38 protein-coding genes, 1 tRNA gene and 1 pseudogene are annotated in these 49,708 nt (G+C 44.2%); 15 read left to right on the forward strand and 25 right to left on the reverse strand.

What is annotated here, in order from left to right:
- A partial coding sequence (locus KO501_RS15785) for an Ig-like domain-containing protein (protein WP_216030661.1) occupies window positions 1–1,196 on the forward strand: 1,196 nt, incomplete at its 5' end.
- Between the two features lie 104 nt (window positions 1,197–1,300).
- On the opposite strand, the gene KO501_RS15790 is transcribed toward KO501_RS15785, so the two are convergent.
- The 18 genes from KO501_RS15790 to rmuC all read right to left on the reverse strand — a co-directional run bounded on the left by KO501_RS15790 (window position 1,301) and on the right by rmuC (window position 23,071).
- Entirely contained in the window at window positions 1,301–2,617 is a 1,317-nt protein-coding gene (locus KO501_RS15790) for a hypothetical protein (RefSeq protein ID WP_216030662.1), read from the reverse strand.
- A 175-nt stretch (window positions 2,618–2,792) separates the two neighbouring features.
- Complete coding sequence (locus KO501_RS15795) at window positions 2,793–3,929, reverse strand: ankyrin repeat domain-containing protein (RefSeq protein WP_216030663.1); 1,137 nt, start codon at window positions 3,927–3,929, stop codon at window positions 2,793–2,795.
- Window positions 3,930–3,942: 13 nt separating this feature from the next.
- Window positions 3,943–5,298, reverse strand: coding sequence for a DUF1552 domain-containing protein (locus tag KO501_RS15800; RefSeq protein WP_216030664.1), 1,356 nt, complete (start codon window positions 5,296–5,298; stop codon window positions 3,943–3,945).
- A complete protein-coding gene (locus KO501_RS15805; RefSeq protein ID WP_216030665.1) occupies window positions 5,267–7,822 on the reverse strand; it encodes a DUF1592 domain-containing protein in 2,556 nt (851 codons plus the stop codon). The genes KO501_RS15800 and KO501_RS15805 overlap by 32 nt, the downstream gene beginning before the upstream one ends.
- Before the next feature lie 248 nt (window positions 7,823–8,070).
- Complete coding sequence (locus KO501_RS15810) at window positions 8,071–8,520, reverse strand: NfeD family protein (RefSeq protein WP_216030666.1); 450 nt, start codon at window positions 8,518–8,520, stop codon at window positions 8,071–8,073.
- Between the two features lie 2 nt (window positions 8,521–8,522).
- On the reverse strand, window positions 8,523–9,467 hold the full coding sequence (locus KO501_RS15815; RefSeq protein ID WP_216030667.1) for a slipin family protein: 945 nt from the start codon (window positions 9,465–9,467) through the stop codon (window positions 8,523–8,525).
- 186 nt (window positions 9,468–9,653) lie between these two features.
- Window positions 9,654–10,178: a RidA family protein gene (locus KO501_RS15820; RefSeq protein WP_216030668.1), complete on the reverse strand. Its 525-nt coding sequence runs from the start codon at window positions 10,176–10,178 to the stop codon at window positions 9,654–9,656.
- Between the two features lie 16 nt (window positions 10,179–10,194).
- A complete protein-coding gene (locus KO501_RS15825; protein WP_216030669.1) occupies window positions 10,195–10,596 on the reverse strand; it encodes a cytochrome c in 402 nt (133 codons plus the stop codon).
- 3 nt (window positions 10,597–10,599) lie between these two features.
- Window positions 10,600–12,168: a flavin monoamine oxidase family protein gene (locus tag KO501_RS15830; RefSeq protein WP_216030670.1), complete on the reverse strand. Its 1,569-nt coding sequence runs from the start codon at window positions 12,166–12,168 to the stop codon at window positions 10,600–10,602.
- Between the two features lie 245 nt (window positions 12,169–12,413).
- Window positions 12,414–12,767, reverse strand: a complete 354-nt coding sequence (locus KO501_RS15835) for a hypothetical protein (protein ID WP_216030671.1) — start codon at window positions 12,765–12,767, stop codon at window positions 12,414–12,416.
- A gap of 158 nt (window positions 12,768–12,925) precedes the next feature.
- Window positions 12,926–13,039: a type I restriction-modification system subunit M N-terminal domain-containing protein gene (locus KO501_RS18605; RefSeq protein WP_354667843.1), complete on the reverse strand. Its 114-nt coding sequence runs from the start codon at window positions 13,037–13,039 to the stop codon at window positions 12,926–12,928.
- Window positions 13,040–13,087: 48 nt separating this feature from the next.
- Window positions 13,088–16,543, reverse strand: coding sequence for an SNF2-related protein (locus KO501_RS15840; protein ID WP_216030672.1), 3,456 nt, complete (start codon window positions 16,541–16,543; stop codon window positions 13,088–13,090).
- On the reverse strand, window positions 16,543–17,970 hold the full coding sequence (locus KO501_RS15845) for an EH signature domain-containing protein (RefSeq protein WP_216030673.1): 1,428 nt from the start codon (window positions 17,968–17,970) through the stop codon (window positions 16,543–16,545). The genes KO501_RS15840 and KO501_RS15845 overlap by 1 nt, the downstream gene beginning before the upstream one ends.
- A gap of 27 nt (window positions 17,971–17,997) precedes the next feature.
- Window positions 17,998–18,729, reverse strand: a complete 732-nt coding sequence (locus KO501_RS15850; RefSeq protein WP_216030674.1) for an OmpA family protein — start codon at window positions 18,727–18,729, stop codon at window positions 17,998–18,000.
- A gap of 3 nt (window positions 18,730–18,732) precedes the next feature.
- On the reverse strand, window positions 18,733–20,811 hold the full coding sequence (gene zorA / locus KO501_RS15855) for an anti-phage ZorAB system protein ZorA (RefSeq protein ID WP_216030675.1): 2,079 nt from the start codon (window positions 20,809–20,811) through the stop codon (window positions 18,733–18,735).
- A gap of 118 nt (window positions 20,812–20,929) precedes the next feature.
- Entirely contained in the window at window positions 20,930–21,697 is a 768-nt protein-coding gene (locus KO501_RS15860; protein WP_216030676.1) for an HNH endonuclease, read from the reverse strand.
- A 373-nt stretch (window positions 21,698–22,070) separates the two neighbouring features.
- Window positions 22,071–22,499 (reverse strand): HNH endonuclease, encoded by a 429-nt coding sequence (locus tag KO501_RS15865; RefSeq protein ID WP_216030677.1) that lies wholly within the window; start codon window positions 22,497–22,499, stop codon window positions 22,071–22,073.
- On the reverse strand, window positions 22,499–23,071 hold the full coding sequence (gene rmuC, locus KO501_RS15870; protein ID WP_216030678.1) for a DNA recombination protein RmuC: 573 nt from the start codon (window positions 23,069–23,071) through the stop codon (window positions 22,499–22,501). The genes KO501_RS15865 and rmuC overlap by 1 nt, the downstream gene beginning before the upstream one ends.
- 283 nt (window positions 23,072–23,354) lie before the next feature.
- On the opposite strand from rmuC, the gene KO501_RS15875 reads away from it, so the two are divergent.
- Window positions 23,355–24,212, forward strand: a complete 858-nt coding sequence (locus tag KO501_RS15875) for a WYL domain-containing protein (protein WP_216030679.1) — start codon at window positions 23,355–23,357, stop codon at window positions 24,210–24,212.
- Window positions 24,213–24,429: 217 nt separating this feature from the next.
- Here the strand turns inward: KO501_RS15875 and KO501_RS15880 are convergent.
- The 4 genes from KO501_RS15880 to apbC all read right to left on the reverse strand — a co-directional run bounded on the left by KO501_RS15880 (window position 24,430) and on the right by apbC (window position 27,828).
- Window positions 24,430–24,506, reverse strand: a tRNA-Pro gene (locus KO501_RS15880).
- A 157-nt stretch (window positions 24,507–24,663) separates the two neighbouring features.
- Entirely contained in the window at window positions 24,664–26,001 is a 1,338-nt protein-coding gene (locus KO501_RS15885) for an SLC13 family permease (RefSeq protein WP_354667844.1), read from the reverse strand.
- Between the two features lie 52 nt (window positions 26,002–26,053).
- Window positions 26,054–26,644: a dCTP deaminase gene (dcd, locus tag KO501_RS15890; RefSeq protein WP_216030680.1), complete on the reverse strand. Its 591-nt coding sequence runs from the start codon at window positions 26,642–26,644 to the stop codon at window positions 26,054–26,056.
- A 95-nt stretch (window positions 26,645–26,739) separates the two neighbouring features.
- On the reverse strand, window positions 26,740–27,828 hold the full coding sequence (apbC, locus tag KO501_RS15895) for an iron-sulfur cluster carrier protein ApbC (RefSeq protein WP_216030681.1): 1,089 nt from the start codon (window positions 27,826–27,828) through the stop codon (window positions 26,740–26,742).
- Between the two features lie 110 nt (window positions 27,829–27,938).
- On the opposite strand from apbC, the gene metG reads away from it, so the two are divergent.
- Window positions 27,939–30,002 (forward strand): methionine--tRNA ligase, encoded by a 2,064-nt coding sequence (metG, locus tag KO501_RS15900; protein ID WP_216030682.1) that lies wholly within the window; start codon window positions 27,939–27,941, stop codon window positions 30,000–30,002.
- Window positions 30,003–30,039: 37 nt separating this feature from the next.
- Here the strand turns inward: metG and KO501_RS15905 are convergent, their stop codons facing one another.
- Window positions 30,040–30,792 carry a methyltransferase domain-containing protein gene (locus KO501_RS15905; protein WP_216030683.1) on the reverse strand — a complete coding sequence of 251 codons (753 nt, stop codon included), beginning with the start codon at window positions 30,790–30,792 and terminating at the stop codon, window positions 30,040–30,042.
- An 88-nt stretch (window positions 30,793–30,880) separates the two neighbouring features.
- Between KO501_RS15905 and gloB the strand changes: the two genes are divergently transcribed.
- Window positions 30,881–31,678, forward strand: coding sequence for a hydroxyacylglutathione hydrolase (gene gloB / locus KO501_RS15910; protein ID WP_216030684.1), 798 nt, complete (start codon window positions 30,881–30,883; stop codon window positions 31,676–31,678).
- Window positions 31,679–31,744: 66 nt separating this feature from the next.
- On the forward strand, window positions 31,745–33,421 hold the full coding sequence (locus KO501_RS15915) for a LysM peptidoglycan-binding domain-containing protein (protein ID WP_216030685.1): 1,677 nt from the start codon (window positions 31,745–31,747) through the stop codon (window positions 33,419–33,421).
- 76 nt (window positions 33,422–33,497) lie between these two features.
- On the opposite strand, the gene cysS is transcribed toward KO501_RS15915, so the two are convergent.
- Window positions 33,498–34,877, reverse strand: coding sequence for a cysteine--tRNA ligase (gene cysS, locus KO501_RS15920; RefSeq protein ID WP_216030686.1), 1,380 nt, complete (start codon window positions 34,875–34,877; stop codon window positions 33,498–33,500).
- A 170-nt stretch (window positions 34,878–35,047) separates the two neighbouring features.
- On the opposite strand from cysS, the gene KO501_RS15925 reads away from it, so the two are divergent.
- The 9 genes from KO501_RS15925 to KO501_RS15965 all read left to right on the forward strand — a co-directional run bounded on the left by KO501_RS15925 (window position 35,048) and on the right by KO501_RS15965 (window position 47,087).
- Window positions 35,048–35,542 (forward strand): peptidylprolyl isomerase, encoded by a 495-nt coding sequence (locus tag KO501_RS15925; protein ID WP_216030687.1) that lies wholly within the window; start codon window positions 35,048–35,050, stop codon window positions 35,540–35,542.
- 47 nt (window positions 35,543–35,589) lie between these two features.
- Entirely contained in the window at window positions 35,590–36,327 is a 738-nt protein-coding gene (lpxH, locus tag KO501_RS15930; protein WP_216030688.1) for a UDP-2,3-diacylglucosamine diphosphatase, read from the forward strand.
- A gap of 109 nt (window positions 36,328–36,436) precedes the next feature.
- Window positions 36,437–37,063 (forward strand): OB-fold-containig protein, encoded by a 627-nt coding sequence (locus tag KO501_RS15935; RefSeq protein ID WP_216030689.1) that lies wholly within the window; start codon window positions 36,437–36,439, stop codon window positions 37,061–37,063.
- 137 nt (window positions 37,064–37,200) lie between these two features.
- Window positions 37,201–38,445, forward strand: a complete 1,245-nt coding sequence (locus KO501_RS15940; protein WP_216030690.1) for a HAMP domain-containing sensor histidine kinase — start codon at window positions 37,201–37,203, stop codon at window positions 38,443–38,445.
- Window positions 38,423–39,058, forward strand: a complete 636-nt coding sequence (locus KO501_RS15945; RefSeq protein WP_216030691.1) for a response regulator transcription factor — start codon at window positions 38,423–38,425, stop codon at window positions 39,056–39,058. Before KO501_RS15940 ends, KO501_RS15945 begins: the two co-directional genes overlap by 23 nt.
- Before the next feature lie 378 nt (window positions 39,059–39,436).
- Complete coding sequence (locus tag KO501_RS15950) at window positions 39,437–41,209, forward strand: methanol/ethanol family PQQ-dependent dehydrogenase (RefSeq protein WP_252728519.1); 1,773 nt, start codon at window positions 39,437–39,439, stop codon at window positions 41,207–41,209.
- A 53-nt stretch (window positions 41,210–41,262) separates the two neighbouring features.
- Window positions 41,263–41,907, forward strand: coding sequence for a pentapeptide repeat-containing protein (locus KO501_RS15955; protein WP_216030693.1), 645 nt, complete (start codon window positions 41,263–41,265; stop codon window positions 41,905–41,907).
- A 365-nt stretch (window positions 41,908–42,272) separates the two neighbouring features.
- Window positions 42,273–43,649, forward strand: coding sequence for a class II fumarate hydratase (locus tag KO501_RS15960; protein ID WP_216030694.1), 1,377 nt, complete (start codon window positions 42,273–42,275; stop codon window positions 43,647–43,649).
- Between the two features lie 243 nt (window positions 43,650–43,892).
- Window positions 43,893–47,087: a S41 family peptidase gene (locus tag KO501_RS15965; protein WP_216030695.1), complete on the forward strand. Its 3,195-nt coding sequence runs from the start codon at window positions 43,893–43,895 to the stop codon at window positions 47,085–47,087.
- Between the two features lie 93 nt (window positions 47,088–47,180).
- On the opposite strand, the pseudogene miaE reads toward KO501_RS15965, so the two are convergent.
- Window positions 47,181–47,879 (reverse strand): annotated as a pseudogene (miaE, locus tag KO501_RS15970) (tRNA isopentenyl-2-thiomethyl-A-37 hydroxylase MiaE); the annotation flags it as partial.
- Between the two features lie 419 nt (window positions 47,880–48,298).
- Here miaE and KO501_RS15975 point away from each other — a divergent pair.
- On the forward strand, window positions 48,299–49,648 hold the full coding sequence (locus KO501_RS15975; RefSeq protein ID WP_216030697.1) for an AAA family ATPase: 1,350 nt from the start codon (window positions 48,299–48,301) through the stop codon (window positions 49,646–49,648).
- Window positions 49,649–49,708: the final 60 nt, after the last annotated feature.

A 49,708-nucleotide genomic window follows, 5' to 3' on the forward strand; every position in this document is an offset into this window, starting at 1 on the left:
TAAACCTAGATGCCCTTTCCAACCTTAACAGCGCCAAGCCTATCATCAGCGGCACATGCGATGAAATCGGCGCCGTGATCAACATCGAAGTGACCGACAGTGACGAGGTCACTCAGACTTTTACCACTGACGTATTACCGGATGGGACCTTTGCCATTGAGCTGCCCGCCGATGCCGCCGAAGGGTTACTAAGCGTCGATGTATCTGTCTTAGACAGCGCCGGCAATGTGGCCTCAGTGAGCACCACTGGCTTAATTGACTTAACCTTGCCGGTATTAAACCTAGACGCCCTTTCTAACTTAAACAGTGCCACGCCTACCATAAGCGGCACGTGCGATGAAATTGGGGCCGTGATCAACATCGAAGTGACCGACAGTGACGAAGTTACCCAGACTTTTACCACTGACGTTTTACCCGATGGCACCTTTGCAATCGAGTTACCCGCTGATGGGGCCGAAGGGTTACTAAGCGTAGATGTTTCGGTACTCGACAGTGCAGGCAATGTGGCCACGGTAAGTACCAGCGGGCTGATCGATTTAACTATTCCCTTACTTTCTTTAGACAATATTGGGCTAATTAACGACGCGACTCCAACTATATCAGGTACATCAGATGAAATTGGCGGCACTGTTACTTTAACCGCAATCGATGCTGAAGGAGACGAACAAACGCTTTCAACAACAGTACAATCAGACGGCACTTTCACTACTGAGATACCGTTGGATGTAGCCGAAGGTCTTCTAGACATAGAAGCAAGTGTTATTGATTTAGCAGGAAACATAAATACGCTAATTGAAACCGGCGTTGGGACGATTGATACACTAGCGCCTAATTTATCTATTTCACACTTGCCTTCGTTAGCAGACCCATCCATACAAGGGGCTACCGACCCAGAGATGGCGGGACGCTCTATTCAAGTGGATGTAACTGCCGATATTTTAGGTATAGAAACTTCGCTATCAATTTCAACAAATGTGCTTGTTGACGGTAGCTGGTCTACTGGACCAATCGCTAACCTATCATTAGGCCCCATTGGAGTCTCAGTTTCCATTACAGATGAAGCCGGTAATATAGCCACTGTCAGTGAGTCATCATCGGTCAGTACGACCGATAGCGCTCCGCTAACCGATACAACAGCTGGGGGCGATTCATTAGCAAATGTGAGTATTACAGGAAATAACTTAATCGATATCTAAATTGAATAGGCAGTCGTGACTTAAAATGTGCTGACGTGCCAATATTTAGTTCGCCAGAAAACAGATGGAAGCCAAGTCTTTGGCATCCATCTGTTGGGTGGGCGTTATTGTAAAGTGATCGTAATATCGTATTGATGCAAGTCAGTAGCGAAGTCATCGCTTTCTAAAGATTGGTAATATTCAATGTAATCGTCATAGTTATTGGTATTATCACTTTTGAGTAAGGTGACTTGTGTGTCGGTAATATAACTATCGCTATCAACAATATCATCGTAACCTTCTAAGGCGACGCTATTAGGCAAGATCCCTTCTTCAGGGCCGTACATTGTCCATGTAACAGGTACACTGGTGTAGCCGTAAGTGAAGCGAATGATAGCCATCGGGTAGTTTTTTACACCACTATAATCATAGGTTCCATCATCGTCTAATTCAGAGAATGAAACGGTATCGATACTTGGCATATCGTCCGATGCTTCGGCATCTAATGCATCATCGTAATCAGTTGAGATAACCTGATGACCACTGGTCACAGACCAAGAGCCATAAAGATTACTGCTTGTGCTCAATGTATTTTCAGCAACGCCTTTATAGTAAGCTTCGTTAATATACATATGACTTGTAAATAACAAGGCGGTGTCATCATCTTCACTAATCGCTGACTGAAAATGCTCCCCCTCTTCAAATTCTTGGGAAATAACAATATCGGGGTGTTTTTTACTTAAGCTAATTTCGTCAGCCACTTCCACTGCCGATACAGCCCATTCCCCCGTACCATCGGTAGTAAAATCACTAATAAAGTCAGCTGATCCAATTTTCTCCTCGTCATCGTCAGTCCCTTTCACCATGAGTGAAGCCACTGGCCAATCACCATCGATAACACGACATGCAGTGACATCCGTAAATAAGGTTTCTGTATCGCTAACACTTTCCCATCCCTCGAAAGGTAAGGAGGTCCAAGCTTCGTCAATATTTGCAAAAGCACGGTGCCGCAATGATGCGTCTTGAGTAATACATTCACAGGTATCGTTGCTGACCAAATTATCGTAGGTGGCTTGATACGTGGTTTCTGTCGACGACGACGCCTGATAATAGCTCACAATATCTAAGCCTTCTTCGCTATCGCCAGATTGGGTTTTCGCCACGAGGGTAAAATTGATATTTTTTTCTGACGTTGTAAACGTGATGACCCCATCCGCATCGGGGGAATAGGTTTGCTGATAAGTCCAATCCGCATCTTGTAACAATAATTCTACGTCAGTGAAGGGCGCTTCTACGCCGCAATCATTAGTGAGCACTGCATTTAATGTGAAAGTATAATTTCCATCACTATCGGTTGAAGTCGATGAAGAATCGGAACTAGAACCACAAGCTTGTACGAGGCTAGCAATAGCGATGGCAGAACATATTTGAGTTAAGCGCACTGACTTTTACCTTATTAAACGTCAAATGCACAAATTGTGCCCTTAACTTAAGGTAATATGAAAAACTTTAACCAATATTTACAATAAATGTTTAATTATAAAGCACTGTTTATGAAGTGATTTTACGCTTATCTCTGTTTTTCGATAGGCAATCACTTTATTAATTCGTTTTCCACTACGCGCTTGTGCTTCTCAAAAGTGAAACCATGTCGTTAAAGTTGTGCTTTTCAGCAATTTCTATGGGTGTTAATTGGGGAGGCACGTACTCTTGCGTTTTAAAATTCGCTTCGTAACGCCATTTCAGTTTAGACGGTGCGCTCACAGTAGTTGCCTTTGCGCCTTTTGCCAACAGTGCTATCACCAACTCTTTTTCGTTGGCCTTCACCGCGGCATGTAGTAATTGATAGCCGTCACGGTCAAATGCAGTCAGTAATGATTTTGCTTCTAACGGCGTCATCAGTTCATCGAGGTTATTCACATACCAGGTTAAAAAAACGTAGTTTTTACTATACACAGCAAGTTGAGCCGCTGTGGTGCCGTCTTTGGTGGTGGCAAATATATTTGCGCCATTGGCAAGCGCGGCTTTAACGGCTTTCAAACTGCCGCTTTTAATGGCAAAAAACAACGGACTATAGCCTTGATGACTTTGTCGATTAATCTTGGCTCCCTGCTGCACTAGATAATTGAGGTTATCTACATTGCCAGCATTAGCCGCAAACATTAATGGGGTTTGTCCGTAATCATTCGCTTCGCTGATATCCGCGCCTTCTTTGCTAATTCGCACAAGTTCTGCCAGCGATGACGACGCAGCACACAAGTGCAACGCCGATGTACCGTCATCAACAGAGCGAGTGATATCCGCCCCCCTGTCTAACAAAGCATTGATAATATCTGAATTTCCATATCTACATGCTTCAATAATGGGGCTAAAGCGATTATGTTTAGCAAGCTGCACATAGGCGCCTTTTTTAAGTAACACATTCACAAACTCAGGCTCTTGGGTTTCTACGGCCCAAGCCAACAAACTCGATTTATCTGCCAAGAGACGATTGACATCAATTTGATCAGTTAAAGATGTCAGTAGTTTCAGATCTAAATTGAGTATGGCTTCCTTGGCTTTCAGCACCAACTGGTCGTGCTGCAAATTGGTTAATTGACCTGGTAAGGGCGAATCATCTGAAGCACTTTTGCAGCCAATGGCGGTGGTGATAAAACAGCTAAACAGCATCAACCTTGCCAGTTGGCTGATAAATGGACGTTGTAATGCCCTAGTCGCGGTGGTTACCAGCACCGGGAATGCGATATTTAACATGACGAAACTCCTTTCATCCTACTAGCTGTGCAAGGGGTTGTGTACTATCACCAAATCGTTCAACGGGCACGCCCATTTGTTGTAAAACACCGAGCAACAAATTACACATTGGCGTGTGTTTTTTGGCGGCAATATGACGATTTCCGGGCAATCCCCCTCCGGCTAGAATAATTGGAAGATTCATATGGTCGTGATCATTCGACTCGCCAATACACGCACCACGGATCACATAAGTGTTATCGAGTAAGTTACTGTCGCCATCGGGAATATTGGCCATTTTTTCCAAATAGTCGGCAAATAACTGCATATGATAAGCGTTAATTTTTACTAGCTTGGCTATTTTATCTGGCGCATTTGCATGGTGACTTAACGCGTGATGACCATCAGGGATCCCAAGGTTATTGTAGGCATGGTTGCTAAGTTCTCGTCCTAACATAAATGTACTTACCCGAGTCATATCCGTTTGCAGTGCTAACATTTGTAGATCCATCATCATCTTAACGTGTTCCTCATAATCAGAAGGAACATTGGCCGGTATAGACAAACCATCCATATTCATTTCAATGGCAGTGTTTTTGGCTTTGTCGATACGCCGTTCGACATCACGAATGGACTCTAAGTATTGGGCCATTTTGTGGCGATCGTTTACCCCTAAATTACGGTTTATCCGTTTCGCCTCGTCATTAACGAAATCAAGAATGCTGCGCTTATGGGTTAAACGCATTTGTCTTGTTTTTTCGTCCATGATGTTTCCATCACCAAACAGATGCTCAAACACCACACTTGGGGCCACCATGGCAGGTAAAGCTTGGGTTGGGCTTTTCCAAGAAATGGTATTGGTATAGGTGCAACTGTAATTAATATCGCAACTCCCCACTAAACTTGGCGGTTCGATTCCCAGCTCCAACGAGGCTAACTGCGTGTCTTTGGCAAAGTATTGAGCAGCCACTTGATCCGCCGATACCCCACATTGAATGTCCGAGCCCTCGGTGGCTTTTACGTGAACTCCAGTAAGAAACGCAGGACAACTGCGACCGTGACCTGCCGGAGGATCGCCAAATGCGCTAGCCTGATAATGAGCTAACCCGGAAATGACGGAAAACTTGTCACGCATTTTTTCCAAGGGTTTTAAAATAGGTGTCATTTTATAGTTTTGCCCCACCTCAACAGGGGTATAACGCTGCATCCGTACGCCATTAGGCGAGTAAAATACCGTCATGCGCTTGGGGCGTTGTTCAATAGCGGCGGCCTGCGCAGCCGGAAGTAAAGACTCCATTGTAGGTAGCGCAACCGATACGCCCATGCCTTTTAAAAAAGTACGGCGTGTTAGGCCGGCATTAGCGAGCTTTAACGAATTGGTGCGTTTCATCTGGCGCCTCTGGTGCGGTTTTAAAGTTAAACGGTGTACTGGTAACTATTGCCTCGATAATGCGGTGCATACGGTAGTTATCTGATTTAGCTTGTCTTGCAATATCTCGAATGGTGGGCTGATCATAAGCTTCAAGTCCTCGACCTAATGCATAAGTCAGCAACCTATCAGCAAAGGCGAGTGAAAAACGCTCACGTCTATCCCACAAAATACCGTGTAACCCGCGCAAGCCTTCAAACTGAGAACCGTCGGGCATTTGCGCGCTAACATCGATGATTTGCCCTGCATATTCGGTACGATAAGCGCCCACCGCGTCATATTTTTCTAATGCTAAGCCAAGAGGATCCATACGCACATGGCAAGCGGCACACACCGGATCTTTACGATGTCGTTCAAGCTGCTCTCTTGCCGACAAGGCCGTCCCTTCGTGTTCGGCGATGAGGGCAGGAACATCCGCTGGCGGTGGTGGCGGACTGGCGGCCAATAGATTATCTAAGATCCACTTTCCACGTTTTACCGGCGACGTATGATTTGGGTTTGAGGTTAAGGTAAGAATACTCGCCTGCCCTAATAACCCGCCTCGTGGCGTATTTTCACCTAACATGACTTTGCGAAAAGTACTGCCTTTAACACCATCAATACCATAGTGCTGTGCTAACTGTTCATTGAGATAACTATAATCAGCGTTGAGAAAATCAAATATCGACTCGTTGTCTTTTAAAATACGGGTAAAAAACAGTTCGGTTTCCCGTTTAATAGACTGCTTCAATGGCACGTTAAATTGCGGAAATTCAAACACATCGGGGAAGTGATAAGGTAAATTGCGCAAGTACAACCATTGGCCGGCGAAATTATCAGTTAAGGCTTGGGCTTTATCAGAGGCCAACATACGGGCAATTTGTTGGCGCAACATCGTTGGCTCACGCAATTCGCCACGACGGGCTAGTTCGGTAAGCTCTTGATCCGGCAAGCTACTCCATAAAAATAATGCTAACCGAGCAGCAAACTCGTAATCGTTAATTTGATAAATACTACCTGGTAAAACCTCTTCAGGAGCACGTTCTTGCACGTATAAAAAATGAGGCGAAACCAACAAGGCTTGTAGCATGGTGGCGATACTTTCTTTAAAGTCGAGATCTTCACGAGCTTGTCGATACACACTAAGCAATGGCTCGATATCCGCCACAGTAATGGGACGGCGGTAAGCCTCAGCCGATAGCCTGCCAATAATCTCTTTGGCGCATTCTATTTCGTTACTAGCAGTGGTACCAATGGCTTCACCTGACATATCAGGTAAGCAACTAAAAATTTTACGGGTACTGGGCGTACTAGACGGCAATGGGACTTCAACGTCATTCTGTTTCTTTGTTAACGAGTCATGATTGCGTTGAAGCGGGCCTATCACTTCAATTTCTAATACATCGCGTAAAAATGCGGCTTGGGAAAACCGTTGAGACATATGATATGAGGGTACTTTTTTGCTATGTACCCGCGCTCCGTCTACCACAAAATCAAGATCCAATAATTCAGGTTCTCGCTCTGGCAGTACCACAAAATCGGTGCCCTTGCGCACTTTTGGTATCTGTTCATTAAGGGCTAGGCGTTTACGAAACGCCATACCAATTGTATGACTTCCCGCATTGAGATTGAGTTGATAGTGATGTCGGAGGACATCTAGTCTATCCACTTCATTATTAGTATTGGCATTAATAAACCCAGCAATTTCATATTCGCCTGTTTTTGGCGCATAAAACTTGAAACTCCCGCCCCCTCTTGAATCGATGGGCAAATCATCGTTCATCCTAAGATCAAACGCTGGCATACCGCTGTTTTTCCGCGAGCCATCTTTGGGCACTAAATAACTTTTTTTCGTCGCCGTGGTGCCCGCCACACCAGTGGCAAGGCGGCTAATTTTACCCGCCACCAAAAGGTAGCGCTCTAAAAGCGTGGTAGAAACACCTAGCACGTCGGCGTTGTTGTCAAAGCCATAACCAGAATCATCCCCGGGTAATAAGGGGTTAATATCCACATCTAAAGCCAGTAAATCACGTACTGAATTGGCGTATTCACTTCTATTCAAGCGCCTTATAGTAGCCCGCCCGGGGTTAGGGTGGTGTTCACTGTAGCTGTCTAAACCACTTTCTAACCACTGTAACAAAGAGGCTTTTTGTTGCGCCGTTAGTGGTTTCTTTTTGGCTGGCGGCATATCTCCCATAGACACAGATTTTAAAATCGATTCCCAGCGCTTAAGGTTCTTGCCCTCTGAAATATCGTCCATATCAATATCTTCCACTGACCAACCACCATCATAAATATAATCGTTATGACAGCTTTCGCAGCGATCAAATATTACGCTAGCAGTTTGCTCTCGCATAAACGCTTGGCTCACAGGGGGATCTTCACTGGCAAAAGACAGCGGACTAAAAAGCAACAGTCCTAAATTTAACGAAAGGACACCGAGCACACGGTTAAATCGACTTGATTCGGTAAAAAACACCGTTCGTGGGGAGACATAAAGGGGCATTTGCACTCTCTTTGAGCAACATCAGGTGCAATTAACACCTCTCATGAGTTAGTGCTAGCTAAAAGCACTTTATGTGCCAGAAATAGTTTTAAAGTGTGGTAGTCATAGCCATTAGAATGGCATCGTTAGCTTAAAATGAATTGAACGCTAACTAAAGAAAACCAAGCACAGCATAAGCTGCACTTGGCAGTAGATATATAGCGGGGCTTAAAGTAAGTTAAATTCGCAGATACCCCTTCTCCCATTTGTTATATGGGTTGAACGTGAAGCACGCCAACTTCCACCTTCACCACTTCAACCGTCTCGCCCTTATCCAGCGTGGATGTAGACTTAACAGTCCATACTACACCTGAAAATCGCGCGGTACCGGGTTTCCCCGGCGCCACATCGCTTTCTAAATCAAATTGGGTTCCTATCCAATCTGACTTTACTTCTTTGGGCGCACGGTCTCGTTGTAATAGCTTTAACGGCCGCCAAACCGCCAACGTCAATACGGCATCAATGATGGCTACAGCAATGAACGCATCTAACAATGCCTCATCAAGGATCCCAACATACATAAGACCTGATGCAAGGATCATTGATATGCCCAAGGTCAACAGGAGTATTGTGGTAAACCCCATTAACACTTCAATAATAAGCAAGACTAAGCCAATACCAATTAAAAAATGAGGTAAGTTGTTAAACATATCGTCCATTGCTATGCCTTGTTGCCTATTGTGTTGGCAATTGTCATTGCTTGGGCCACAACGTTTCCTATTTCAGTACCGCTATCTGGCAACAAGACAATTGAAGACTCTTTTGCAATTTTTTCTTTTGCCTGAATAGCACCTTTGGCTAGATCAAGCTGTACCGCTTTTTGCCCCTCTTCGGTGGCCGCCGCTTTACCCACCGTTTCAATGGCTTCTGCATCCGCTTGTGCAACACGAATAATGGCCTGGGCTTCACCGTCGGCTTTTAATATTTGTTGCTCTCTGTCTGCTTCCGCGGCAAGAACGATGGCTTGTTTATCACCTTCGGCACGGTTAATGGCCGCTTGACGATCACCTTCAGACTCTAAAATTTGTGCGCGTTTCAGTCGCTCTGCCTTCATCTGCTGTTCCATGGCATCCAACACGGAATTAGGCGGATTAATATCTTTTAGCTCGTAACGCATTACCTGAACGCCCCAGGGAGCCGCCGCTTCGTTTAGGGCCGACACAATATTGGTATTGAGTAAGTCTCGCTCTTCAAAGGTTTTATCCAACTCCATTTTACCCAATTCAGAACGCATTGTGGTTTGTGCCAACTGGGTAACGGCAAACGCATAATCTTCTACACCGTAGGTTGCTTTGTAAGGATCTACGACTTTGAAATACAATACCCCATCAACGCTTAACGTTATGTTGTCTCTAGTGATGGCGGACTGTTCTGGAACGTCCCCGGCCTGCTCTTTCAAAGAGCGATTTGCCGCTACCTTGTCGATAAAGGGAACGATAAAATTTAAACCAGCTTCTAGCGTGGTGTTGTACTTGCCAAAACGCTCGATAATGAACGCACGGTTCTGAGGGACAAACTTTATTGACGATTTAAGGCCTATAACAATAAGCACTAGTAAGATAACTTGATAAGAAAAAAGGGTTTCAAACACAGATTCCAATTCCATTTACGTACTCCTAGACGATTAATAAAACAGCATTAATTAGCGTTTATATTACAAAATAAAAACACTAAAAGCAGTTTAATTATCAAGAAAACTAGATGTAATCAATCCTGTACTTGTCTTAATCACCTTAAAATAGTAGTGGCTGATTAATCTTTACAAGCCACTACTAATGGTATTGAGAATTAACTATTCAGGACGAACGGCTGTCACTTCAATTTCAACTAAGAAACCAGGGTTAGCTAACCCTGCAATTTGCAGCGCAGAGCGAGACGGTAAATTTGGCTGTTCTTCAGTACCAAAGAACTGCGTATAGCCACGCATAAAGCCCGCAAAATCCATACGGCCTTCAAGTTTAGGATCGCCCACCAAAAACGCTTGCATTTTTACAACGTCTTTCATGGTTAAGTTCAGGCTTTCAAGATTGGCTTCGATACGCTTTAACACGCTAACCGTTTGCGCTTCAGTATCGCCATAGGCTTCAATAGAATTTTTTGGCGCATCAGGGTTTAGCACCCCTGGCACTGAACCACTTAAATAGACAATCGTTGTTGAAGCGGGAATTTCTACCGCACGTGAAATTGGGAAATCAGAACCCATTAAGCCATGACGAATGGCTGTCTCAGCTTTAGGTTGTTCTGCAGTGGCATCATTACAGCCCGTAACATTGAGTAAAGCAGCACTTAAAAGAGCGGCAATTGCAAAGTTTTTCATCGTGTATTCCTACTGTTTAATTAGAAAATGGGGTTACATCTTTAGCTGTTATTATATCGGTATGGTTATTGCCGAAACTTGCACGCACAAAATTCACTACTTCAGCAATTTGCTCATCTGTAAGCATCTGACTAAAGGCCGGCATGCCGCCCAGCCCTTTACTTACCATAAAAATAGCATAATGTGGTGTCCCGAGTTTAGGGTTTTCCGCCAATGCTGGGTACTGGCCAGCCCCCACCGCACCTTCGCCATTTGGCATATGACAACCTTGGCACAAAGCACGATAAATATTTTCTCCCTCTTGTTGTACAAATACGCCAGAAGACGAAAACATTGGCTCTTCTTTAGCACTGACTGATACACAAACCATTGCGCTACACATAACGATTGCTGTCGAAACTAAGCGTTTAATATTCATAACTTATGCTCCAGTACTAACAATTTCATTGTGTAAACGCTGAATCGCATCTCTGGCAGAAGATAAAGCCCCTTCTTGCCATGCTGGTAGGTAAGAAGCATGTTCACCGGCCAGAACAATGCGACCATCAATATTACACAGATTCTCGTAGTGTGCTTTGCGCGTTTCTTCGGTCCACATTCCGTAACAACCAAGTGTCCATGGCACGCGGTGCCAACCTACGCTAATGCCGTTGGCAAATTCTTCGGTATATTGTGGATGAATTTGCGCCCCGTATTTTACGGCTTGTTTAATTCTTTGTGCTGGAGGTAATGAAGTAAATTCGTAGGCATTCGGCCCATAGGTATAAGCCCCTAAAAGGACGCCGGCCCCTTTACTTCCAAAGTTTGAGCTAGGATAACTAATTTGTGAAATTGGCAAATCTGTGTAGCTCAGCCCACCGTATATTGTGTCGTCCTGTTCCCAAAAGCGTCGTTTGAATTCCAAACCAATTTTAATTGATGCGTCGTAAGGTACGGCCCGAATTGCCATTTGCATCGCAGTACCCACCTTCATAGGTATTTGACCCAATATTGACAACGGAATGGTACACACACACCAGTCGGCACTCGCTACTTTTTCTTCGCCATTCACCGTGTAGGTTGCAGATACCCCTGTATCGCTTTGATCAATATGAGTAACTTTAGCGTTGTATTCAATAAACTGACCCACGCGCTGCACAAAGGCTTTTGCAATACTATCCATGCCGCCTACTGGCTGAAAGATAGTACTCATATGACGTAATTGCTGACCTTTCCAAATATGCTCCCACAATTCCGATTGGATGAGTGCACTGCGGTCCAAAGGTTCGCTGTATTGCGTACTCGGCCCCAAACCACCGGGAGGATCTATGGCAAACCCACGTCGCATACTTGTTTCTAACGACTTTTTATATGCACCATTTTCGTCAAGAGCAGCAAAGGAACGTAATGATTCGAACAGTCTCTCACGATCTTCCAAGGTTAATTCATCATCTAAAGCCCCTTGTTTTACAACTTTTCCGAGCATTTCAGAAATGTAACCTTGGTAATCGGCTTGAACATGACGATAACGTTGAGGCTTGCCATCAAAGGCTTGGGTTGAATGTAAATAGGCGTTGTAATTCAATTGGCAAAATGGCTCTAGCGCCACACCAAATTTATTACAATATTCCATGACGTGGTGGTGATCATGAGGAATTCGCCAAGGGCCAGGATTAATATAATTGCCATCACTGAACTCACAGGTTTGTTTTTCACCACCTAATTCAGTGAACGTATCACCACCTCGCAGAGTCCAGCAGCGTCCACCGGCTCTGCCATTATATTCCAATATTTTTACTTTATAGCCAGCTTGACTTAATTCATAAGCAGCAGCCATACCGGCTAAACCCGCCCCCAAAATCAGTACACTGGCACCTTTCGGCGCTCCTGAAAAATTGAGGTGACTCATGGGCCGTGATTCTGCAGCAAACCCAAGCGAGCTCATCGCTTGATACATTGCGCTAACACCGGCAGTTTTTCCAATCCAGCTCAGTAGCTGACGTCGATTCATACTATGCACAATCAATAAGCCCCTCGAATTTACTATTTACGACGGCTCAATGCGCAAACAATGAACATGCCACAATGGCGAAAAGCCGTCGAGAGGTAGATATTATGCGTTAAGATGACAAATTGACGCTTTTTCATGGCGACTCGCCACCATCGTTATCTTGTCAATAACGTAAACTCACAATTTAAGTGCAGAGCATGTGACTTTTTATCGCATTAACCATTTCTAATTTAACAAAACATTATTTAGTTAGCCGTTAGCATCATATTATTTGCAGAAACGATGGAGCCAGAGATATCAACCTCGGCATGTTCCCAGGCACGCTCAAATCGGCGTTGTACCGTCTTTGCCTCGTTAAAGGCGACATCTGCTGCCGCATGATTAAACGCATACGACAAAGCCAGCCCTTGGTTAAAGTACTGCTGTGCAATCTCTGAGTCGGTTGTAATCGGAAAGTTTACCGCCCCTACCCCATTAAACAGCGGTTGCCGCCAGTTACTTTCAGCTAAGGCTAACTTTGTGGGTTGTTCGGCAATGGTTTGCGTGCTGCTATCGCTACTACCACCACACCCGCTCAGTACCATCAAAGCCGTAGACATCACGCCTAGCTTTAAATTAAGACGGTTTTTTAACCATAGTTGGGTAAGATTTCTGGTACGACTAAAATATAAAGGCGGCGCATCTTCATAACGTGTAATCCACTTTAATCGCAGTCTAATTTCTTTATTTATAGAGCCGTATTTTATTGAAAGAATGTCTATGAATCACACATGAGCACGTAGTCTTTATATTGACTGGCATCCATACCTCCACGCAGCTCGTCGCAGCTGGCCCAGAGAGAGGAATAAAGTTCGTTCTTTTTAATTGCCATCAATTGTCCTGATGAATTACTTAGCGATGTTTGTCGCTTTTTAATTTGTTACTGGATCACGTAGCGTTCTTTAGATAAACGGGTGAGTACTTGCCCGAACGTGATCGGATGGCGCTCGCAGAGCGCGTTTAATTCGGTGCCGTCGATAATAATAACGTTAAGTTTACTGGCGATTTCACGTGTCGCTTTCGCCAGTTGGGTTGCATTAGTGATGAACACTTGTTTGACGATGTCCCGTCCTAAGTGCTGACCGTACATTTTATTGGCGTTGGAAATTTCCTGCACTGCGGTGTGTCCTTTATAAGCGCCTTGCTTATGTTTAGCCTGAATCAGTATGGCTTCGCCGGCGAAGGTTAACACACCGTCGGCGCCAAAGTCTGAACCGTCTTTGGTAAGCCAAGCACTGTCGGCCTGATATTCACGGACGAGTAATTCTAACGTAAGCGCTTCGAACTGTTTCCAACTTAAGCGTGGCATATCTTCAAAGGTAATAATGCTGTCAGCACCAAGGCTATGTTTATCGGAGCCGGTTGGATTAGGCATTACTTCACCCGGTGTAACTACGGCATCTTTAAGCATAGATTTTTGCGATAACAGACGATGTAAATTAACGTCAAAGGATTCAAAACTGGGGTGATGCAATATCGGCACATAGATATTCACATCTTTTTTCTGGCCAATACGAAACACCCTGTCGGTGGCCTGTGCTTCTTTGGCTGGATTCCAATGCCGCTCAAAGTGAATCACGTTATTAGCACCTACCACTGTTAAACCTACACCAGCGGCTACTGGCGACATAATGATAATGTTAAAGCCCTCTTTGGCCTCAAAGTCGGTGATCATGGATTTACGGCTTAAGGCACCGGCTTTTTTTACTACCGCTTTGGCATCGCCATTGATAACGTGCAATGGTCCAAGCCCAAAGTAGCTGCCCAGTGCAATACTTAAAAAACGTTGTAGGCGTTTATTTACCGCAAAGATAATGCACTTTTCGTTTCTCGATTGAATATCTGTAAGTACTTCGACGGTTTTGGCCATTTTGGCAGATTCATCGAACAAAGTTTTGATTTCGCGCTTCGATGTCGGCGCGTCTAATCGACCGCCGTCTGCCAAGCGCGGGTGCAGTGAGCTATCACGTAAGCGCATCAAGGTAGTTAGCACATGGCTATTCTCATCTTCTAACTGCGCTTCAATTGAGCCTTCATACACTTTTTGTTGATAGTCTGTCATGATGGCATGTAGCTTAGGTTCATATTGCCAATCGCTTGACTCTATTCCCACCAGCATATGCTTTTGCGGTAAACCTTCGAGGTTACCTTCTTTTATGCGGCGCTGCATCAATGCCCCTACCTTTTCCCGAAGCTTTCGCCCAAGGGTTGCCCTGACGTCATCGATTTCATCCCCGGCTGCTTGCAGGATAGGCGTTACATAGGTTTGCCTAAAGGTTTGGTAAGAATCTAAATAGCCGGGACAGGCCGTGTCCATTAAACACCAAAAGTCTGCAAGACTGTTCTCCACCGGCGTACCAGTGGCTAGAAGTTTAAACTTGGCTTTTAACCCCTTAGCTGCACGAGTTTGCAGTGCATTCGGGTTTTTAATATTTTGCGCTTCATCAAATACCGCTAAGCCCCAGTCAATCTGCGACAACGAGAACTGATAATCTCGCATTGTTTGATAGGTGGTGATTACTAAGCGACGCGGCAAATCTAAGCGGTCTGGCCCATATTTTTCACCGAACTTAAGAGAATAGCGAGGCTCGAATGATTCTTCATCGATATTAGAAGCTTTGGTTTCTGTGCTGCCATCCCTGAAGCGGTTCAGGTCGCCGTCTGACTGTAGAATGACAATGTCTCTGAAGGGCGATTCAGTGAAAGTTTCGGCGACTTCGTCCTTCCAGTTCTCCAATAAGCTTAGCGGTGCGACAACAAGTGTAGGGCGGCAAGTTTCGCCCGCTTCTTCGCACAATCGATAGTAATGTTCTGTGGCAGAAAGCGACATAAAGGTTTTACCTAGGCCCATGTCGTCTGCCAGCAATGCACCATTAACCAGATCTTTCTGGCGTGCCATTTCTTCCAGTCCGAGGATCCATTTAACACCGTCTAACTGATGCGGGAACGGTGTGCGCTTGTGATTTGACCAGTCGAGTTCTTCACTGTACAAAACATCATTGAGCGCTTCTTCGACCAGCTTAGAAGGGCTATCTAACTCATCATCATTGAGGGCAATATCAATAACGATTGGGCCAACATCGATATCGACGTTCTCGTCATCATTCGAGGCGTCAGGAGAGCTCGGCTCTTTCTCGCCCCCCTCATCTGGCTGATTGTTAATTTTGTCTTGCAGCTTGGTAAGCGTTTGCGTTATGTCTGCTTCGCTGCCGATATCGTAGTTTTTGCGCTCAAATACAACTTCAGTAGCGCCTGTCGCTTTAGCATCGTTAATGACTTGCTGTAATTGCTGAAGATCTTCCTGCGTTTTTACTTCTTTGGTAACCAGATTGATAGGCAAGATCCTTCCGGCTGCTTGGCTTTGACCAAACCAATCGATCCCCGACTCGTCGGTTTCACCAAAGTAAGCGTGTTTAAAACGCGTGGCACCTTTTACGCGAAGTGCAAAACCAACATCCAAATCAACTAGTGATGCATCCAAAAACGCCCCGGGAGCTTTTAAGAACTGTTGTACCTGAGATCGTGGTATTGCTCTGTGACTGATGATTTCTTTAGCGGCTTGAGCAGTTTTCTCGTTAAAAAGAATTATTTCATTACCGACTTTGAGTGTACGGTTATTTTCAGACTGCAACTGTCCTAGCACGCGCTGCAAACTGTCATGATCGGTTTTCTGCCCCATACTCGGAGTCAGAATCAAGTTGCCGTGGGCATCGAGTTCAGCTTCCACAGCAATTTTTTCGGGAACATGTATATCCAGTTTATCGAAGTGGCTCAACGAAAGTTTTGCCCCCGCCTGTTGAGCTTGCTGCAAGCTATGTAGAAGTAAAAGGTTATCCGCTTCACTTTTAGCTGACCCCGAATGTTCAGACAGAGCTGTGAAAACCTCGAACATTGCTTTTATTAGCGTAAATTTAGTGTCACCAAAAGACAGAATACTACCATTTTGTTTATAAGCTGCCGTCATGCGGCCGGACGGAGACTCTACATTAACTGAAACTTTAAAGGATTCACCTGAGGTAGTGCCTTTAATATCTACTGCGGCTTTTCCGTTCCATCTTGATGGTAAATTTAATAGCTGGAATACATCCTCATCTAACGCCGCGACAACGTGATGGGGCACAATAAATCCGTTTGGGATGACTTCAGCGTTACCTTCTTCAGCGAGCATTTGTAGGGCAACATACTGCGCAGTGAGATATTCATCTGCTCCACCTGATTTAATTTTATTGAATTGATAATCAGGACAGTAAAAATCGACACTTTCATTGCTGATTTCAAAGTCAAACTTTGCGTTTGAATCTTTTAGGCTAAACAAAGATGAAATCCAATTTTTCATTATCCTACTCCGTACATCCGCTTATATTTTTTATAATCTTCTTCGCTAAGCACATCTGAAGCTTTTATTTTTACGCCCATTTCTTTAAGCGCACTTAGTGAGCGTCTTTGCCAACTAAAATTACTCGGAGAATGGGTAAAATGGTCGTATGCTTCACAGCCATACTCATACATGCTTTCATGTAAACCCACAGTTAAAGAACGATATAGCTTTCTCTGAGCCCCAAAGTTTAGAACTGGTGCTGACACGTGTAATTTTTTGTAAAACCAGATCTGGCAGTTGTGACTCCCTTCAACCATGTGTCCATTTGTTAACTCAGCATAAATAATCGAACAATCGCTGTCTTCTACAATAGAATAGTCGGGGACATGTTCTGGCCGGTAATTCTGGCGAATATACCTATCTGCTTTCTTAGAGAGATAGAGCTTAGTATGAACAATAGTTTCAGCTTCATGCATACCTTCCAAAAAGTGCTTTCGGGAAGGGAACATACGCAGCATATCTTCTTTTCTGGAGCTTTTGGAATAGTCTTCCAGCGCTTCAAGAAAAAGTTTCAAATCTAGTTTAGACAGCCAGCCCTGTACCTTTTTATTTTGTTGCTGAGAGAGTTGGCCCCACCACTTTATATATCGCGGATGATTTTTGGGCACACGAGGATCGCCTGCGATAGCAATTACGGCATTTTGCCAACTTTCATGAATATTTTGCGCTGGGGCTCTATCTATCAAAATTCGCAATGCTACATGGCCGATAAGGTCTTCTGAGTCGTAACGGCTATTTGCAACGCTTTCCCTACTGATTTCCTCGAGCAATTCGTGAGGTTGGTTTACGGGAATATTCTGAAGCTGCTGCACAAAATAAACTGACTGAGCCAGTTTAACGAAGTCACCTGAAGCGTATTGATCCAGCCCCAAATGTTTTACTTGTTGTTCAAAAGTTGCTTCGCGCTTAATAGCTTGTTTCGCCAAAAGTGTAGGGCCATCGGCACAAAGCACTTGTTCTTCCTTGGCTTTGGCTAACCCTTTACGCTTTCGCTCTTTACACAACCAATCACCAATAACATCAGGTTCTGATATGGCATCAAAATCACTTAAAAAATACTGAAAGAGTGACTCAATAAAAAGGTTACTCCCATTAGGGATAACCTCAGAAACATCACTAAGAAGTTCTCGATTTATGTCTATAGCACTGCGAAGCTTTTGATGTGCGGTTAAAGCGATTGATAATGCTCTTACATCGAATCGATTATCGATTCGAAATAAATCGAAGCGATCTCTGGATAGCAGGTTAAAAAGTTTTGTCCATGCGGCTTCAAACTTAGGGTTGTCCGTACCAGCCTTTTTAGCAATAGCTTTGTGCTCAGCAGTTAATCCCTCAAGCACTTTGATATTTTTACGATAACCTTCATCACTTAAGAAAAACTTCATTACTCGCTCCATATGTCCAAGTTCCGTTTAGACATCTTTGGCCTTTTCATAATCTTCTAGCTTGGGTTTTTTAACTGTAAAACGGATATCAATGCGGCGATTTCTGGCTCTTTGCTCTTTTGTCTCTTCGGTTAAATCTACTCGACGAGTATCGGCATAACCACTCACAGAGAAGAGTAACTGGCCATTGAAATTTTCGAGTTCATTCAGTTTTGGCTCTAGCGAGATCTCGGTTTGCCATAGTTTCCATATTGATACCGCCCTGTCGGCAGATAAACCCCAATTACCTTTCCCGCGATACCATATACCAACACTATCGGTATGCCCTTCTACAAACACTGTATCTAGATACTTCCAACGCTCGTTGGTGGTAATCGCTTTATGCAGCGCAATGCCAATCGCTCTAACTTCTTCCTGTGTTTGTTCATCTTCAGGAAGCCTATCCTTAGCTGACTCAAATGAAAGCGTGCTTTCAGGAATTCGCAGAACCGTGTCGTTCTCAACTATTTCAACGTGAATGTTTTGTTTGGCCAGTTCTTCTTGAATATCGATAAGAATGTTTCTTCGAGCTTCTTCTGCTTTTTTAAGCTCTTCTATGCTGGCATCTATTTTTTCTGACTTTTGGGTAAGCTCAATAATAAGCGCCACTGCCGCCAGAATAAAAATCACTAACAACCCTGACATCAAATCAGAAAAGGACATCCAGTATGGATTTTCTTCATCGACGTTTACACTACCGCGATTGAATAACCTATCCATGTTTTACTCCAATTTAGCTTGTATCTCATCAACAACACTGGAAAGTGTTTTAACCGCTTTATTCATTTCCGTTGCATAACCAGTAACGGATTGAGACCAAATTTTCAAGTGTTCGGCAGTTTGTCCGTTCGCTTGTTTCGCATAGTCTTCGAGCATTTGGGTCATGTTGGAACTGAGTTGTTCTACTTCGTCTTTCAGATCGCCGATGAACTCTTTCTGCGTTACTTTGAGTTCTGAGAATGTTGAAGAGGCGCTTTCTATCAGGCCATTAAGCTGTGTGCTTAATTCACTAAATCGCGAAACATCCTTCATTAACTCTTCGCGCAGGCTTTCCATTCTTTGTGCAGACATCTGATTTTGATTTGCCAAGTCAGCTGTACTTTCTACTGCTTCTTTTATTGCGCCCGATAGCTTATTACCCGCCTCGTTAACATGAGAACTCAGTACCCGCATATTATCGGCTGAGACGCGCAGCTCAGTTGAAGATTCTCGCATGGCTTGTGTAGCTTGCGCACTGGCATCTACGGAAGAATTAATGCTGTTTTGCAGCGTTTGCCCTTGGGCTATTAATTGTTTAACAGTAGCCACCTGTTCGGCTACCGACTTTTCTACTGACTGAAGAATTTCATTTGAAAGTGTGGAAATAGCTTGGGTTTGTTGTTCAATCTTAGCATTCCGCTCAGTTTCCAGTTGTGAAGAACGCTGCTCCCTTTCATCAAATGACTTAGTCAGGCCACTAAGCTGAGTCTCTACAAAGGTACTCAACGTTTCACCCTGTCTGCGCGAGTTCTCTACCAGCTCATTTACCTGAGATTTAATTGTGCTCACCAATTCTTCATCTCTTTTAGCCGAAGCCTCTTCGCGAGATTTCATTTGTGTGGACATTTCGCCAATTTGATTTTCTACAAAGGATGTTAGCTTTTGATGAATCGCTTCCGACTGAGATGACAGACTGTTCACCTGATTTGAAATATCTGCGATTAGGGCTTTTTCACGTTCTCCTGAATCTGCCTGTGTTTTCTGTAATTGTTCAACAAAACTATTCATAGTCGTTTGCATGGCATCAACAGACTGGCTTACTTTAGATGAAACATCATCTAATGCCTGGCGCTGTTGATTTCCTGCTTGTCCGAACCCATCCATAAAACTTTGAAGTAGACCTTCTAGCGCTTTTTGATTACCTTCGGCGGTTTCGTCTACCAGCTTATTGATAGCCGGAGCCATGATTTCGGAAAGGCTTTTTTCTAAGCTTGATTGAATTCCCTGAGTAGCAGTGGCCACAGCATCCTGCATTTTTTCACCGATCTTTTCAGCTAAGCCTTGGAGAACTTCACGAGATTCAGAACTATTTTCAGATATTTTCTGAAGTTGTTCTTCTGGTCTAATTCGCGGGAAAAGCCAATCTACACGGTCTTCTATTACTCTGATTTCACGTCTTATGAGCTGTTCACAGAATTTTTCGAAAAAGTTGAAGATTACACTGAGGGCCACGCCCCAAACCGATGTTAAAAATGCAATTTTGGCACCATTGACTACACCGGCTACACCTTCTTGCATTTCATTTACATCAACACCTGCTCCTAATTTTAAATCGGCAAGTCCCAATTGGAGTCCCATAAAAGTACCAATAACACCAAGAGCCGTTAGGAAACCCGGTACAGCTGCAATCAAGCGATTCTCAGTAACGCTTCGAGCCAAGGTGTAAGAATTAAAAAAGTGACCCGCATCCAGCGTATTACGAAGTTCTATTTTATCGCCGTTTTGAATTTCAACGAGGGTTTCATCAAACTCCATCCACAAAAAGCCTATGCCTTTGTCTTTTTGCTTAGCCTGCTGATACAACTCCTCCCTCTTACTAGCAACATCCTCTCGTTTAAGAGGTTCTAATTTATTAGATAGCCAACTAAGCTTGAAGCCGGTTTTGATACATTTGTACAGAAAGAACCCAGCAAATACGACAGTTACAGCAATTAATAGCGCAACAAATAGTGTACTTAATTCAGTACCTGTTTGTGGGTGTAAAGTGAATTTTGAAAAGTCTGGGATTAGCCAAGAAAGCTCGATATGCTTTTCATTTGCCATTATTGATTCCTTTTAATAGTCGCAATACTTCAAAAAGCTGCTTTAATTTTTATTCTTATCGCCTTGATTATACTAAAGTATGAAAAAAGTTATACCTATGGTATTCAATTATAATAAGTTACCTAAGACAACAACGTTCAAACCGCCGCTTTAAATTTTCCTCCAGTTCACCAGATATGTCATACAAGACTACCTTTTCGTCGAATGCTTCATATTCTGTACCTCTTAATTTGCTATGAATATGAACTCTACCAAAATGATCTAAAGCAATTAGGTCTAGATCAAAAAGTGTATGAATGTCGGCGCGAAGCAGCAATCCATTGTGAACTGAATAATTGATTTCTTCAGAATGTGAAATAATGTGTGCGGCTTCGAGGATCGCTTCAACTTTGCAACCAGTGACACAGCATTGAGAGTTGAATGCAGTCAACAAATCCTTCCTAAAAGCAGGTTGCCCACGTCTGGATTTAATCTCTCGCAAAACTCTATTGTCTTCTGAATTTTTATCCTTTCTTGTTTCAACCTTGTTTCCTTTCGGGTCTTTGGTAATCTTGGTATGCAAAGTATCTAGCTGTCCATAAAAATAGGAAACTAAATACCCACTTTTATCGATACGCTTCTCATCATCATCCTTTTCCTGTGCAAGAATTGCACACCTTACACTAGCATTTGGGTATTCCTTTTGAAACTTCCCCGTTCCGAGATATTCGATAAACTGTTCTTCATCCATTCCCTTATAGTTATCAGAACTACCGGTCAGCGAAACATCTAGAGTCTCTTCTTCTGAGCCATTTTTGACAACGAATACTGGGTATACAGTCCTATATCCATTTTTTTCAATTGTAGAAATAGACCTTAGATGTCGTAACTTAGTTTTCTTTGCCATTATTATTATCCTTCGTGAGCAATACATTTCGAAATTAAGTTTATTCTCTGAATTTCCTCAGCTTTATTCGAAATAACCATCAAGAAATTTATCATTATACACAACAATATTTAATGCCTGAGTACGTTAAACTACTACGTTTAGTCGATTGTTATTTAAAGAAAGCCGGCACGTGTTGGCGGATCCAGAACTTGACTGGCAGTCACAGAAACGATGACAACCTGTCAGCCACGATATGAATGAAGAATGCGTGTAAAATTACCAAATAAAGAAAGCTGAAAATCAGGTTACTGATTTATTGCATATAACTTTCTTTGAACTCAATCGGCTAACTTTTCAGTATTTATGTAATGTAAAACAGAAACTATCAACATTAGCCTGAGCACAGACTTTCATTATCCATTTTGCCGAAATTACAATCCTCACAGAGAACCTGTAAATTAGATATATCAAGCGCCAAATGCGGATATTTTGAGCGTGGTTTAATATGATCAACGTGCATAACGCTGCCATGTTGAATACCAGAGCCGCAATAAGTGCAGAGACCATCAGACTCTCGCAGAACTGTAAGCCGTAGCGTTCGCCATGCTCTTGTTTGGTAAAAGCTTGTTTCAGATTTTGCGCTCACAGGTAATTGACAAAGTGTTTCAATGACCTCTGGTTTACTGTTAAAGCGATATATAATTGCCCGCCCATCGTTTTTTTCAAACCATTTACGCATACTCGTTATTGCTCTGGAATAGCTTTTGTAGGTTTTGCGAGTCATTTTACCGGCTAACTCATAAGTCACATCCACGCTCATTATTCAGCCTCCGATGCTATTACAAGCGAATCAGCAATATCCGATTTTGCCAGTATATTTTCGGGTATATCGTTTTTAACCCTAACCCCTTGCTCTTTAAACTGTTCGGCTTGGCGAACTAAATTACCATTGCCATTCCTCAAGGTTTTCATAGCATCATCAAACGTTACTTGTGCGGTATTTAATTGGCCTCCCAGCTTATCCATTTTCACTAAAAAAACCCGCAGCTTGTCGTAAACAAGTCCAGCTCGCTCTGCAAATTCAGCCGCTTTTTTATTTTGACGTTCAATAGTCCAGATACTAGACACAGTTTTTAATGTTGCCAGCAACGTTGTCGGTGTAACAATAACGATATGTTTAGTAAAGGCCTCTTCAAACATCGTGAAACCAGCCTGCAATGCTACATTAAATGCGGGCTCAACTGGAAAACACAGGGTTTTCTTATCTAGCTGTAGCATGTAAGAGTTACCCTTCTGGCAGATCTCCATACCTAATGCTTCTAACACCAAAATAAGATTAGGTGATATTCCCCGTTGCTGAAAACGTTTCTTTGCGTGCTGAGATAGCGTCATAAGTCATTCCTCTTCGTTTATTAAATAGACTATATGTCGCAATTGACGACAGTTAAATAACTGTAAACATACACATGTCGCCTAATCAGGCACGACTGAATGCTCAAGAGTTTTCCTTTTAAACCTATAGAAAAATTTTATCATTATAATCTGTTACTTATGATATATATCAGTTATTCCTCTGTCGTAAAAACATACATATCAACAAGTGTTTTTTTGTCATAAAGGGTATTTTGTGTTTTTATTTGGTGAATAATGTATCGTGAATAGAGACAGGTAATTTATGAAGTGGCCGTACAGGTATGATCTACTGCAACGCTATCGTCTGATTGAAATCGTTGCTATCTGGGAGGGAAAGCTGAATGCAGGTCATTTGATCGATCACTTCGGTATTGGCCGCCAACAAGCATCCAAAGACATTAACAATTATCTCAACGAGATCGCTCCGGGAAACCTTGTATACAATAGCTCGTTAAAAGGCTACGAGCCCTCGTCCGATTTCAAACCTGTAGTAACTTCTTGTGTTGTTGATGAATATTTACAGCTTGTTCAGAGAAACTCTGATTTAACGTCTACTTTCGAAAGTCTTGTACTTGGCTTCAATCATACAACTAGAGTTCCTTTACCCAGTTTTCAGATTAAACCCGAAGTGATAAGACCGATAGTAAAAGCCTGCCGGTTAGGAGAAAGGCTTGAAGTAGATTATCGTTCTGTTAATTCACCAAACAAAGACGGAAGGATCATCGTCCCGCATTCTATTGTGCATTCCGGCATGCGCTGGCATGTTCGTGCTTATTGCGAGAAAAATCAGGAATTCCGAGATTTTGTCCTGACCCGTTTTTTTGAAATCCCTGAATCAGCGGGTACAGCTACAATATCCCCTGAAAGTGATGATTCGTGGCATACAAAGGTTAATGTTTGCTTTAAGCCAGATCCTCGTTTATCTCCCGCTCAACAGGAAGTTGTTGCAAATGACTATGGCATGAAAGAAGGGATATTGGTGATCAAAGTCCGCGCCGCTTTGGTCCATTACCTGCTTCAGATGATGAAGATTGACCCTAATATTTTGCAAGGGAAGCCCACTGCACAACAGATTGTTATCGATAATTTAGAAGCAATTGAAAAGTGGTTATTTAAATAATCCATTATAAATATTTCTATTAAAATTAACGATCCACTCTGAATGGAAGAAGTTCAAACGTAAATGACTTCAGTAAACCTTTGTGGAACATCATTTAACACCAAAGATTTTATTAGCATGGATCTAAATTGACAGAAGTTTTCAAGCGGGTAAATTACAGTTAAGTACACATTTTGAATTTGTGAGCATGGGATATCGCTGAAAGCGAGGGAGAGATTGGTCGGTGTGAGAGGATTTGAACCTCCGACCCCTGACACCCCATGACAGTGCGCTACCAAGCTGCGCCACACACCGACCGAAAGAGCCGACAAGTCTACTTATTTTTACCCACTTTGCAACGACAAATATGGGAAATTTAAACTAAGCGACTAAATCGTAACCAAATAGCGCTATTTTTCTGCAGGCCTTTAATCCTATAGCCAATAAGTGCGCCTATTTATCACGCTAACGCCTATTGAAGAGTGACCAAACACACTACACTTACCACGCATGCCACCAGCACATTTAGCATCATCCCTTCTCGGGCCATGGTTTTTATATCAAACACTCCGGTGGAGTAAGCAATAGCATTCGGCGCTGTAGCCACAGGCAACATAAATGCACAACTGGCGCTAATCGACGCCGGTATCATAAGTAATTTAGGATCTACTCCCACTCCGGCACCCGCTGCAGCGAGAATAGGCATAAGTAACGTGGCGGTAGCCGTATTCGAGGTGATTTCCGTCAGGAAGGTTACAAACAAGCAAATAAACAGCACCAACAGAATTACCGGCAAGGTAGAAAGCGCCGTCATCCACTCCCCCATCACCATGCTTAAACCAGAAGCGCTAAAGGCTTTAGCAATACAAATACCACCTGCAAAAAGTAATAACATCCCCCAAGGAATATCGTTGGCAGTATCCCAATCCAGCAGTTTTTCGTGTTTATGACCGCTGTTCACCATAAACATCGCTACCACACCTGCCACTGCAATTGTGCTGTCACTGATAGTGGTAATATCTAACCAGCCAGTCCAAAAGGGTCTAAACACCCAACCCATGGCTACCGTACCAAAAATCGCCAACACCCGCTTTTCCGCGGTCGACCAGGCTCCTGGCTCAGGTAGATTAATATCATCTATTTTACCTAACCCCCTACCCAACCACATCGCCATCACTGGAATTCCCACAAGTACAATAGGAATACCCGTTTTCATCCAGTCGACAAAATTATATTCAATACCTTGGGTTTCTTCGTACACACTCATAAATATAATATTTGGAGGTGTACCAATAGGCGTGCCAACACCACCTAAGCTGGCGGCGTATGCAATGCCTAGTAATAAGGCAATACCAAAACGCTTGTGCTCAGTGGCTTTAATAATAGCCATGGCCATGGGCAAGATCATCAGCATGGTTGCTGTGTTGCTGATCCACATACTTAATACCGCGGTGGTTAGCATAAACCCAAGCACCAATTTTAAACCGCTGCCCGTTCCTGTCAGGCGCAACATATAAATGGCTAGCCGTTTATGCAGATTCGCTTTTTCTAACCCTTTAGAAAGCATTGACGCGGCCATCAATAACACAATGACATGGTTACCCAACGCCGACGCCGCTTCACTGTGAGTAATAACGCCAGCTAACGGAAATAATGCAAAGGGAATCAGTGATGTGGCGGGTATGGGCAAGGCTTCGGTTACCCACAAAATAGCAACAAACGTCGTGATACCCGCGGTGTAGGCAATCGCAGAGGTTTGCCCACTAGCCATTAAGATAATCGTTAGAAGTACTGATACCGCAAAGGCAATGGATAAGGTTAAACTACTTTTTATCACTGCCCGCTCCTTTTTATTATCTGGGCTATTTTTCTCTATCAGAGGAAATGCGACTTGCTATCGCACCATCCTGGCCTTTGTACTTAGCATCAATGCGTGCGTTGTAAGGCTTTTCAGCAGGCTGAGAAAGCACTTCAAAACTCAGCGCACCAATTTTCATCAGTGGCCGTAAAGCAAGCGGTAGCTTACCGCTGTTATAGAATTCAAGTACAATATTGCCCGACCAACCGGGATCTATGCGATGGGCAGTAACATGCACCATCAGGCCAAGTCGAGCTAAGGACGAACGTCCATCTAACCATCCTACGATATTATCCGGCAAAGTTACAGACTCGTGTGTAATGGCCAACGCCAGTTCCCCGGGATGAAGAAAAAATGCTTTACCATCAGCAAGTTCAATCTCATCGCTCATCACCGAATTTAAGGCTTCTTGCACCTCGGCTTTCGGACCGCTTAAATCGATAAAAGGGGCTTTATAATCTTCGAAAACGCGAAACTTGTTACCCAAACGGATATCGATTGTAACGCCGCTTATCTGGTCATATTCTGGGGTTGGGTCAATGGCTATTTTGCCCTCTTGGAGATACGTAAAAATATCTCGGTCACACAAACGCATAAAATTAAAATCCTGACAAAAATAATGACGAACATTATGCGTGGCCCTAAGGCCTGGCACAATGCACAACTTACATGGATAGTCTTTTCATGTAATTAAAGCTGGGTTAAACCGATGGTTTCGCCACGAATGTTACTGTCTGAGTCTCTTGGCGACAATGTCATCGCCATCTGCATCGACAAAGCTCGGGCCGCTTCACGATAGATATTAGCAACAGCATTATCAGGTTTGTCCACGACTAAGGGCTTGCCAAGATCAGCATGTTCGCGAATAGAAACATCCAATGGCAATGCCCCCAGCAACGGCAGAGAGTATCGGTCTGCCAATGCCTTCCCCCCATCTTGCGCAAACAAGTAATCCTTATGGCCACAGGCAGAGCATTGGTAGTAACTCATGTTTTCTACCAGTCCCACCACAGGTACATTTACCTTCTCGAACATGGAAATCCCTTTTTGCGCATCGGCCACAGCCAAGTCTTGTGGGGTAGTTACCACTACGGCTGCACTCAATGGTACCTGTTGCGCCATCGTTAGCTGTATATCACCGGTTCCCGGGGGCATATCCACGATAAGATAATCTAACACCGGCCAACGGGTCTCTTCCACAAGTTGCGTCAGCGCCCGGCTTGCCATTGGGCCTCGCCACACCGCGGCATCTTCAGCGGGCACTAAGTAACCAATGGAGTTGGCTACCATGCCCCATGCTTCTATAGGTTGCATGTGCTTATTGTCTTCACTGGCTGGGCGAGCATCGGGGTTGCCCAACATAATAGGCACCGAAGGCCCGTAAATGTCAGCATCAAGAATGCCCACCTTGGCGCCTTCTTGCATCAATGCAAAAGCTAGGTTCAAACTTGTGGTCGATTTACCCACGCCGCCTTTGCCTGAAGCGATGGCCACCACGTTTCGAATATTGGTTACTGGCGGCAGCTTGGTTTGCACACCAGATATCTTCTGAGTAATTGTTAACTCAACTTGCAAAAAACCTGCTTTTTGCAGTGCATCTGTGATGATTTGGCGTACAGATTCATATTGGGTTTGGGCACAAAAAGGCAGTGTAATCTCTAGACAACCGTTGTTGTTGCTACACCACGGTTGGGTTTGCGTTAAGCTTAAGGCATAATAATCTGCTAAAGATTGTGCAGCGACATTTAGCATCTTGTCGCCTTTTTGAGAAAAGAACATAATTCACCTTCAAATTGTGCATGGCCTCGCCATTTTCGTAATGCAAAAGCGGTGCGATTCCGCTAGTATTTGCAGCCATTTTCTAACGCTAGAGAACAGAACCTATTATTATGTCTGAAAACACGTCGACTTCTGTTGCACCGGCTAATGCGCCACGTCGCATTTTGGTAACCAGTGCCCTGCCGTATGCGAACGGCTCTATCCATCTCGGACATCTACTGGAACATATCCAGACCGATATCTGGACGCGCTTTCAGCGTCTACGCGGACACGAATGCTACAGTGTGTGTGCTGACGATGCCCATGGTACGCCGGTTATGCTTAAAGCACAGGAACTGGGTATCACGCCAGAAGAAATGGTAGCCCGCACTCGCGCCGAGCATCATCAGGATCTGCAGGATTTCTTCGTTGAGTACGACAATTATTATGTGACTCACTCACCGGAAAACAAGGCCTTATGTGAGTCAATTTACCAACGACTTGATGACGCAGGTTATATAAGCAAGCGTACCATCAATCAGTTGTACGACCCACAAAAAGAAATGTTTTTGCCAGATCGTTTTGTAAAAGGGACTTGCCCCAGCTGTGGTGCTGAAGATCAAAATGGTGATAGCTGTGATGTTTGTGGCGCAACGTACAGTCCCACAGAGCTAAAAGACCCTCGCAGTATGGTCTCTGGCGCGACGCCGGTGCTAAAAGAATCCGAGCACTTTTTCTTCGATTTGCCACAATTTGAAGGCATGCTCAAAACGTGGATCCGCTCGGGTGCGCTGCAAGAAGAAATGGCGAATAAACTGCAAGAATGGTTTGAAGAAGGGTTACAACAGTGGGATATCAGCCGCGATGCCCCCTACTTCGGCTTTGAAATTCCTGGCGCACCCAATAAGTTCTTTTATGTATGGGTAGACGCGCCCGTGGGCTATATGGCCAGTTTTCAGCATTTCTGTAATCAAAACAATGTGAACTTTGATGATTTTTGGATGCCAGGAAAAGACACCGAGCTTTATCATTTCATCGGTAAAGACATTACCTACTTCCATTGTCTGTTTTGGCCCGCCATGCTGGAAGGTGCAGGTTTCCGCAAGCCAACCGGTGTTAATATTCACGGGTTTGTTACCGTAAATGGCGCGAAAATGTCTAAGTCTCGAGGCACCTTTATTAAGGGCCGCACTTACCTCGACCATTTAGATCCAGAATATTTACGCTATTATTTTGCCTCTAAGCTTGGCGATGGGGTAACAGATATCGACCTCAACTTTACCGACTTTGCTCAGAAGGTTAACTCTGACCTAGTAGGGAAAGTAGTAAATATCGCCAGTCGTTGTGCCAGCTTTATTACCAAACGCTTTGATGGCACCTTGTCAGAAACCATCTTAGATGAAGCCTTGATGGCAGAGTTTCATCAAGCCGCGGACAGCATTGCAGCGAACTTTGAAAACCGTAAATACCATCAAGCCGTGCGAGAAATTATGGCGCTGGCCGATAAGGCCAACCAGTTCATTGATGCCAACGCCCCTTGGGTGAGTATTAAAGACGACACCAAACAGCAATTTACCCACGATGTCTGTTCCATGGGTATTAATATGTTCCGAATTTTGGTGGCCTATCTCAAGCCCGTGCTTCCTATCTTAGCGCAAAAAGCAGAAGCTTTTCTTAATGACACCCTAACTTGGGAAAGCACGCAAACGGTGCTCACCGGGCACAGCATTAATAAATTCAAGGCTATGATGCAACGCATCGATATGGAGAAAATAGACGCCATGGTAGAAGATTCAAAAGAGAGCCTAGCGGCAGCTTCCGCTGTGAAACTGGATCCAGAAAGCCCCCTTGTAAAAGATCCTATCAGTGAAGAAATCACCTTTGATGATTTTGCTAAAGTGGATTTTCGTATTGCTCGTATCGCTAATGCGGAACATGTAGAGAAAGCAGATAAACTTCTTCGCTTAGAGCTAGACTTAGGCGGTGAAACCCGACAAGTATTTGCGGGCATAAAATCGGCCTATGATCCAAAGGATCTTATCGGTAAACATACGGTAATGGTTGCGAATCTTGCACCTCGGAAGATGCGCTTTGGTATGTCAGAAGGGATGGTGTTAGCCGCTGGACCAGGAGGTAAAGACCTCTATATTCTTGAACCCCATGAAGGCGCTAAACCCGGTATGCGAGTTAAGTAACCCTCAGATACAAAAAACCTGACTTCGGTCAGGTTTTTTATTTGTGCTTTACCACGTGATGAGACTTCACCTGCATGCTAGCCCCCACGGCGGAAAAATTCGGTTTTAACTTCCATTTCGGTTTAATGGTAGTCATGGGGACCACCCGCTTTCTTGCTAATATAACGTAAACAGAACTACACCACGGCACATAACGTGAAATACGCAGTTGCCAAGGCCTTGGCACTATGCGATTTTTCATAAACAACATAGAAAAAAGGATGTGGCGAGTTTCAATAATTTCATAACCAAGTAGCTGCAACCAATCTTTCACTCTAGCAGAAGAAAAAAAGCGCGCATCATGGAGTACATTCCCTCGTTTTAGCGGCAGATACTTGCCAATACCGGTAAGGCTAAAAGGGTTAAAACCACTTAAAATAATGTAACCGTCTTGATTGATACAACGGTCTACTTCTCGCAAAACTTGATGGGGATCTTGGCAAAAATCCAATTCATTGGCTAACAAGAAGCCGTCAATACTGTTTTCTACGTAAGGCAAGGCTGACGACTCACCAATAACGTGAGTATGTTCATTTAGGACAGGAGTTTGATTAACCTGATGGGTTATACTGCACTTTGAAAGGGAAATTTGAGCACTTAAAGTGCCTAATTTCACAAAATGGTAGCCAAAGATTCGTTTTGCATAGGTGTTACTTACCCCTTGTATAGCGCGACAGATAGCCTCTCCAGCAGGCAATTGCGACCAGCTTTCAGGGTAACGTGGGACGCGCGCGCGATAGGCCAATTTCATTGATTTTTTTCACTGATCCATATAGTTGCAGTGTCGCTATCAAGTTTCTATAGTATCGCATAATTCTCTTATCACAAGCAGGTATATTATGAACCCACCATCGTCAAGTCTACCCGACCAGGTAGTTATTACGCCGGTTCAGGCCTTTTCCGACAATTATATTTGGTGCCTTCATGACGACAAGGCCGTGGTCGTGGTTGATCCCGGCGACGCCACACCCGTTTTGGCATTTTGTAAGCAACACAACCTTACCCTGTCAGGGATCCTTATCACCCACCATCACCATGATCACACCGGTGGCATTAGCCAGTTAGTTTCATCATTCCCTGACATCCCAGTGATTGGACCAAGCGGTGGTCATATCAAAGGGATCACTCAGGCCGTAAAACAAGGTGATACCATCACCCTATCCCCCTTTCAATGTCATTTCGATGTGATAGAAGTACCTGGGCATACCCTTGATCACCTCGCTTTTTATGGACATGGCGTATTATTTTGTGGCGACACGTTATTTTCTGGCGGTTGCGGGCGTCTATTTGAAGGCTCCCCAGAGCAAATGCGCCACTCCTTAAACGCGTTACAACGGTTACCTGAACAAACCCTGGTGTACTGTGCCCACGAATATACACAAGCCAACATGACATTTGCTCTTGCTGTCGAGCCCAATAATAACGCGCTACAACAGCATGCAGACAAAGTAAGCACGCTGCGCAAGCATCAGCAAATCACTTTGCCGTCCTCGCTTGCTGTGGAAAAATCCATCAACCCTTTCCTTCGTAGCCATCTGCAAACAGTGGCAGAATCAGCCAAGGAGTACGCAGGGCATACTCTCACTGACGAAGACGCCATTTTTGCTACCATTCGTCGTTGGAAGGATGAGTTTTAATGCATTCCACGCTAACAATTGTTAGGCTATAACATTTTTATAATGTAATTAAGAGGCAGCACAAGAATGAAGACGACACTGGGCCTTATCGCCGGTATGTCAATGATAACGCTGTTATCTGGTTGTCAGTTAACCGAGTCAGAAGTGGCAGCCAATAACGCTGCCCCTGAAATCAATAAGCCCGAACCTGACACCTGTGAAGTGGGACAAACAAAAATCGACGATGCCCAAGACTGCCAGGTCGCAAAGGAAGGTGTCATCGAAGTGGTGCATCCTGTTGATGATGTGGATGAAGCATTGGAAGACGCCGTTTCTGTAGACGAACCAGAAAATGCCGAGGTCAATGATGTATGGACACGGTTAAGCAATCAGTTCGCACTTACCATCCCTGACGATGAGCGCGTAGCACTACAACGAGATTGGTACTTAAAACATCCTCAATACATGGCCCGAGTGGTTAATCGAGCTCGCCCGTTTTTGTACTATATTGCCGATGAGCTTGAACAAGGTGGGATCCCTCTGGAAATCGCTCTGTTGCCCATCGTTGAAAGCGCCTTTGACCCCTTCGCCTACTCTCACGGACGCGCCGCCGGCATGTGGCAATTTATTCCAGGTACGGGAAAGCGCTTTGGCATGCGCCAAAGTTGGTGGTATGACGGCCGCAGAGACATCGTAGCCTCTACCCAAGGGGCCATTGCATACCTGAGTTATCTTAATAAAATGTTCGACGGTGACTGGTTAAACGCCCTCGCGGCTTATAACAGTGGCGAAGGTCGTGTGCTTCGCGCCATTAAACGCAATAAGAAAGCGGGTAAGAAAACCGACTTTTGGTCGCTGGATTTACCATCAGAAACCCGGGCATACGTACCTAAGTTATTGGCATTAGCCGATATTCTAAAGCATCGAGACACGTACAACTTTAAATGGCCGGCCATCGAAAATGTGGAAGTTGTCAGTTTAGTCGATATCGATTCTCAAATTGATTTGGCTTTTGCTGCCGATTTAGCAGATATGGATTTGGAAGATCTTCATGCCCTCAATCCTGGCTTCAACCGTTGGGCAACGGATCCTGACGGCCCTCATCATTTACTTTTACCCGTGGATAAAGCCAAAAGCTTTTCTCAGCAACTTGCCTCCATTGACCAACAAGATCGTTTAAATTGGGTACGCCATACCGTTAAGCGAGGCGACAGCCTGTTAAAGCTTGCCAACCAATATCACACCACCGCCGGCATCATTAAGAAGGTCAATAATCTTTCTTCAAACATGATTCGAATTGGTGATGCAATCATGGTTCCTGTGGCATTAAAAGAGTTAGATAGCTACTCTCTTAGCCAAGATCAACGTTTAGCCTCGCTGCAAAATAAAACCCGTAGTAACACGAAAATTGCTTATAAGGTTAAATCGGGAGATACGTTGTGGGATATCGCTCGCTTTTATAAAGTAAGCACAAGAGATTTAGCCAAGTGGAATGGCATGGCACCATCAGATCCACTAATGCCAGGTAAAACCTTGGTAGTCTGGCAAGGTAAAAAGAAAGACGCCACCGCCGACACTGGCGTATTGCGCTCGTTAACTTACACCGTGAGATCCGGTGATAGCCTTTCTCGTATTGCCGGTAAATTTAACGTTAAAGTATCCGATATCACCAGCTGGAATAATTTAAGTTCCAAAAAGTACCTTCAGCCTGGACAAAAACTGACCTTACATGTGGATGTTACCCGCCTAAAAAATGTAGGGTAAAGATAACCCAACGGTCATACAAAAAAAGGGGCATATTATGCCCCTTTTTTTTCTTGCCAGTAAGGTAATACGACCCTTAGGCTTTACGCCAGCTCGTCCCTGACGGTCCGTCTTCCAGTACCACACCCATGGCCGTTAAAGCATCGCGCGCCGCGTCTGCAGCAGCCCAATCTTTTTCTGCGCGGGCGTCGTTTCGCTGTTTTATCAACGCTTCCACTTTTGCCGCTTCATCGTTATCACCACCACCTTGTAGCCAAGACTCCGGAGCGGTTTGTAATATCCCTAATATAGCCCCCAACCCTTTTAGTACAGCGGCTAACTTGGCAGACTCAGCCACATTCGCCTTTTGCTTGTTTAAATCTCGTGCTAGTTCAAACAATACAGACATTGCCTCAGGCACATTTAAATCATCATCCATGGCGGCTTCAAATTTTGCTAAGTAGCCGCCATAAGCTAGGTCAGTATTTTCATCTATCTCTACTCCACGCAATGCGGTATAAAGACGTTCGAGCGCAGACTTAGCCTGTTCGATGTTGTCTTGAGAGTAACTCAACTGACTCCGATAATGAGCTGACATAAGAAAGAAACGTAACGATTCAGCATCGTGCTGTTTTAGTACATCTCGCAAGGTAAAAAAGTTACCCAACGATTTAGACATTTTCTCGTTGTCCACCTGCACCATCCCTGTGTGCATCCACACATTCACATAGGGTGTATCAAAAGCACAGCAAGATTGAGCCACTTCGTTTTCGTGATGGGGAAAGGTTAAATCAGAACCGCCACCGTGAATATCAAAGTGTGCACCTAAATGTTTATGATTCATGGCCGAACACTCAATGTGCCATCCCGGGCGACCTTCTCCCCAAGACGATGACCATGCCGGCTCTTGAGGTTTTGCTTTTTTCCAAAGCACGAAATCCAGCGGATCATCTTTGCCCGCGGCGACTTCTACCCGCGCCCCCGCTTGCAATTGCTCAAGGTTTTGTTTGCTTAACTTACCGTATTGAGGAAACTTACTAACATCAAACAACACATCGCCACTGTCAGCGATATAAGCAAACCCTTTATCAACCAACTTCTCGATAATATCGATAATTTCTGGCATGTGGGTAGTGACCCGAGGTTCGATATCCGGCTCTAGCAAGTTTATGGCAGCGAAGTCATCGTGCATCATGGCGATGGTGCGTGCGGTGAGAGCGGTGGTTGTTTCTCCATTTTCCGCTGCACGAGCAATAATTTTATCGTCCACGTCGGTAATATTACGTACATACTTAACGTCATAGCCCAGATGCCGGAGATAACGAACCAAAACATCAAAACTTAAATAGGTACGGGCATGCCCCATGTGACTTACGTCATACACCGTAATACCACACACGTATAACCCCACTTTTCCTTCCTCCAACGGAACAAAAGGTGCTTTTTCACGGGTGCGTGTATTGTAAAGGTGTAACATGTTATTCCTCTGTCTTCAAAGTAGCGTAAATTCGGGGCGAAAGTGTAGCACTCCCCGCCCCCGGCGCACAGTTTTTGTCGGCCTTTTCTCAGTGAATAATTTAACTTGGCACTGAAATCAGCTACCATTGGCCCACTTTAAACGCCGAAGATACAAAACGAGGGGCGCCAATGGTCACATTTAAAACAAATTTCGGGGATATCACCCTAGAATTATTTGCTGATAAAGCACCAGTAACCGTAGAAAACTTTCTTAGCTACGTAAAAGACGGGTTTTACGACAATACGATCTTTCATCGTGTCATAGACGGTTTTATGATCCAAGGTGGTGGTATGACTGCTGATATGGAACAAAAACCGACTAAAGATCCTATTGCCAATGAAGCCAACAACGGTGTTGCCAACGAACAAGGCACCATTGCTATGGCCCGTACTAACGATCCCCATTCAGCCACCGCTCAATTTTTTATTAACGTAAAAGATAACGACTTTCTTAACTTTACTGCTGAAAATATGCATGGCTGGGGCTATTGCGCCTTTGGTAAAGTGGTTGAAGGTATGGACGTGGTAGAAAAAATAAAGAACGTCAAAACCGGTAATAACGGATATCATCAGGATGTGCCTGTTGAGCCTGTTATCATCGAACAAGCCGTTATTACTGAATAATCTTCTTTTGGGGCGGTACCGCCGCCCCGTATCAATGTTGCCAATTCATGTCATTTACTTATTTCATCGCTGATTTACACCTAAGCGAAGATCGCCCAGATATCACTCAGTGTTTGCTGTCCTTTCTTGACCACGAAGCACCTCAGGCTGATGCCCTTTACGTGCTTGGCGATCTCTTTGAAGTGTGGATAGGTGATGACAATATCACCCCGTTCAATAACACCATCGCCGATGCTTTCAAAGCAGTAAGCCGCACTACCCCAGTATACTTCATTCATGGAAATCGGGATTTTGCTATTCGTGAAGGTTGGGCGACTAAAGCGGGCATGACACTACTGCCTGAACAGACCGTGGTCAATTTGTATGGTGAACGTACGTTACTAAGTCATGGTGACGAGTTATGCACCCGAGACGTGGCTTACCAGAAATTTCGTAAAAAAAGCCGGGGATGGTGGTGGCCTCGCTTGATGCTTGCCCTGCCACTTTGGTACCGCAGGCGTGTAGCCGAAAATGGTCGGCGTAAAAGCAAGCTCAATCAACAGGGCCTAAAACCTGAAATCATGGATGTCACACCTGAAGAAGTGGTCAAAACCATGGCCAAGTACCAGGTGCAGCGGCTTATTCACGGACACACACACCGGCCACAAATTCATTCTTTAGACGTCAATGGCAAGCCCGCCACCCGCATTGTGTTAGGGGATTGGTATGATCAAGGCTCGGTACTTACAGTTAGTGCCGATAAGGTATTGTTAGAAAACAGAAAGTTCGGTACTACTTCCAGTTAGCATTACCTATCACCTTACAATTTGTACAAATAGCAGGCAGATTTTTTCTTTTAGATTATAGTAAGATATATAAGCGACAAGATGTTGCTTTCATCAAGGAATCTGATGAATGTCTGCCTTTTTTTTCCACGACGCAAATTTTTTATTTACCGCGGCTATTGGCATTGTTGTTATGTTGTTTTTGGTCGAGCTGGCCAGCATCATAATTGGCACAAGTATATTGGGCGTTTTTGACGATATACCTGATCCAGAAATTGACATTGACTCCCCTCCCAAACTTACGACAATTGTCGATGCGTTAGCACTAAACAGATTACCCATCATGATATGGTTTATTCTGTTTCTGAGTCTTTTTTCATTCTGTGGTTTATTACTCAATACTTTTCATGCATTCGTCACCCAGGGCCGCTTTTTTGCTGTTTTAGTCAGTGTGCCTATCGCCATGTTAGCGGCTTTATTTCTAACAACTCGGTTAGGAAAAATGCTCGCCCAACTGTTACCAAAAAAAGCGCCCATCACCTTTGCTAATGAAGATTTTATTGGTGTAGTAGCACAGATAACAATTGGAATTGCTCGCCCGAGTGTTCCTGCTGAAGTCAAATTAAAAGACAAACATGGGCAGCTGCACTACTTACTTGTAGAGCCCTTCGATCCCAACGAAACCTTTGTCAAAGGGGATAAGGTAATTTTAGTTAAAAAAGGGGATAACTGTTGGTTCGCAACCCGTTCCCTCTAATGTTAACGGTCAAATAGGCCTGCAGTATAGTACTGAAAAACACCAACTAAAGTAGCATAAATACCTTGCCAAAGTGGCAAGGAAAGATCCCTTGTATCGCGCGTAGAATACCTTATGGTTAAACGAACGAGCCTGCGATGAAAGCCAGTAAAAAAATTACTATCGTCATTTCTGGCGTCTATCTTTTTGTCAGCGTTATTCTTGCTGCCGTTTTTTTCGTGCAAGCCAAACGGGACGTGGATGCTGAAACGCAGGCAGCATTAGCCATGGCAGAAGCCCTGATTGCTCAACAGCTAACCTTTGACCAAATTGAATCGGTACTACAACACAGTAGACACTTGCATGTAACCCAAGATATCCATGCTTTTAACGGCGATAGCACCGCAACCCAAGAATATATTAGCGTCAAAGATCCTACCAATAAGTTAACTATATACGGCGCCCCAGAAGCAGAAAATGCAGAAATATTCACCACGGTGTATCAGGTGTTCGGCATACTTTTATTTTCGTACATTCTTACCCTTGTTTTGCTAAACATTAGTGTGCGAGAAAAACTCAAACCCCTAAGTTCACTTAGCTTGGCGTTAGATCAAATTGGTGAAGGGCGATATGCCGTGGATGTAGATCCTGGGGATATCGAAGAAATACGCTCACTCGTATCACATTATCAAACCATGGCCGACTCGTTATATCGACGCAAACAGAAAGTCCAACACCTTCGCGCTCGGTTAGCCACATTGCAAGAACGTGAACGCCAAGGGTTAGCCCGTGAACTACATGACAATTTAGGCCAGTTAATTACCGGTATTCGTGTGCAAAGCTATTTACTCAAACAACAAGCTGGCAGCCCTGCTTTTGTCCAGCGCACCGCGAATTTATTAGAGCAGCAATGTGAAGAAGTGCAGTCTGGTATTCGCCAGATCACTCATCAATTATACCCCGTAGCCTTACACCGAGTTGGACTTGTTGTCGCACTCCAAGAGATGCTCAAGCGTTGGGCAGAGATCCACGGCATTGCCCTATCTTGTCATTTTCCTAATACCATACTTAGTATGTCACCCGAACGTGATATGCATTTATACCGGATCACCCAAGAAGCCTTAAGCAATATTGTTAAACATGCTCATGCCACGAAAGTAACGGTAAGCCTGGAGGCAAAAGATACCCAACTTATTTTGTCTATACATGATAACGGTGTTGGCTTACAAACTCTCAATGATACTCATCATGATGGCCTTGGTATGGAATCCATGCGCGAACGCGCTAGCCTTATTCGAGCCACATTCAACGTCAATAGTACTGATGGCACGGCTCTTAGTATTCACGTGCCACTAACTGAGCAAAAGGAGATCGACAAAAATGCACATATTACTTGTGGATGATCATGCTGTAGTTAGGCAAGGTTACAGTGCCCTGTTATCGATGATGTTACCCGATGCCACAATTCACGAAGCAGAAAATGCCCGTCAAGCAATGACCTGTCTCAATCAGCACGCCGTAGATGTGGTGATCTTGGATATTAATCTAGAACAAGCCAGCGGTTTGAATGTGGCACCACGGCTACTTAATCATTGGCCACGATTAAAAATTATATTTTTTAGTATGTTTGAAGAAGCTTCTATCGTGAATCGCGCCATGCATACCGGGGCCTGCGGCTACATCAGTAAACGTTGCCGACCAGAAATCATGCTTGAAGCAGTAAAAGCGGTTATGGCAGGAAAAACCTATATCGAACATGAACTCGCCATTAACTTAGCGTCTTATGCGTACAACGAGAAAAAGGACATTTTTGATCAGCTAACACGGCGAGAATTTGATGTATTCATGGGCGTAGCAAAAGGTCAGAAACGCTCTCGAATTGCCCAAGACCTGAATATTTCTGATAAGACAGTGTCTAATGCGATTACCCAATTGAAGAGTAAATTGCAGGTTAAAACCAGCACAGAGCTTGTACATTTGGCCATCGACAATGGCTACGTGAAAATAGCGTCTTAATCGGGAATTGTCCTAAGGAAAACCGGGAACTTTTCCGTATTCAAAAATGCATGAGTTTGTCAGACTATCATTAAATCGACGGGTTGCTTGTTCGACCAGCCTTCGATTGGAGTGAGGTTCAACAGCTCACAATTTTTATAGCTAACCCATAGGGTTAGCTTTTTTTTTGCCAAAAACCACATAGCAACTAGCCAGGACTCTTGCTCTTAATTATTGGGAATAATTCCCCCCTCATGTCGGGCAAAAGTCTATTCTCCCTCTCTGCTAACCCACCCATACTGTTAACACTTCGTAAACAAATAGAAAAGGTACAGTATGTCTACACTCATTAGAAATACCTCACAAAAAGGGCTGGCATTATCGCTGCTCGTTTCCAGCATGTTGTCAGCTTCATTTGTCTCAGCCAAAGGTGTTACTTGGGACGATATTGAAAACGATGCAAATACCCCAGAAGACGTACTTATGTACGGCATGGGACCTGAAGCCCAGCGCTTCAGTCCACTACAACAAATCAATAAAGAAAATGTACACACACTTTCTCCGGCCTGGGTAATGAGCTTCGGCGATGAGAAACAACGTGGGCAAGAATCTCAAGCATTGGTTTATGACGGTGTTATCTATGTCACTGGCAGCTACTCCCGCATTTTTGCTTACGACGCGCGAACCGGTAAAAAGCTTTGGTCGTACTCTCATCGATTACCTGAGGGTATTCGCCCTTGCTGTGATGTGGTTAACCGTGGCGCTGCCATATTTGGTGATATGGTTTACTTCGGTACACTGGATGCCGGTATTGTTGCTCTCGACCGCCACACCGGCAAAGTGGTATGGAAGAAACGTTTTGAAGATTACCGCGCCGGTTATACGATGACGGGAGCGCCCACCTTAGTAAAAGACCAAAAATCAGGCAAAGTGTTGCTGATTCATGGCTCATCAGGCGATGAATTCGGTGTCGTAGGTAAACTGTTTGCCCGCGACCCATTAACCGGTGAAGAAATTTGGATGCGGCCCTTTGTTGAAGGTCATATGGGCAGACTTAACGGTAAAGAAAGTACACCTACAGGTGACGAAAACGCCCCTTCTTGGCCCCGTGATGAGAACGGAGAGCTAGTAGAAGCATGGCATCACGGTGGTGGCGCACCTTGGCAAAGTGCCAGCTTTGATGTGGAAACCAACACCATCATTATTGGTGCGGGTAACCCTGCGCCATGGAATACCTGGAAGCGAACCGCAAAAGGCGACGATCCCCGTAACTGGGACAACCTTTACACCTCAGGACAAGTGGGTGTAGACCCTACCACCGGTGAAGTGAAATGGTTCTATCAACACACCCCCAATGACGCATGGGACTTCTCGGGCAACAACGAACTGGTCTTATTTGAATATGAAGAAAACGGCGAAACTATCAAGGCCACTGGGCACGCTGATCGCAACGGCTTCTTCTATGTGGTCGACCGGGAAAACGGTGATTTTATCAAAGCCTTCCCCTTCGTAGACAACATTAATTGGGCCACTCATATCGATCCAGATACAGGCCGCCCTGTAGAAGTTGAAGGAAAACGCCCCCCTTTGCCTGAACCGGGTGAAGAAAAAGGTAAAGCAGTTGAAGTTTCACCACCGTTCTTAGGCGGTAAGAACTGGAACCCTATGGCTTATAGCCAGAACACGGGATGGTTCTATCTTGGCGCTAACCATTGGAAAGAAGACTACTGGACAGAAGAAGTTGTGTACACCAAAGGAAGTGCCTATTTAGGACAAGGCTTTAGAATTAAAACCCAATACGATGATCACGTGGGTGTGTTACGAGCGGTAGACCCTGTATCCGGTGAAATTAAATGGTCTCACAAAGAAAAACTTCCTTTATGGGCTGGCGTTCTAGCAACTAAAGGTGGGCTGATCTTTACCGGTACTGGCGATGGTTATGTGAAAGCCTTTGACGAGAAAACCGGTGAGGAACTTTGGAAATTCCAAACAGGCTCTGGCATCGTTTCATGCCCTATCACTTGGGAGTTAGATGGCGAGCAATATATCGGTCTAGCATCTGGGTACGGTGGCGCCGTACCACTGTGGGGAGGCGACATGGCTGAACTAACCAAGCCCGTCGCCCAGGGCGGTTCATTCTGGGTATTCAAATTACCTAAGTTCGAAAAATAACCCTCTGATTTTTCATTCTACGTAGCGGGGCTTTGCCCCGCTTGGAGTTTTCAATGAAATGGTTTTATTCACTTTTATTCTTAACCTCATGCGCGATGGCCGATCTTCCACCGTTTGAAGATGATTATTTAGTGGTGGCGGGCTGCAAACTCAAGCCCAATACGCAGTGCGAAAATATCGACTTATCGAATCTTGATTTATCAAACCTTGATTTGTCAGGCTCAACCTTTACTAACGTTACGTTTCAAAACACCAATCTTGCCCATACTGATCTCAGTTACGTAACATTTAAACGGTGCAATCTCGACACCGCAAACATGCCAATGGTCAACCTAAACCATAGCGATCTTCGTTCTTCAACCGTGCGCAATGCGAATCTTGAAGGCGCCACGGGCTGGGCTTTATTTGCCCAAGGTGTCAACTTTAATGGTTCCACCATGACAGGGATAAACTTTGACCAAGGCAGACTATCAGGGGCCAAACTCAACAATGTCAATTTACGTGCCGCCCGGTTAGAACGGGTGTGGATGGGCAAAGTACAATTAAAAAATGCCGATTTAACCAATGCGAATATTCAAGAAGCAAAATTAGACGCCGCTAATTTGGCCAATGCCACACTAACTGGCGCGCGTATTCATTTTGCCACCTTTCAAGGGACGTATATGCAAGACTGCCAAGATTGCCCTTTTGACTGGTAGCTTCTTATCAAACCCGGCAAGGTCTCGTCTCGATACTCCCTCAGCAGAAGGTTAATATGATCCCATCAGAAGAAGCTCTTGTACCAACGGGGTAATTCTGGTGGGTTTGCTTTACTATTCTTAAGCCAACAAAATAACCAAAACATCGCTTTTTTTGTCCCTCCTTTTGAACACAATAAATGTTAATAATTATTTCGTTGCCCTTTCATTTGATAATGAAAATCATTATCATTATCTGGTTGCGTATTCATTGCGGTTAATCGCACAAGGCCGTGCAATGGTCACAGAAGATGATCGCCTAATACGTATGTTTTAGTATCTATTAACACGTTAAGTTTCATTATTCTTTAACCAAGGACACTGTAATGACAACCACCAGAACCGAGAAAGACAGTATGGGCACCTTAGAAGTGCCTGCTGATGCCCTTTATGGCGCACAAACTCAGCGAGCAGTGGACAACTTTCCAATGAGTGGCCAGAAAATGCCTGAAGCCTTCATTAGAGCCCTCATCACGGTGAAAAAAGCGGCTGCACAAGCCAATGTGAAACTAGAGGTGCTAGACGGGGCTATGGGTGAAGCCATAAGCATCGCTTGCGACAAACTACTTAACGACAAGGATCTAATGCGTCATTTTCCTGTGGATGTTTTCCAAACAGGGTCCGGCACCAGCACCAACATGAATGCAAATGAAGTGATCGCGCGGACAGCCAGTGTCGATGCCAACCTGACAATTCACCCCAACGATCATGTGAATTATGGACAAAGCAGTAACGACATTATTCCCACCACTATTCATGTCAGTGCGGCTATTGCAGTCAAACAGCAACTGTTGCCCGCGTTGGGCCATTTATATTCCTGTATTGGCAAAAAAGCTGAAGCGGTAAAGCAACATTGTAAAACCGGCCGCACTCACCTCATGGACGCCATGCCCATCCGCATGGATCAAAGCCTTTCAGGATGGCAAGCACAGATTGGACAACAGATCCAAAATATCACCCATATTCAACCGGCTATTCAAACCTTAGCCCAAGGCGGTACTGCCGTTGGAACAGGTATTAACGCCCACCCGGATTTTCCTTACGCGTTTAACCAGGCCTTGACCGGTCTCACTGACATTCCGTTTCAGCCGGCAGATAACTTCTTTGCGCTAATCGCTTCTCAGGATACCGCCGTGTCACTGTCGGGAATGCTAAAATCCAGCGCCGTGACGTTAATGAAAATAGCCAATGATTTACGCTGGATGAATTCAGGGCCATTAGCCGGTCTAGGAGAAATTGCCCTACCCGCTTTACAACCTGGCTCATCTATTATGCCGGGAAAAGTAAATCCTGTGGTCCCCGAAGCGGTTACCATGGCATCTGCACAAGTTATGGGCAACGATACGGCCATTACCGTAGGTGGACAATCGGGAAACTTTGAACTTAACGTCATGCTACCCATGATTGCCCATAACCTATTAAGCAGTATTACGCTTATCAGTAATAGTGCGAAGCTTCTTGCAGACAAAGCCATTTCGGGCTTTGAAGTGCTAGATGATAACCTTGCCGCTGCGTTGCACAAAAACCCCATACTGGTGACTGCATTAAACCCCATTATTGGCTACAACAACGCCGCTGACATTGCCAAACGTGCATACAAAGAAAAACGCCCAGTGATTGATGTAGCAGAAGAAATGACCGATCTCTCTAGAGACGAACTCAGTAAGCTACTCGACCCAATAAAGCTTACAGAAAATACATAGCCGCACTCGGCGGGCACTGTTGTTGCCCGCCGCCTTTTATTTGCAACGCATTAGACCTGTAAACTAACCCCTTAGGCTTTGTTCCTCTTTACCAGCCCACCATGTAATTAAATTGAAAAGATGCCCATTAAATTAGATATTAAGATCCCCAGAAACTTATAATGATTCAATGACGACCGATGGTTATCGGTACGCCCCAATATAAAAGGGAACCACTCACTAACTCATACTGGAAGATAAATAATGAAGCGAGTTTTTGCGTTCGCACTTGGCTTGTTTACCAGCCAAGCTTTTGCCCAACCGTTAATTTTTCAACCCGAAATAAGCCCCGACGGCAGCACCATTGCCTTTAGTTATCAAGGGGATATTTGGACAATGGACAGCCATGGAGGCAATGCTAAACGCTTGACGATCCACGAAGGCTACGATGGCAACCCCGTTTGGTCGGATGATAGCAGTATGTTGGCATTCAATAGCGACCGCTTTGGCAATAACGACGTGTTTACCATTGCTCGTGATGGCGGCATACCTACGCGGCTCACCTTCCATTCCGGCCAAGATAAAGTCATGCAGTTTACCCGCAATAACACCGTGTTATTTAACACCCGACGTGTTTATGCTCAGGTGGAACGGGAATGGGAAATATATTCGGTACCCGCTAGCGGTGACACCACCGAGCAACGTTTTATGGACGCACTGGGTTATGACGCCCAGGTCTCCCCTGATGGCAATAAGGTCTTATTTGTACGCGGATCTAACCGTATCGACCGCGAAGCTTATCGCGGTCCTGCCAATCGGGATGTATGGTTGTACGACATACAAAGTGAAAGTTATACCCGTATTACCCAGTTTGATGGCAATGATTTTATGCCCAAATGGATAGACAACTCGCACTTCTATTTTATTTCCTCTCGTTCAGGAAAATACAACGTATACAAAAAGACCTTAGGTGGTGGTATTGAGCAACTCACCGATGATCAACACTTTGGCGTGTGGCATTACAGTACTACCGCAAATGGCGAGACTCTGGTGTATCAGTCAGGTGATGAGATTTATCGCCAATCGACCAATACGAACAAGGAGATGGCGTTACCCGTCGATTTGAAAACAGACTTTCGTTTTGATCCTGTAGTCACAAAGAACAAAACTGATAACATTGAACAATACGCCCTATCGCCGAATGGCAAACTCACCGCATACATCATTCGTGGCGATGTGTTTGTTACCCGTAATGACAAAAAAGATAGTCGCAGCGTGCGCCTTACCGATGGCGCAGCGAGAGAGCGAAATGTCACCTGGGTTAACGACAATACCTTATTGTTTTCTTCCGACCGCTATGGTCAATATGATTTGTTTACCTTAACGTCGTCAGATGAAAACAACGACAATATCTTTACCTCGCTAAAACACACTACCCATCGACTCACCTCTACCGAAGCTGACGAATTAGCCCCAGTGGTTGCTCCCGATAAAGAACAGGTAGCCTATTTACAAGGGCGAGGAAAATTAATTACAGGACGGCTCACCTCTGAGGGTGAATTAACCGCACTGACCACCTTACTTGATGGCTGGGACACCCCCAAAGGTGTTGCTTGGTCGCCAGATAGCCACTGGCTAGCGTACAGTCTGGCGGATTTAAGTTTTAACCAAGAAGTGTATATTCAAGCTGCTGACAATACCCATGCTCCCGTTAATGTAAGTATGCACCCGAAATATGACACCAACCCAGTGTGGAGCCCAGATGGCAGCAAACTCGGTTTTGTCTCGGCGCGCAATAACGGCGATGACGATATCTGGTTTGTTTGGTTGAAAAAGGCTGACTGGCAACGTTCAAAAGAAGAATGGCGTCGGCAAGCATTGATGCAAGATGACAGTAAGCCCGTTAGCACTTTGGCCGCAGAAAAAGACAACGAAGGTACAGAGCCTGTCACTGTGACCATCGATTTTGATGGCCTTTATCAGCGTTTGCAGCAGGTCACGGCATTGCATTCCAATGAAAACCAATTGGTCTTTGCGCCCGATGGCGAGCATCTTTATTTCACTATTGGTGGTGCCGGCCGACAGAATTTTAAAGCCGATAAAAACCTTTATAAAATTACATGGGATGGCGAAGACAAAACGGTGGTTATTGGCGGCAATAACAATGTGGCCGATATCGCCTTGTCCGAAAACGGTAAATACCTTTTTGCTTTAACCAAAGGCGGTAAGTTAAATCGTATTAGTGCTAAAGATGATAAGGTCGAAGCCCTTAGCGTTAAATCAACGCTAAAAATCAACTATCAAGATGAGTTAACCCAGTTATTTGACGAGGGATGGCGGGCGCTAAACAACGGCTTTTATGACCCAGCCTTTCATGGCCAAGACTGGCAAGCATTACGAGAAAAATATCGCCCACTAGCATTAGAAGCATCAACCAAAGAAGACTTTAAGCGAGTATTTAATCGCATGTTAGGGCAGATAAATGCTAGCCATATGGGCATGTATCGCGGCGACAACCAAAAGGTAACCCAGAAGCAAAAAACCGGCTTGCTGGGTATCGCAGGCCAACCGGTGCAAAACGGCTTTGCCATTATATCTGTGGTGGCCGACAGCCCAGCGGATCGTATTGAAAGTCGTCTACAACCAAAAGATGTGATCACCGAGGTAAATCAGCAACCGGTAGCCGGCCATAATTTATATGACTTATTGCAAGACACCGCCAATACGCCAGTGTTGTTAACAATCGAACGCAACAACCAACAGCAAGAAATCACCATTTGGCCTACAGCGTCACTCAGTGATGAAAATTACAATGCGTGGGTAAATGAGCGACGCCGTCTCACCGAGGCCTACTCCAATGGCCGACTAGGGTATTTACATATCCGAGGCATGAACTGGACCAGCTTTGAACGTTTTGAACGGGATCTAATGGCTGCGGGCTATGGCAAGGAAGGGCTTGTCATTGATGTGCGTTACAACGGCGGTGGTTGGACAACAGACTACCTGATGGAAGTCCTCAATGTGAAGCAATATGCTTATACCATTCCCCGAGGAGCCATCGACGATATTAACGGTGACAGAACTGCCTTCAAAAATGACTATCCTTTCTCTGAGCGCCTTCCGGTGTCAGTATGGAATAAGCCCACCATTGCTATGACAAATCAAAACAGTTATTCAAATGCTGAGATTTTTTCTCATGCTTATCAAGCCCTTGGGTTAGGTAAGGTTGTTGGGCGACCTACTTTTGGTGCTGTTATTAGCACGGGAGCCTACCTTCTGGTTGACGGTTCTACTGTACGTATGCCGTTTCGTGGTTGGTGGGTCAAAGACAGTGGCGACAATATGGAAGGGAGCCCCGCTCAGCCCGATATTGAAGTGTTTAACCCTCCGGCTTATAAAGCGAAAGGTGTCGACCCCCAGCTTAAACGCGCCGTAGAGGAACTGATGAATGATTTATAACCCAACTTAAACACGCTAACAAAAAGCGCCTTGCAATCGGCGAGGCGCTTTTCTCAGTCGCTCCCAACAGCGTATGAAATTTGCTTTTTTAAGTTAATCTAACGTCGGTACGCCACTATGAAATTTAAAGTCGTCATCAGACGATAAAATAAGCTCTGCTTCAATACCGCCAAAAAATGCAACACGCTCACTGATATCAAAATCGGCAATACTTTGTGCAAGTACAAGGTAATCTTGATAATGCCTTGCTTCGGACCGTAACAATGATAAATAAAAATTGCCTAATTGTTCGTCAACATGGGGGGCCAACATTGCAAAGCGTTCACAAGAGCGCGCTTCAATATAAGCACCACAAATAAGTTTATCGATGAGGGCTTGCGGCTCGTAGGTACGCACATGGCGCAACATGCCTCTAGCATAACGACTTGAGCCCACAGATTCATAGGCAATACCGTAAGACTCCATGATCTCAAGCACCTGATAAAAGTGATGTAACTCCTCTTTTATTAACAGGACCATTTTATCAATAAGTTCTTGTCCGTATGGGGTTCCCGATTTAGGGATCATAGACCTATTCAATTTCTCATGATCTGCAAGGGCCTGCCAACTCCCCTGCTTTCGGTAAATATAATCTTCAAAAGGCTTTAACCAAGCCAGCAGTGCTTCACCACTTTCTTTATCTACCGCATATTTACGAATTAAATACATGGCACTTTGCGCGGCTTTAAGCTCACTTAATGTAAATATGTGCATATTAATCATTATTGACAGTTACGTTCCCCTAATTGATTTTCAGCTCATCAAAACGAACACTGAATATTGAATTTTTACTTGGCTTAACAGGCACCTTTGCTGTTTTTTGTATAAAAAACACTCAACGTTAACATTGAAAAAAGTTCCCTCTGTTCATTCTGATAATAAGCTTGAAAAAAGCCCATTAGGTAAAGCTGTATTATTATAGTTTAGTTCCCTACACGCCTAATTTATATAGCTTCCCGCTCTGTTCACTGTGAATCATTATTTTTATCATTCTGGATTATTTAAGATGAAAGCACCTTACTTTTTTACTGTAACCCAGCAACTCCGCCACTAAAAACGGTCAATATTCAACCAAAACCTAACGAAAGCGGAGTTTCTAGTCAGATACGATAGTATTCGAATGAAACGGATCTAATGGATAGATTCTCAATAGCCACAGGAAGGCCAAATTAATGAAATGTATTACTTTATTTTTTCAATCAATCTATGCACTCTTATTCCCCTTTTCGCGAACTAAAGTGCGCCCAACTTTAGCAACGGAAAATACGGAAAGTTGCTTCCGTCAAATTAGGTCTGTCAGCAAGAGGTCTATAGGAGTTAACACTCAGCAAGTTCCGCGTACAGTAAATTCATTTTTTACCGATAGTGAAATTATAGCGGTTCCCAAAGTGCAGGTAGCAGGTTCTAACCGAAAACCTGCCTCGAATGGAAATACAGCAAATGGAAAGGTAAAACTACCTGAAAGCAAAAAATCTAAAAATGGCTTTTCAATTACAAAAGCTTACGGTTCACAAGGCTTTGATAAAGTAGTTCCGTGGCTGGTAAAGCATCTTATTCCAGCCTCATCAAACGGAGTATTGTTCGGTCAAAGTCAAAGTTATAAGACTTTTGTTTTGATTTATATCGCATGCTGTATAGCTACCAATCGGCTGTTTTCTGGTTTGCCTACCAAACATGGTCTTGTCTTCATAATCGCAGCGGAAGGTAGTAATGGAATATCTAAGCGGATCAGAGCTTGGGAATTACAGAACGGCTGTACAGTTGGAGAAAAGCTCATCGTGATTCCCCACTCTGTTTTCCCCAGCGACACTAATCAGCGTAATTGTTTAATAAACGAAATTGAGACTGAAAGTAAGAGACAAGCAACTCCGGTGGTACTTATAATTTTTGACACATTTTCTCAATGCAGCAACGGCATACTTGAGAATGAAGCAGGAGCGGTATCTAGATATTTGCAATCATGCAAATCTATAGGTGAGCCATTTGGCGCGACTGTACTTAATGTTCACCATACCAAAAAAGATTCAAATGAATTCCGTGGAAGTTCAACAATTATCAGCAATGTAGACTTTTTATTTTCGATGAAACGCCATCGGGATAAAATGTCTACAAAGCTCGCTCTTGAAAAAATGAAAGAAGGCTCGACGAATTTACAGTGGGATTTACACTTGGATTGTATCGAAATAGACGCTTCAGATGAAGAAGGTGAAAGTTTAAACACATTGTGTATAACACAGGTTGAATTTCACCATCTTGATGAAGCCGCTCAAAATAACCATGAGGTTAAAAAGCTTCAATATAAAGTTGATGCTGAATGGATTAGAGGTCATCTCAAGCAATACCAAGATACATGGATGACTTTAAACGAACTTGGGCATGCAATGGCGGAGGAACTTTGTATACCTGTGGATGCAGCCCTTAAAGTGCGGTTAGATCGCGCAAAGAGTCACCTTGAAAAAGAAAAGATCATATCTAAACAACGAAAAGGTAAGGAAGTCTGTATTTGTTTAACAGACTCATAATCCTGAATTATTAGTGTGCATTAATAGCAAGCAATTTATCAAACGATATCAATAACAATA

The organism is Alteromonas sp. C1M14, from assembly GCF_018860965.1.
GTDB lineage: Bacteria > Pseudomonadota > Gammaproteobacteria > Enterobacterales > Alteromonadaceae > Alteromonas.

Excerpts from the sequence above, each read along its gene's own strand:
- KO501_RS15795 (WP_216030663.1), bottom strand. The coding sequence starts at position 3,929 with ATGTTAAATATCGCATTCCCGGTGCTGGTAACCACCGCGACTAGGGCA.
- KO501_RS15800 (WP_216030664.1), bottom strand. The coding sequence starts at position 5,298 with ATGAAACGCACCAATTCGTTAAAGCTCGCTAATGCCGGCCTAACACGC.
- KO501_RS15805 (WP_216030665.1), bottom strand. The coding sequence starts at position 7,822 with ATGCCCCTTTATGTCTCCCCACGAACGGTGTTTTTTACCGAATCAAGT.
- KO501_RS15810 (WP_216030666.1), bottom strand. The coding sequence starts at position 8,520 with ATGGACGATATGTTTAACAACTTACCTCATTTTTTAATTGGTATTGGC.
- KO501_RS15815 (WP_216030667.1), bottom strand. The coding sequence starts at position 9,467 with ATGGAATTGGAATCTGTGTTTGAAACCCTTTTTTCTTATCAAGTTATC.
- KO501_RS15820 (WP_216030668.1), bottom strand. The coding sequence starts at position 10,178 with ATGAAAAACTTTGCAATTGCCGCTCTTTTAAGTGCTGCTTTACTCAAT.
- KO501_RS15825 (WP_216030669.1), bottom strand. The coding sequence starts at position 10,596 with ATGAATATTAAACGCTTAGTTTCGACAGCAATCGTTATGTGTAGCGCA.
- KO501_RS15830 (WP_216030670.1), bottom strand. The coding sequence starts at position 12,168 with ATGAATCGACGTCAGCTACTGAGCTGGATTGGAAAAACTGCCGGTGTT.
- KO501_RS15835 (WP_216030671.1), bottom strand. The coding sequence starts at position 12,767 with ATGTCTACGGCTTTGATGGTACTGAGCGGGTGTGGTGGTAGTAGCGAT.
- KO501_RS18605 (WP_354667843.1), bottom strand. The coding sequence starts at position 13,039 with ATGGCAATTAAAAAGAACGAACTTTATTCCTCTCTCTGGGCCAGCTGC.
- KO501_RS15840 (WP_216030672.1), bottom strand. The coding sequence starts at position 16,543 with ATGAAAAATTGGATTTCATCTTTGTTTAGCCTAAAAGATTCAAACGCA.
- KO501_RS15845 (WP_216030673.1), bottom strand. The coding sequence starts at position 17,970 with ATGAAGTTTTTCTTAAGTGATGAAGGTTATCGTAAAAATATCAAAGTG.
- KO501_RS15850 (WP_216030674.1), bottom strand. The coding sequence starts at position 18,729 with ATGGATAGGTTATTCAATCGCGGTAGTGTAAACGTCGATGAAGAAAAT.
- zorA (WP_216030675.1), bottom strand. The coding sequence starts at position 20,811 with ATGGCAAATGAAAAGCATATCGAGCTTTCTTGGCTAATCCCAGACTTT.
- KO501_RS15860 (WP_216030676.1), bottom strand. The coding sequence starts at position 21,697 with ATGGCAAAGAAAACTAAGTTACGACATCTAAGGTCTATTTCTACAATT.
- KO501_RS15865 (WP_216030677.1), bottom strand. The coding sequence starts at position 22,499 with ATGAGCGTGGATGTGACTTATGAGTTAGCCGGTAAAATGACTCGCAAA.
- rmuC (WP_216030678.1), bottom strand. The coding sequence starts at position 23,071 with ATGACGCTATCTCAGCACGCAAAGAAACGTTTTCAGCAACGGGGAATA.
- KO501_RS15875 (WP_216030679.1), top strand. The coding sequence starts at position 23,355 with ATGAAGTGGCCGTACAGGTATGATCTACTGCAACGCTATCGTCTGATT.
- dcd (WP_216030680.1), bottom strand. The coding sequence starts at position 26,644 with ATGCGTTTGTGTGACCGAGATATTTTTACGTATCTCCAAGAGGGCAAA.
- apbC (WP_216030681.1), bottom strand. The coding sequence starts at position 27,828 with ATGTTCTTTTCTCAAAAAGGCGACAAGATGCTAAATGTCGCTGCACAA.
- metG (WP_216030682.1), top strand. The coding sequence starts at position 27,939 with ATGTCTGAAAACACGTCGACTTCTGTTGCACCGGCTAATGCGCCACGT.
- KO501_RS15905 (WP_216030683.1), bottom strand. The coding sequence starts at position 30,792 with ATGAAATTGGCCTATCGCGCGCGCGTCCCACGTTACCCTGAAAGCTGG.
- gloB (WP_216030684.1), top strand. The coding sequence starts at position 30,881 with ATGAACCCACCATCGTCAAGTCTACCCGACCAGGTAGTTATTACGCCG.
- KO501_RS15915 (WP_216030685.1), top strand. The coding sequence starts at position 31,745 with ATGAAGACGACACTGGGCCTTATCGCCGGTATGTCAATGATAACGCTG.
- cysS (WP_216030686.1), bottom strand. The coding sequence starts at position 34,877 with ATGTTACACCTTTACAATACACGCACCCGTGAAAAAGCACCTTTTGTT.
- KO501_RS15925 (WP_216030687.1), top strand. The coding sequence starts at position 35,048 with ATGGTCACATTTAAAACAAATTTCGGGGATATCACCCTAGAATTATTT.
- lpxH (WP_216030688.1), top strand. The coding sequence starts at position 35,590 with ATGTCATTTACTTATTTCATCGCTGATTTACACCTAAGCGAAGATCGC.
- KO501_RS15935 (WP_216030689.1), top strand. The coding sequence starts at position 36,437 with ATGTCTGCCTTTTTTTTCCACGACGCAAATTTTTTATTTACCGCGGCT.
- KO501_RS15940 (WP_216030690.1), top strand. The coding sequence starts at position 37,201 with ATGAAAGCCAGTAAAAAAATTACTATCGTCATTTCTGGCGTCTATCTT.
- KO501_RS15945 (WP_216030691.1), top strand. The coding sequence starts at position 38,423 with ATGCACATATTACTTGTGGATGATCATGCTGTAGTTAGGCAAGGTTAC.
- KO501_RS15950 (WP_252728519.1), top strand. The coding sequence starts at position 39,437 with ATGTTGTCAGCTTCATTTGTCTCAGCCAAAGGTGTTACTTGGGACGAT.
- KO501_RS15955 (WP_216030693.1), top strand. The coding sequence starts at position 41,263 with ATGAAATGGTTTTATTCACTTTTATTCTTAACCTCATGCGCGATGGCC.
- KO501_RS15960 (WP_216030694.1), top strand. The coding sequence starts at position 42,273 with ATGACAACCACCAGAACCGAGAAAGACAGTATGGGCACCTTAGAAGTG.
- KO501_RS15965 (WP_216030695.1), top strand. The coding sequence starts at position 43,893 with ATGAAGCGAGTTTTTGCGTTCGCACTTGGCTTGTTTACCAGCCAAGCT.
- KO501_RS15975 (WP_216030697.1), top strand. The coding sequence starts at position 48,299 with ATGAAATGTATTACTTTATTTTTTCAATCAATCTATGCACTCTTATTC.